The sequence below is a fragment of the Pseudoalteromonas sp. S3260 genome (assembly GCF_005886925.1).
Taxonomy (GTDB): Bacteria; Pseudomonadota; Gammaproteobacteria; order Enterobacterales; family Alteromonadaceae; genus Pseudoalteromonas; species Pseudoalteromonas tetraodonis.
In genome coordinates, this window is sequence record NZ_PNCV01000073.1 from 1 (window position 1) to 44,461 (window position 44,461).

Consider the following 44,461-nt stretch of genomic DNA (forward strand, 5'->3'; position numbering starts at 1 on the left):
ATCAAACTCTTCAATTAAAAAGTTTTATGTCTTTCGACAGCTCAATGAATTCTGAATTTATTTAATATCTTTCGATATTGAATTGACTGTGCTGCAATTCCTACCGAAGTAGTTATTGCTGTTGGTCACTCAGTTTCAATTGAGACTCTAAATTTGTTTGCCTCACTTAGCAAACTAAGCTTGACTGTTAGAACTCAATCTGTACGAGTGCCCACACAGATGATTGCTTTATATTGTTAAAGAACGTTGCGATTAAAGCGTTAAACTTTATCTCGCTAGGGCTGCGCATATTACGCTTTCCTATTTTTTTGTCAACACTTAATTTTTAGTTTCTTTTAAAAGATTTAAAAGCTAAGTTTTACTCGACTTACTTACCGTTTGTTCAGCGCTTTTCATTGCTGCCTGCCGGGTCAGTGGATGCGCATTATAGGGCGAATCGATTTTAACGCAAGCGTTTTTAAAGGCTTTTTTGCATTTAATTTTTACCCCAAAGATACCCCACCTAGACACACATGTTACCCACAAAACCCTGTGGATAACTCATTTTTTTACGCTGTTTACTAAACTATTTACTGTGCTTGTGGTAAGTTGCGCCCGATATTTACAACTCGTTCACTAGGTAACGCACATGACAGATATAATAAATAGTATAAGTGGTCTCTTATGGGGTCATATTTTAGTGTACTTATTAATAGCTGCAGGGCTATTTTTTACAATACGTCTTGGTTTTATTCAATTTGTACAGTTTCCACATATGATTAAAGTCATGTTTCAAAGTCGCCAAGGGTCAGATGGTGGTATTTCCTCTTTCCAAGCATTTTGTACTTCTTTAGCAGCCCGTGTCGGTACTGGTAATATGGCAGGTGTTGCCGTTGCGCTTTATTTAGGTGGCGCAGGTGCTATTTTTTGGATGTGGTTAATTGCTTTAATTGGTATGGCTACTAGCTTTGCTGAAAGTACATTGGCACAAGCTTATAAAACTCGAGATGAAGAAGGTAACTTCCGTGGTGGTCCGGCCTATTATATGGAGTACGGACTTGGTAAGCGTTGGATGGGTGTTGTCTTTTCATTGTGCTTAATTTTAGCCTTTGGTTTAGTTTTTAACGCAGTACAGTCAAATTCTATTGCTGCGGCTTTTGAAGTCGCCTTTGGTATCCCTAACTATATAGTCGGTATCGCTCTTGTTATTGGTTCAGGTATTATTATATTTGGCGGTCTAAAAACAATTTCTCGATTTGCTGAATTAGCCGTTCCATTTATGGCTGCTGCTTACCTTGTGGTTGCACTTTATATATGTGCTGTAAATTACACTGAGTTACCTGATGTATTTATGCATGTGATTAGAAGTGCCTTTGGTCTTGAACAAGCGGGTGCAGGTGCAATTGGTTATGGGGTAATGCAAGCGATGATCCAAGGGATCAAACGCGGCTTGTTCTCAAACGAAGCCGGTATGGGTAGCGCTGCGAATGCTGCAGCAACGGCAACGCCAAACCCACCTCACCCTGCTTCACAGGGTTATGTACAAATGCTGGGGGTATTTGTAGATACTATTATTATTTGTACTGCAACTGCCGCTCTTATTTTATTATCAGAGCAATTAGTGCCAGGCTCGGATGTAACGGGTATAGCGCTTACACAAGCCGCCCTTGAAGAACATGTAGGCAGCTGGGGTGCCATATTTGTAGCAGTCGCTATTTTGTTTTTTGCATTTACATCTATTGTGGCTAACTACTCGTATGCTGAAACGAACTTATTATTCTTAGAACATAACCACGCATCTGGCATGCTGATCTTCAGATTATTAGTGTTAGGTATGGTGATGTTTGGTGCATTGGGCGAATTACCACTAGTGTGGACATTAGCTGATGTATCTATGGGCTTAATGGCAATAGTGAACGTAATCGCGCTATTTATGCTCTCTGGTGTTGTGGTGTGGCTTGCCAAAGATTATAACGCTCAGCGACGCGCTGGAAAGTTACCTACGTTTGATCCAAGTAAGAACGACAAACTCAATAAAACTATTCCAAAAGGTATTTGGCATAAATAATTAGTTTTTATACTTCAAGTTAAAAACCCGAAACGGCCATTGTCATTTCGGGTTTTTTATTGATTTAACTTTAATCTAAAAGTTACTGATAACAGTAGCCACTTATAAATTACTAGTGCGAAGATAGACGTTATTAAAGCCGCCCAACCTGCCTATAAGCTCACCTTATCCAAACATTATAAGCATCCTACAAGTAAATTTAATAACCTATGTAGTAGGTCTGAATGCTTATAACGACATCCCTGCTTAGGTTTATATACATTACTGCATAACCATAATAACTAACACTGCGCTTATTATACCAATCCGCAATAATACTCAATCATTTTGCGGGGCTAAACGTGTCGCTATCTGTGTTGAAAAATTCTCATTTAGAACAACTAAATAGCGATTTTTTTGCCTAGCTATCAACCCGTTTTTCCTGCCTCAAAATAGACCGCTTAATTAAGCGAATTGGTATTAAAGAGTCTAGTTTATGATTTAGCTAACGACCTACACTACACCTTGATTAACTTGTAAAAAAGTCTGAAGTGTTCAATGACAGTCTATTGGTGAGCCAAGAGTATGTATCAGACCTTGCAACAAACCATTATTGCTAACAACAGGGGGGAATAAATTTGTGTGCTTCAAGGGACTTAGTAATAAAGATATGATGATTTAATTAGATTTTACGGAAAGAATATAAAGTGGTGCCCGAGGCCGGACTTGAACCGGCACGACTTGTTAGTCGAGGGATTTTAAATCCCTTGTGTCTACCAATTCCACCACTCGGGCATCGAGTTTGCTAATTAAAGCGTGTGGAGTAATTATTTGGAGGCGGAACCCGGAGTCGAACCGGGGTAAACGGATTTGCAATCCGGTGCATGGCCACTCTGCCATTCCGCCTAAACATATCAAATAATTTGGAGCGGCACACGAGGCTCGAACTCGTGACCTCGACCTTGGCAAGGTCGCGCTCTACCAACTGAGCTAGTGCCGCATAATATTAATTCTAAATAATTTTTTCATAAGTTACATATTGGTGTATGTAACCAAACCACAAAGTGGTGCCCGAGGCCGGACTTGAACCGGCACGACTTGTTAGTCGAGGGATTTTAAATCCCTTGTGTCTACCAATTCCACCACTCGGGCATCGAGTTTGCTATTTAAAGCAAGTGGATAAAACTAATATGGAGCGGCACACGAGGCTCGAACTCGTGACCTCGACCTTGGCAAGGTCGCGCTCTACCAACTGAGCTAGTGCCGCATCATATTAATTCTAAATAAGATTTTTTATAAGTTACATATTGGTGTATGTAACCAAACCACAACGTGGTGCCCGAGGCCGGACTTGAACCGGCACGACTTGTTAGTCGAGGGATTTTAAATCCCTTGTGTCTACCAATTCCACCACTCGGGCATCGAGTTTGCTAATTAAAGCGTGTGGAGTGTTGATTGGAGGCGGAACCCGGAGTCGAACCGGGGTAAACGGATTTGCAATCCGGTGCATGGCCACTCTGCCATTCCGCCTCAATACTAGGTTAGCTTTAAGATAAACTGGAGCGGCACACGAGGCTCGAACTCGTGACCTCGACCTTGGCAAGGTCGCGCTCTACCAACTGAGCTAGTGCCGCTTTGTTTATCTAGGGGGCTATGCCCTCTCAACACGGACGCATTCTACAGAGATTATTAAACGCGTCAACACAAAAAATGCTACTTTTGAACTGTTTGATTATTTTTTATCTAAAATGGTGCGTTATTAGACGTTTACAATCAATTTTTGGTCAATTCTGCCCATGCTGCAACTAAATATTGCACCATAGAACTGAGCGTTAAAAACGTCGCTATATAAAGTAAGCCATAGCTTAAATACATCATCCAGGTATCGTACTGCCAAATTAGGCCAATAATGGCTAACATTTGCGCTGCGGTTTTTAACTTACCCATATCGGATACAGCTACATTGCCGCGTTTGCCTTGCTCAGCCATCCATTCTCGTAGCGCCGATATAACAATTTCACGGCTTATAATAATAAGTGCAGGAATAGTCATATACAAAGATTGATAATGCTCAGATAATGCAACTAAGGCAGCGCACACCATTACTTTATCAGCAACAGGGTCTAAAAACGCACCAAAAGGCGTTGATTGTTCAAGCTTACGCGCTAAATAGCCATCGAGTATGTCAGTGATTGAAGCAAGCCAAAAAATAAAGGCAGCAACAAAGAATGCCCATGAATAAGGCATATAAAATATCACCAAAAAAATGGGGATAAGAAAGAGTCTAAACGTTGTGAGTGTGTTTGGAATATTCCACATAACTACTTGGATATGTCTTTTTTTCTATATTCGCACATAGGGCTAGCCCTTGTCATGCAAATGGTTAAATATCTTCTCAGCCATGTCAGGACTGATCCCAGGAACTTTCTTTAGCTGTTCTATATTAGCAGCTTTTACGCCTTGCATGCCCCCTAAATATTTTAATAATGTTTGTCGACGCTTTGAACCAACGCCATCTATTTCTTCTAATAGCGACTGAGTTCGCTGTTTTTGACGCTTATTCCGATGTCCTGCAATAGCAAAGCGATGCGACTCATCGCGAATATGCTGAATTAAATGCAGTGCGGGTGCATCAGAATCCATAGGAATAGTTTTACGCCCACCGTCAATAAGTAAAGTTTCAAGGCCTGGTTTACGGCTAGTGCCTTTTGCAACCCCAACTAATAGTGGCATTTTTGCATGCGGCCAGTTTTCAAAGTATTGTTCTGCCCTACCTAATTGGCCTTTACCACCATCAATAAAAATAACATCAGGAATTTTATCTTCATCCACTAACTTGTTATAACGTTTGTTTAGTGCAAATTCCATAGCGGCGTAATCATCGCCACCAGTTATGCCCGTGACGTTGTAACGACGATATTCTTTATTGTTAGGCCCTTGAGAATCAAAGACAACACAACTGGCCACGGTGTTTTCGCCCATGGTGTGGCTGATATCAAAACATTCCATGCGATTAATGTCATCAAGACGCAAGGTAGCCTTTAATTGAGCATAACGCTTGTTTATAGAGTCTTGAGTGCTTTGCTTAACCGTAATACTATTTAATGCGTTTTTATTGGCTAACTGTAAGTACTGTGCTCGCTCACCACGAGTAACCACTTTAAGCGATACTTTACGTTCACTAATTTGAGTTAGTGCTTCGCTGAGCGCATCACTTTCTTCAATTTCAAATGGTAAGATGATTTCTTTGGCAATGCGCCCTGTTGCTCCCGGCGCTAAGTAATATTGGCCTAAGAAAGAGGTTAAGATTTCCTGTTCCTGTGAGTCTTTAGGCACCTTTGGAAAATAAGTTTTACTACCCAGCACTTTATGATCGCGGATCATTAATAGATGAATCCCATTTAAGCCATTTAAATGGGCAAAACCTACAACATCCATTTCAGCAAAATTACCTGAGATAGACTGCTGCTCCTGCATTTTACGCAATAGCATAATTTGGTCGCGAACTTTAGCTGCGAGTTCAAAATTAAGCTGCTCACTGGCTTTTTCCATTTTAGCGATAAGATCGGCTATTACTTCATGGGATTTACCGGTTAAAAATTTACGGACATAATCCACTTGCTGCGCGTATTCATCTTCAGAGACTTTATTAACACACGGCGCAGAGCAACGTTTTAATTGGTATTGCAAGCATGGCCGACTACGCGCACGGTAGTAAGCGTCTTCACATTGACGTACCGGAAATATTTTTTGCATTAAGCGCAAACTTTCTGATACGGCTCCAGCGCTTGGAAACGGGCCAAAATATTCGCCTTTTACTTTTCTGCTACCACGATGAAAGGCTAAACGAGGGTGCTTATGATTCGTGAGTAATATGTACGGGTACGATTTATCATCACGTAACAGAATATTATAACGTGGCTGATATTTCTTAATGAGGTTATTTTCAAGCAGTAATGCTTCTGTTTCTGTATTAGTAAGTGTGACTTCAATATTACAAATATTACTCACTAAAACACGGGTTTTGCTGTCGGTAATGTTGCTGCGAAAGTAACTGCTCACCCGCTTTTTTAAACTTTTAGCTTTACCGACATAAATAACTTGGTTGTCATTATCGAGCATGCGATAAACGCCTGGCTCACTCGATAATGTTTTTAGAAACTGGGCATGATCAAATTCAGACATATATATCGACTAGTAAGAGATATCTATATCAATCATTTTGTAACGAATGGCTAAATGAGTAAGCTCTACATCGCCCCCTACGTTAAGCTTTTCAAACATACGATAGCGATAACTGTTTACTGTTTTAGAGCTTAAATTTAAGCGCTCAGCAATATCCTGTGCTTTTTCACCTTTGGTGATCATCAGCATAATTTGCAGTTCACGCTCAGACAAACTTTGAAATGGGTTTTCATCAGTTCGCCCAGTAACCTGCGCAAGCGCAATTTGCTGTGCTATTTCTGGCGCAATATAACGTTGCCCTGCATGCACGCAACGTATAGCACGCACCATTTCATCAGACCCTGCCCCCTTGGTTAAAAAACCATGAGCACCAATTTGCATAACCTTGCTCGGAAATGGGTCTTCACAATTAACTGTAAGCACAATAATTTTTACATCGGGACAATAACGGCAAATCTTTTTAGTTGCCTCAAGCCCGCCCATACCAGGCATGTTCATATCCATTAATACTATATTTGGCGCATGTTGACGACAAAACTGTACAGCCTCTTCGCCTGTTTTAGCTTCACCTATTACTTTAAAACCACGTATGTCATCAAGAATACGTCTGATCCCTGTGCGCACAAGTTCATGGTCATCAACTAAAAGTACGTTAATCAATGGAACACCCTCACTAGCCTAATAAGATGCAAGTTAACAAAATTAATTTTCAACATTAGCATAGATACGACGAAACCATAACTAATATTATGCTTTCGCCGTCGGTCTCTATGACCCAATATTGTCAAAGCGTATTTACCTATCGTAGGTAAATACGCCATAGTGATTTAAGCTGAGGCTTTTTCACTAAAACGGTCTACCCACAAAGCAATGATACCGTCGCCAGTTACATTACACGCAGTGCCGAAGCTATCTTGTGCAAGGTACAGCGCAATCATTAGTGCCACTGCACCTTCGTTGAAACCAAGCATACTAGTTAATAAACCTAACGCCGACATTACCGCGCCACCTGGGGCACCTGGTGCAGCAATCATAACCACACCTAGCATCATAATGAATGGCAGCATAGCCATTAGTGAAGGTACTTCCATGCTAGGCGATAAAAACATCACAGCCATAGCACAGGTAACTATTGTAATTGTTGAACCTGATAGATGAATAGTGGCACATAATGGGACTGTAAAGTTAGCTACATCTTCTTTAACGTTATTTGCTTTACTTGATTGCAAAGAGACTGGAATGGTTGCCGCGCTCGACATGGTTCCTAATGCAGTAAAGTACGCAGGTAGCATGTTTTTAATTAGCTCAATAGGATTACGCTTAAGTAATAGGCCCGATACAATATAAAGCACACTCAACCATAACCAATGCATCACTAATGCGGCAATGAGTACTACACCAAAGGCCTGTAATGTATCAACAACGGTACCTGCCACGGTCATTTCAGCAAACACACCCGCAATGTAAAACGGTAATGCCGGAATAATCACCTTAGCAAGTAAACCATCTATAATATCGCGCCCTTGATCAGACACCGTTTTTAATGTGTCTAAACCTAACTGGCTCATACCAATACCAAATACAAATGCTGTGACTAAAGCAGTCATTACACCCATTAATGGTGGAATTTCTAAGTCAATAAAGCTACCTACCTCGGTGACTGCTTCAGCTTCAAATGAAATTCCACCGCTTAGGAACGGAATAATCGCTGTGACTAATAAAAACGCTAAGGTACCGGCAATAATTGTTGAGCCGTAAGCAAAACCAACCGTTTTTCCCAGTAAATGCCCTGACCCTTTAGGCAGCCCGGCAATCCCAGAGGCAATAAAAAACAAAATAATCAGTGGAATTGTAAAACTAATAAGCTGGCCAATAAGCTCTTTTACTGTGTATAAAAGCTCAACGCCAGTTAAGGGAATATAAAGTCCGACTAAAATACCGGCCACAATACCGGCAATTAATTTTAAGATTAACTTCATGGTGATTACTTTATTGAATTTAGATAATGTGTTTTTATCATGTTTTGAATAGTTTGTGTCAATAAACTGTTCAACCGCAGTTCATTTGCACAATTAACCAACAAAATATAAGTATGTAGTGTTGATTTGTTTAAATAACGACTACATAAACAAAAAATACAGTACAAAGTTAAAAACGAACAAATGGCTTCAAGTTCACCTTTTTTAATAACTAAAAAAATAACAGGTTGAGTTTTTAGTTCAATCCGTTATAAGCGGAATTAATATATGTTATAGCCAAAGCTTACTTTAACTTTTTTTATCTCACAGTAAAGTAGGCTTATAAAGTTAACAGACTAACTGTTAATGTGTTGATCAGATTGTACCTAAAGGAACATTATGTCTACTATTTTTGAAGATAACTCACTAAGCATCGGTAACACACCGTTGGTAAAACTTAACCGTGTTACAGGTGGGAATGTATACGCTAAAATTGAGTCGCGTAACCCAAGCTTTAGTATTAAATGCCGTATTGGTGCATCGATGATTTGGGAAGCTGAAAAATCAGGTCAACTTACCAAAGATAAAGAGCTTATAGAGCCAACATCAGGTAACACGGGCATTGCACTGGCATTTGTAGCAGCCTCACGCGGCTACAAATTAACGCTTACAATGCCAAACACCATGAGCTTAGAACGTCGTAAGCTATTAAAAGCACTCGGTGCTAATCTTGTACTAACAGACGGTGCTAAAGGTATGAACGGTGCTATTGCTAAGGCCAAAGAAATTCAAGCATCAGCCCCTGAAAAGTTTATTTTATTACAACAATTTGAAAACCCTGCAAACCCTAAAATTCACTTTGAAACAACAGGCCCAGAAATCTTTGATGCACTTGATGGCAAAATCGATTTCTTTGTTGCAGGCGTTGGTACTGGTGGAACTATCACAGGTGTAAGCCGTTATCTTAAAAAAGAAAAAGGCTTAAATGTAAAATCAATTGCTGTAGAGCCAAGCCATTCTCCGGTAATTAGCCAAACTCTTGCTGGTGAAGAAGTAAAACCTGGGCCACATAAGATTCAAGGTATTGGTGCAGGCTTTATTCCTGGGAATTTAGACCTATCAATAATTGATGGTGTAGAGCAAGTCTCTAATGAAGAATGTATAGCAATGTGTCACGAGCTAATGAAAAAAGAGGGGATTTTAGTTGGTATTTCATCAGGTGCGGCTGTGGTTGCAGCGAAACGTATTGCTGAACGTCCTGAAAATGCAGATAAAAATATTGTGGTTATTTTGCCAAGTGCAACAGAGCGCTACTTATCAAGCCCGATGTTTGACGAAGAGTTTAGCGAACAAGAGCTTGTGCAATAATCAAGCGTTCTGATTAAAAAAGGATGTTTTTTAACATCCTTTTTTATTGCTTATTTAATAAGTTACTATCTATTTAGTCCACTCCTCTTTACATCTTCTCCATTCCACCACACACTTTATGTATAAGTAATCAACCTGACCAAATATGAAAACAATTTTAACCATTTTTGTGCTCATTTTTAGTATTTTGATCGTTGACTGTAATGAAAATACTAAACCTAAAGAGCAGTACATTGACAATGATCGTCCAGGCGACACTGCTACTGTGTATTTTGATGCGCTTTATAACCAGCATAACTTGCAAAAAGCCAGCGATTTCGCAACACCTAAATTAGCCCGCATAATGAAATCGTATGGGACGGCAAAACAGTTTGCGCGTAGTCTTATTAATTTACAGTACGATGAAGTTGTGATTGAAATTGATATGTCAAATTCAAGCCTGCGAGAACAGTATGGCAATCAAGCTAAAATAAACATTGTGTTTACCGGTTATTTTAATGGTAAAAAAATCGATGATTTCCGCAGCATCGAAATGCTTAAAATAAAAGGTAAGTGGTACGTAGATAAAATCATCGCCGATCCTTACGGGCGCTGATCAGTCATTCAAAGCCTTAGTAACGATAACCGTATATTCGAGCTTAAAAAATACACAACATAAAAAAAGCCTTAAATCATAAACTTAAGGCTTTTTTTATTATCTACATTATTATAATCCAGTGTTAAATGTCTTCAGGTTTAAAGTTATCAACCGCAATAGCCTGCATTCTTAGCTTATTGGCATGATGCATTGCTTCACCATCAACTTTAGTTACTAACTCATGTTCAAGTGCGTAATCAATCGCTTGTTCAATATCATAGGTGGCAGGCACCTTGCCTTTTCGTTGCCACTGTTTTAACAGCTTAAACTGATTGTGCATATCGTGCATTGCTAAGAAAGCATTTTCCATGACGCCTGTTCCGGCATTTTCATCCACATAACATAAATGGGTAAGTCTATTTCTAAATACCCCTGGTTGAGTCATGTGTTCGCAAATACGCTGGGCAATAGCATCACTTGGTTTGTGATAATGATTACCTAATGGAAAAACAATACGCTTAAGTGCAAAGTTAATCACTGGATTAGAAAAGTTTTTAAAGAAGCCATCAAATGCTTGGCCTATTGCATATAACGATGTCTCTATAGCATATTTTACAAAAGGCAAATCAGCTTGTTGACGCCCTTCATCTTCAAAACGCTTTAATACCGTGGATGCAATATATAAATGACTTAACACATCGCCTAAACGTGCCGATATCATTTCTTTACGTTTAAGTTCACCACCTAACATCAACATTGCAACATCCGTTGTAAACGCCAATCCTCGGCTCATTCTACCTAATTGTTTATAATAGACGGCCGTCTCTCCACATACAGGCGCTTTGGCAAAGTAGCTGCGAGTTAAACCATGCACCAAGGCCATACTTGCATTACTCAGTGCAAATACAATGTGCTTCATTAACAAGCCATCAAATTGCTCAAGTGCAGCATCATCGTCATCCATTGCTGCAACTTCCATCTCTTTTAACACGAAAGGATGACAACGGGTTGCACCTTGGCCAAATATCATAAGGTTACGGGTAAGAATATTAGCGCCCTCTACGGTAATAGAGACAGGAATACCCATATAACCGTGTGCTAAATAGTTATTAGGCCCAACCTGAATCCCTTTACCTGCATGAATGTCCATTGCATCATTCATTACCGTTCGACCCATTTCTGTCATGTGGTACTTTGCAATTGCAGTTACTACTGACGGGCTAAGTTTTAAATCAATTGCACCTGCGGTCATTAATCGGCATGATTCCAATGCATAAGTTAGTCCACCAATACGTGCCAACCCTTCTTGTACGCCTTCAAATTGCCCAATTGACACGCCAAACTGTTGGCGTACAACCGTATAAGCCGAGGTCATCTTAGCTGCCAAGTGCCCTGTTGCAGTGCTTAATGCCGGTAATGAAATACCACGCCCTGCGCTTAAACACTCTACTAGCATGCGCCAACCGCGCCCTGCCCCTTGCTGGCCACCTATAATCCAATCAAGCGGAATAAATACATCCTTACCGTACGTTGTGCCATTCATAAACGCCATGTTAAGTGGGTAATGACGCTCTCCTGTTTTAACACCTGGGTGATCAGTTGGAATAAGTGCACACGTTATTCCGAGCTCTTTTTCATCGCCTAACAATCCATCTGGATCGTACATTTTAAATGCAAGACCTAACACAGTCGCCACAGGCGCAAGGGTAATGTAACGTTTTGACCAATTTAAACGCAGTCCCAACACTTCCTTACCATCATGCTCGCCTTTGCACACCACGCCTGAATCTGGAATACTGCCAGCATCAGAGCCAGCCTCTGGGCCCGTTAATGCAAAACAAGGTACATCGTCGCCTTTTGCAAGGCTAGGTAACCAACGATTTTGTTGCTCAGTTGTTCCGTAATGCAGTAATAACTCACCAGGACCTAAACTATTTGGTACCATGACCGTTACGGCGGCCGTTAAACTTTTAGTCGCAATTTTTGACACTATGGTGGAATTAGCAATAGCAGAGAATTCAAGACCCCCAAATTTTTCTGGGATGATCATTGCAAAAAACCCTTCGGTTTTTAAAAAGTCCCAAACCTCTTTAGGTAAATCTTTGTCTTTTTGTACAATTTTATAGTCATCAAGCATGGCTAATAAAGTTTCAACTTGATTATCTATAAATGCAGTTTCTTTTTCACTTAACTTAGGTCGCGGATAATTATGTAATTTTTGCCAGTCAGGCTCACCACTAAATAACTCGCCATCCCACCAAACATCGCCTGCTTCCATGGCTTCTCGCTCTGTTTGCGATAATGGCGGCAACACCTTTTTAAACATCTTAAAAGTAGGTCGAGTAATTAAATTAAGGCGGATATCTTTAATCGCAAACACCACGACCACCACCACCAGTAATATAATAAATACTGACATGAGCACATTCCTTTTACAGTTATAAAAACATTGATTTAATTATGACCGATCTTAATTTAAATACAATGGGCTGTCAGACGAGTGCCACTAAATGATGAAGTTATTCTATTGCGATTAAAATGTAACGATGAGTAAAGTCACTAATTTATTACACACAGCAAAAAGCCCACAAAATGTGGGCTTTTTACTACTTAACTGGTTTTAATTATTTAATTAAAACTGAAAACGCATGTTAGCAAAGTAAGCATCGTTATCTGAGTCATCTGCGTTGTTGCCGTAACCCACTTTTAAACCAATGTTTTTATTGATGAAGTGTTGAGCACCAAAGCTGTAGTTGTCTTCTTTATCGTAAGCTGCAAATACAGAAGTCGCTTTAGAGAAATAGTAGTTTGTTTCTACGTTCCATTGATCATCTGCTTCGTCAAGGCTTACAAATGTACCTTCTACTGTTAAGTAGTTACCTTGTTGTAAATCAACAAAGTATTTAGCAGCTACTGAACGAGAATCAAAATCATCATCTGATTCTACAGTGATACCTACGTAATCTGTATCGTTTAGCATGTGGTTGTATGCTAAAGAAAAGAATGTAACGTTATCACCATCTTTTTGATCAACAAATCTTACTTTTGCAAGTAAGTCTGGGTTAAAGAAATAACCAGCAGAAAGTGTGTATGACTCGTCGTTAGAGTTGAAATCAGTATTTTGGTAAGACGCACCAACAACAAAATCTTCAACGAAGTATTCACCGCCAATAGCAGTTACATCGCCAAAATCATCATCAGCGTAGCTACCAAATACGTTACTTTGCTTGTTAATGTATTCGAATTGGTCGTATGGACCTAGTGTGCTCTTTGGAGAGAAGTAGTAAGTAGAGTCCACGCTGATAGTATCGTTGTTATCAGTATCTGTGTAGCCTAAGTTACTGATTGATTGATAGCTATCTGCAGCGTGTGCAGCACTAGATAATAAAAGACCTGAAATAATAATTGCTAACTTTTTCATAATGAAACATCCCTATGTACATTGTTTTTGTACTTTAACTACATTGCTAAAGTGGGGGTATGCTAACGCCGCGAAACTGAACGAAAACTGAATCAAGCAATTGTATTTGTTAGGGAATTTGTAAGAAAGTGTTGGAGTAATTTATGTTAAAGTAATCGCAACAAGCTGTAAACAATTACTTTAATTTTACACCGATTTTTGTTTGTTTCTATAATGAATACTGGCTAATTATCCTATAAACATCATTTATGTTATCACCAGCTTTAAAGTCTTTGCTGATAGGGTTTGGATCAGATCCAACCCAAATTTTCAGTTCTGCATCTAAATCAAAGTGCCCCGCACTTTCTTTGCTGAACTTAGTTATCTTAGAGTAAGCAATACTGATCATTTCCATTTTAGAACCAGTCACACCTTGTTTATCTAATAAAATTAGTCGCTTATTAGTAAAGATAAACATATCACGGACAACTTTATACGCTTTTTCAACTTGCTCACCTTCAATAAGGGTATTTGCCAACACTTTCTCTAAATCAGCGTCATCCACTTCACTGGCATTACCCATTAAACCACTAAATAGTCCCATTATAGTTTCTCCTGTTTAAATATTTGATTTTCTAATGTATGGCCATTTACTAACTGCCGATACTGCCAATTATGTTGGCGACAAAATTGCAATAGTGCTATATCGAGCGGATCACTGGTTGGTTGATACTCAATCACGTACTCTTTGTGCTGGCTCATATAAACACGACTCACCCCCTCAAGTGCTTGGAGTTGTTGCTCCACATTTTGATACACGTCGCTAAGCATTAAGGTGTAAAAGTGCTTATCGGTGTTCACTGCTTTAGTTTGGTGCTCGCTTAATACGCCTTTATCCAAATGGAGTACTTGGGAACACAGTCGTTCTAATTCAGTTAAATCATGTGAACTTAAAATAAACGTCGCTTGGTCACTTAACTGAGATACCAACTCGCGCACTTCTCTGGCATGAATAGGATCAAGCCCTGCCGTGGCTTCATCTAACATTACAATTTGTGGTGAGCCAATTAATGCTTGCCCTATGGTTACACGCTTGCGCATACCGTGGGATAAATCCCCAGCGCGGTTTTTTGCAATTTCGCTAAGGCCCACTAAATCAAGCACACGAAGTGCCTCTACGTGGCTTTGCTTAGTACTCATGCCTTGTAGCTTGGCATAAAAACTAAGTTGTTTATCTATATTAAAACGCGGATCAAGCTGGGCATCTTGCGGTAATGCACTCACTTTATTAAATAAAGCAGCGCTGCCTGGTTTATGGCCAAGTATTTCAAGCTCTCCCATGCTAGGGGCTATATAGCCGCACAGCAAACTAAATAAAGTAGTTTTTCCTGCGCCATTAGGGCCAACAAGCGCAACGGGAGCACCTTTTTGAATCTCAAAATTCACATTATTAAGAGCCAGTTTTGAGCCGTACGATTTACTTAAATTACGCCCTGTGATTAATGATTTCATAGTGAGCTCCTTGCAAAAACACGTTGCGCAACCACAAGTAGCACCGCTGTTTGCACAAGCGGAATAGCCAATGCACTCAATAGCGGTAAGTTCTGTCCCGCTAATAACTCTATTTGCACACCAGGGAATAAATAATCAAGCACACTTAATGCGGGTATTTGCCACTCTAGCAATCCAACAATAATGCCACCGGCTGTAAAATATAAAATGGCTAACACAATAGATAAGCGAGATGAGCTCGCAAAAGTATTAATCAAACTCATTAACGCAACAAACGGCGCAAAAGTAACAATGAGAATTAAAAATATTGAAACTGCACGGCCAACGCCACCAGCAAGTAAGCTCGGATCGCGAAACCCGAGCACCGCCAATGTCGCTACCAATGTAATGCCAACTAAACAGGTTAGTACCGCTAGCTGCCCTAAAAATCGACCAAAGAGTATTTCAAAGCGGGTTGAGCGCAGTGATAAAAACCTTAAAGTCCCCCTCTCTCTGTCACCCACAGTTTGATCACTACAAATAAATAAGCTAAAAACAGGAAAACTATACAAAGCAATTAGCCAATACATAGCAAATTCGGCTTCAGGCCAATCAAGTAACTTATTTAATCCAATAGAGCCGGAAATATCACGGGCTATTTGTTCAAAATCGGGGGAGCTGATAATGCCCACTGCCTGCCCTATGGGGTAACGTAAAATAACAAGCCACACTAGCGCAAAAGCCGCCAGTGCAATAAGTCCTCGTTTAGTTAAAAACATACGTATAAGCTCAAAACCCGCAATTTGAGTTAAGCGCCCTACGTTTATTGGTAATGGTGTTGCCATTGACTATCCTTAATGACGTTGTTCATGCTTTAAAATAAGCGTTATTTAACAACACTAAGTGTAAACACGTTGAATTGCTAGCAAAAAAAGCCTACTCAGAGGTAGGCTTTGTAACAAATAATGTAATTTAAACAATTAGTAATTATAAATGTTGCTCATAAATAGCTAATGCTTGCTGTAAGTCGGCAATTAAATCTTCAGCATCTTCTAAGCCAATGTGCAAACGAATAACAGGTCCATGCTCCCATCCTGTTTGCGAGCGCAGCCCTTTCATTGATAGGTTTGCCGTTACTAAGCTCTCAAAGCCTCCCCAAGAAAAGCCCATTTTAAAATGCTGCAAGCTATCTAAAAAAGCATCAATGGCCTTTTGGTTACCGGTTTTCATTACAAACGAAAACAAACCATTACTACCGTCAAAATCGCGTTTGAAAAATTCATGCCCAGGACATGTTTCAAATGCTGGGTGGCGAATATGATCAACTAACTCGTGCTGCTCTAACCATTTAGCAACATCAATAGCCGCTTTTTCATGCTGATTTAATCGCACCGCCATGGTACGCAAACCTCGTAGTGCTAAATACGCATCATCTGCACTGGTGCATTGCCCGAGTAAATAAGAGTGTTCACGAAGTGTTGGCCAATATTTTTTATTCGCTACAGCTACGCCCATCATCACATCTGAATGACCTACAATATATTTGGTTGCCGCTTGAATACTAATATCAACACCGTGTTCAAGCGGTCGATAATGTAAGCCATTTCCATAGGTATTATCGAGTATTGTCATTAACTGATGTTCATGTGCCACTTGCACCATAGCGGGAACATCTTGAATTTCCATGGTAATTGAACCCGGAGACTCTAAAAACAACACTTTGGTATTGTCTTGAATGTACTCTTTTATATCTGCGCCAATCATGGGCGGATAATAGGTCGTAGTAATGCCCAGCCCCGCTAAAATCTTGTCGCAAAAATCACGGGTTGGCTCGTAAACAGTATCCACTATTAAAATATGATCACCGGACTTTAAAAACGATAACAATGTTTGGCTTATCGCTGCCGCGCCACATGGGTATAAGGCACAGCCTTCACCCCCTTCGAGTTCAGTAATTGCCTCTTGCAGGGCAAAATGCGTAGTGGTGCCACGACGGCCATAAAATAACGTTTTATCACCGCGTGTTTTAGCCGCTTCTTTAAGCTCACTCACCGAATCAAATACAATCGTTGAAGCGCGCTGTACCACAGGATTGACTACGCCATGGGTGTACGCTTTTTTGCGCCCTGATGAGACTAACTGAGTATTTTTATTTTTGCTCGACATGATTCATCCTTCTATCTGAGTACGCCAATATTCAATTAAATAACGCGAAATTGAATCAGCTCTAGGTAGCTTTAAATGCTCCCCTTGATGGTGCCAATCTTTAAATTGCGCAAGTTCTTCGCGAGAAAACCACTTTGCATCTTCAAGTTCATCTTGCTCTGTGCTTATTTCATCACTGCTTGCTGTGGCAATAAAACCTAGCATAATTGACGAAGGAAACGGCCAAGGTTGCGAAGCAATATATTCAGCTTTTTCCACAGTAATACCCGCCTCTTCTTTTACTTCTCGGATCACGGTTTGTTCAAGGGTTTCACCAGGGTCAACAAAGCCTGCAAGCGATGAATACAATCCTTTTGGCCAAGTTGCTTGGCGACCCAATAAGCAGCGTTCAACCCCATCAGAAAATGTTTTAGTTACTACCATAATAACCGCAGGATCGGTACGCGGAAAAGTCTGGTGCAAACACGCAGGATTGTCGCATAATCGAGAGTGACCCGCTTCAACTAAGTGATTTTTGGTACCACAACGACCACAAAAACTATGAGTGGCATGCCAGTAACACAACCCACGGGCAAGCGCTGCATTTGAGCCATCTTCAAGCGCCACCTGTGTACCAAACTGGCGAATATCTGCAAACTGGGCGCCATCAATAATCGTTGCTAATAACGACTCTTCGAGTGCGGTTACATCTAGCGCAAATACGGCATTATCCTGCTCATTTGAACCTAAAAAAATAGCCTGCGTTAAATCTAAATGTGCCACCTGTAGGTAAGCCAAATACACCACCTCAGGGCTACTGTTAGCAAATAAGGTGTGATTGCCTTTAACTAAAAGCCATAAGCTGTCTGCTGTTTTTTTTGCGTCTACCCAAGTAGGGTCTTTGCGCGCATTTGAGCCTCTGTCTAATGGCATATTACTGTAGTTAAGCATGTAATTCCTTGATACTAATTGATTCTTAAAATTACCATAATCATCCACTAAACCCAATTTATTACCGCCATAAAAAAAGCCTAAATTAGGCTTAATTAATCTATGCACCCGCTGTATTAAAAATGCTCATGTTGAAGGTGGGCATTCTGCTCAAAATTACACCGAAACAACGCAGCGCTTATACTTTTAAAGTAGTAGCTGTTTGTCAATTAAATGAAATTGCTCAGCACTTTGCTTAAGTACCTCTGCGGTTAATTTATCAGCACCATATACATCACACGGAACATTGTATTGATTTTTTAAGTGCCCAAGTAATAACGCAAAGTCACCGTCACCCGAGAGTAAAATAACCTTATCAAGCTGCTTTCCCTGCTCTAGCATATCTATGGTTATACCTACATCCCAATCGCCTTTGGCACTGCCGTCACGGCGTTGAATAAAGGGTTTTAGTTTTACTTCAAAGCCAATAGCGCGCAAAATATTTTGAAACTGATTTTGCTTTTCATCACCTCGGTATATTGCATAAGCAAACGCACATTCAATATCGTATTGTTGCTCTATCATTCGCCAAAAGGCATTGTAATCAAAGTTTTTACCGTAGCTTTCACGACAGGTGTAATAAATATTTTGTACATCGACAAAAATACCTACACGAGGTTTACTGCTTTGTTGTGAGGTCATTATTATGTCCTAATGAGTAATACTTGCAATTGCGTGTTAAGTAACCTAAATTAGTTACCAAACCCAATGTAACCAAATGCGGTTACATTTTAAGATGTAACCAAAATTAGTTACATATAAATAATCTATCTGGATTTATATGATTGGTGTGATCAGCGGCGATATAATTAAATCGCAAAAAATACCTAAACAACAATACGATGCCATGCTTTATCAGCTAGAGCAAAGTTTACGTGCAAATTGTAATAAAACAACATCTTGGGATATTTACCGTGGGGATGCATTTCAGCTGCAAGTAGAAAAAAGTGAACGGTTAGTTACCACCGCTATTCTTATCTATCTACAGCTCAAATCTGCCGGCTATGAATTGCGCCAAAGCATGGCATTGGGACACATAGATAACCCTGGTACGAGTATAAAAACGGCTACAGGCTCTGCATTTACTCTCTCTGGTCATGAGCTAGATAAAATGACAAACCAACGTTTTACATTTGCTATTGCAAAACAACCAGTTGATGAGAGCTTTAAGCTAAACCTAGCGTTTGTTGATGTATTGCTGTGTAAAATAACTCAAAAACAAGCAAACGCTTTGTATGCGTATTTAACCCATACTAATAACAACCATGCTGCCTTAGCTAAAGAGCTCAACACCAGCCGAGAAAACGTTACTAAGCTGCTAAATCTTGCTAACTATCAGCTGATAGAGCGATTTATTTTACATGCACAACAATGGCTTAAAAGCATACAGCAAGGACATGACTAATGGAATTTTCACTATTACTCGTTGCACTGATTATTGGCCACTTACTCGCTGATTTTTATTGGCAACCCATGAGCTGGGTAAACGACAGAAACACCCGTCATTTTAAAGCAAAAAAACTTTACTACCATGTATTGGTTCACGGAATTACCAGTGCAGTCGTTGTGGCACTTTGGGAATATAGTTTTGGCTGGCAACAACTAAGCAGCGTATTACTGGCCACCAGTATTATTATGATCAGCCACTACTTTATTGATATTGCAAAATCGTATTCAAATAAAGGCGTGGTGCCTTTTTTATTAGACCAAATTACCCATATCACCGTCCTTATTGTGATAAGCATTTGGCTCACTGATAATCAGCAATTTAATAACAATTTTATGGCGTTATTGTTCAACGAAAAAGTGCTGTGGGTTATAACTGGTTACCTTATTATTTTAAGTCCCAGTGCGGTATTTATAAGAATGATGTTAGAGCGTTTAACTAATCATTTTTCTAGTGATGGTAGCCTCCCTTTAGCAGGACAAAGTATTGGTATGCTCGAACGAGTACTTATGCTGACATTTATTTTATTAGATCAGTTTGCTGGGCTTGGGTTTTTAATTGCCGCCAAATCCGTGTTTAGATTTGGCGACTTAAGTGCCAGCAAAGATAAACAACTCACGGAATATGTGATGCTAGGCACGTTACTGAGTGTTAGCGTTACGCTGTTTGTTGGCCTAGGCATTAATTATTTACTGATAAATTAAAAACAAAAAAAGCGCTAACCTTAAAGCTAGCGCTTTTTTGCAGCTGCGTTTAACTAAACGCAGTGACAATTAGTCGTTATTTGCTGGACGACGACGGCGCTGACCAGTGCCCCCTACCGATTGACGCTTTGCCCAAGGGTTTTGTGCATTCTCGTCTGTTTTTGCTGCTGGCTTTTTAGAGCCACCACGACGTGGGCCTGTACCATTGCCACCATTGTTAAGCTTTTTGCTATTAGGTTTGCTGCTATCAGATTTAGGCTTATTAAATGGTTGTTTTTTCTTTGGCTTTTTAGCAGGCAGTGGGCGAGCATCGAGGGCGCGCTCAGCAACAGGGTTAGCCGGTTCAAAGCCTTCTTCTTCAGCACGAGGAATTAACTCGCCAATAAAGCGTTCAATACCGTATAAATCCACTGCATCGTCGACCGTTACAAACGAAATGGCATGCCCTGATGCACCCGCACGACCAGTTCGGCCAATACGGTGAACATAATCTTCATATACATTAGGTAAGTCGTAGTTAACTACGTGTGGAAGCTCAACAATATCTAAACCACGAGCAACAATATCAGTTGCCACTAATACGCGCACTTCACCACTTTTAAAGCCTTCAAGTGCTTTAACACGTGCGCCCTGAGATTTATTACCATGGATTGCTGCGCCAACAATATCATCGCGTTCAAGTTGCTTAACTAAACGATTAGCACCATGTTTAGTACGGCTAAATACCAGTACTTGTTGCCAATCGTTGCTACGAATTAAATGGCTTAATAAGGCCGTTTTACGCGCTTTATCGACAGCGTACACGCATTGAGTCACGCTTTTAGCAGTGGTGTTTTTGGCAGCGACTGAAATTTCAACCGGATCGTTAATTAACCCTTTGGCCAATGCACGAATGTCGTCAGAAAAGGTTGCTGAGAACATTAAGTTTTGACGTTTTTCAGGCATTTTTGCAATTAAGCGTTTAATGTCGTGGATAAAGCCCATGTCTAACATACGGTCGGCTTCATCTAAAACCAGTACTTCAACGCTATCAAACTTAACTGCGTTTTGATTATGTAAATCAATTAAACGCCCAGGTGTGGCCACTAAAATATCAACCCCTTTGCGAAGGCGCTGCATTTGTGGGTTAATTTTTACACCACCGTAAACCACAAACGAACTCACATCAGAATGCTTAGCGTACTCTTCAACGTTTTCGCTTACTTGCAACGCAAGCTCTCGGGTTGGCGTTAAAATAAGCGCACGTACATGATTACTTTTTGCTTTAGTGCCCGACGATAAACGCTCAATTAGTGGCAAAGTAAAACCAGCGGTTTTACCTGTACCTGTTTGTGCTGCGGCCATTACATCGCGACGCGCAATAATTGCTGGGATAGCTTGAGCCTGAATAGGCGTTGGCGTTTCATAGCCCTTTTCTAAAACCGCATTAACTAAAGACTGTGATAAACCTAAACCATCAAAACTCATATAAACTCTCTATTTCAAATTAGGCCAAAGTGGCCAGTTGCGCGCATTATACCTTTAGTGGCTCAGAATGCATGCCATTATTTACTTTGTGTCAAATCAATACACACAAATACTAAAAAAGCGGCTAAACAGCCGCTTTTTATTTACCTGAGCATTACATATGCTAAAGGATTATTTTACACCTAGCTCACGTAAACGCTCTTGTAAGTAGCTATCTGCTGTGTAGCGTTCAGATAACACCACATCTGGACGAGGATGCAAAAACAAAGGTAATGAAATACGTGATTTGGTTGTTGCTTTACCTGATGGATTAATTACACGGTGAATCGTTGATGGGAAATAGCCACCTGATGCTTCTTGTAGCATGTCACCAATATTAATAATTAAACTACCAAAATCACATGGCACATCTAACCAACCGCCATCGGTTTTTTGTACTTGTAAACCTGGCTCGTTTGACGCTGGTAATACGGTTAATAAGTTAATATCACCGTGCGCAGCAGCACGAATAGCACCTGGCTCTTCATCACCTGTCATTGGCGGGTAATGTAAAATACGCAACAACGTTTGCTCAGACTGGGCAATCATATCTTTTAAATCGATAGAGAACTTAGCACGGACTTCTTCAGGCGCTTCAGCCTGAACCCAGCTTAATAATGTTGCCGCAAATTCATTAGCTAAACGGTAGTACTCACGCACATCAGCCTCTAATTGTGCAGGAACACGGCCTTTAGGGTAAACATGAAAGTACTCTTTAATGTCTTTTACTGTATGGCCTTTAGCAACTTCTGATACCGACGGTGGAAAATAGCCATCTTGCGTTTCTTTTGAAAATAAAAACTCATGCTTCTGCTCTGAGTTAAAAAAGTCTTGCCAATTTTTATAAATAGACTCAACTAAAGATTGCGGAATAGGATGGTTTTTTAATACGCCAAAACCAGTATTTCTCAACGATTCAACAAATTGCGCAGCCGCATCGTCCGCTTTATAATCAACTGTAGGTAATTGCATGGTACATTCCAGTAAGTAGGTTGTTAGAAGCCATTTACCAATTCGCTTAAGCCACAGGTCTACACGAAATTAGTATTACATTCAAATATAGCTTAACTACTTAATTCAAGTAATAAAGGCTGCATTTTTATGCTGTGCGAGGATAGACAAACCCCTTTGAAATTATAAGGACATATGTCCGCACTTAATTGGTAAGCCCTTTCTAGCTTGATCGAGATCAAAATAATGCCAGTATTGAATTTTCTCCTCATCGTACCAATCTCTTCTTTATCAGCACCACACACTTTATCAATTAGTTAAGGTATTCTCATGCGACAAAAAGTCTCTTTTAAAAGCGGTGAATTAGAACTTGCTGGACAACTTGAACAGCCCTCTGGTGAGGTGAAATTTTATGCCTTATTTGCCCACTGTTTTACCTGCTCTAAAGATGTAGCGGCTGCAACACGAATAAGCCGCGCACTCACTCAGCAAGGCATTGCCGTATTACGCTTTGATTTTACAGGGCTTGGTAATAGCGACGGTGACTTTGCTAACAGTAACTTTTCATCAAACATTCAAGACTTAGTGGCTGCTGCCAATCACTTAAGAACACACTTTAAAGCACCTCAGTTATTAATAGGTCACAGCTTAGGTGGTGCTGCGGTGCTTGCAGCAGCAGAGCACATACCCGAAGTATCGGCCATTACGACCATAGGCGCGCCATCAGATGCCCAGCATGTTACTCATAACTTTGCTGCTCATTTAGATGAAATAAACCAATCGGGTGAAGCAAAAGTGTGTTTAGCTGGGCGTGAGTTTACGATTAAAAAGCAATTTATAGATGACATCGCCAAATACGATAACAGCCATATAGGTAAGCTTAAGCGTGCTTTGTTGGTTATGCACTCTCCTATTGATGCCACCGTGAATATTAGTGAAGCCGAAAAAATTTACGCCGCTGCCAAGCATCCAAAAAGCTTTATAAGTTTAGATAATGCCGATCACTTACTCAGCAATAAAGAAGACGCTAACTACGCAGCCGACGTCATTGCTACGTGGGCTAATCGCTATGTTGAATACGAGAAAACACCCTATAGTGCAAAATTAACTAACGGCAGTGTATTAGTTGAAGAAAAAGATCATCAATTCACTCAACACGTGAGTACTAAAAACCATACATGGCTTGCTGATGAGCCTACCGATGTCGGCGGCAAAAACTTAGGCCCAGACCCTTATGATCATTTACTCGCTGGGCTTGGAGCGTGTACTGCAATGACACTTCGCATGTATGCAAGTCGCAAAGAGTTACCGCTAGAGCATATAAAAGTAGAGCTTAACCATACCCGTAATTACAACCAAAATTGTGATAATTGCGAAAAAACCGGCAATATAGAGGCCATTACCCGCAAAATAACCTTACAAGGAGATTTAACTGACGCTCAGCGAAATCGATTACTCGAAATAGCCGACAAATGCCCTGTGCATAAAACGCTACATAACAGCCCTTTGATGGTGAGTGAACTGGTAGAGTAACTTAAAACTAAAATAGCGCAGTAGGCCTGCGCTATTTTTTTTAAATATAAGTTTAATTAAAATTTATTAAAAAATTGTATAGCTTCAATATTAAGCAAAGCTGTTGGGTCACACGTATACTCAAATTCTTCCATCTGTTCAGTACTGTGCTTATTCGGTGAAGACAGAATTGCGGATTCTGGGGCATAAGCTTTTAAAAGAACACCTCCTGATTCAATTGCGTTTAAACCGCTACCAAACATCTCTGCAACATTTTGCAAAGGAGTCCAACAGAAACCAATCTTATTTTGATCATATAAAAATTGGCACTCACCACGATATAGTACCAATGCTTTCCCGGTGTATTTTGGAAGAGTCAATTTTAAGACGCTGAGCAAAAGTATATCGTTTGAAAGCTTATGCCTTAACTGCCCTCCATTTTCAGTCCAAACAAGATGAACTTTATCTTTTTCAATATGTAACTGGTCATATGATCTTAATATAAATTCAAAAGCTTCAGTCCAAATAAAACCTTTGAGATCACAAGTATAAATGCCAGCTACAAATTTACGGCCTACTTGCTCATATAATTCCATTGTTACTCGTCCCTAAAGCTTATTCATTTTCTAAAAACGCCGCTACCTCTTTACTCATTTTATCTACCAACCATTTAGGCCCGCCATCGTACATATCGTTGTGACGTGATTTTTCTATCAACGTTTGCGTAACAGGATAAACGGTTAACTCTTGGTCGGTTAAAAGCACGTTCACATCGGCTGGGTAATCACTACCTCGAAGTGTGAGCACATGTATGTTTTTATTACGTGGCAATAACATGCGGCGGTGATCGAGCGTAATTAATTGGCTTACTTCATTTGGGTAAATAGCTGCATACAAGGCTGAAATATCTCCACCATTTGAGTGACCAAATAAAGTGAGTTTTGTAAAATCATACTCAGGGTATTTAACACTTAGCTCGTTGACTAAAAATTTGAGGGTTACAACACCCCGGTGCCAGTTTTCCATACGGGTAGTTAAGTATGGCTGCGCATGATTAAGTGCAGGGTCGGTTTTAAGCTCATGTGCTACCGCAATGCTTAAATACCCTTGCGCATTAAATAACTTACTCGCAAAGGTGTATTCATTGTGGCTAATGCCATACCCTGCATTTACAAATACCACTGGGCATTTTACTTGCGCGCTGCACTTAAGGTGGTTAGCTGGTAGGGTAATATTTACAGGTATAGAGCGATTACGACTATCATCAATCACTACATCGTCTTGGGCATAACTTGATGATGCAAATAGCGTAGTGCTTAAAGTCAGCGCACTTAATATTAAACGCTTTTTATAATTTTTAACATGCATTTCATTGTATTATCTATATATTTTTAACTAGTATTAATTTTTATTATAAAGGTTAGCACGCTCCTTTACTAATTTATGCGATAATAGCGATTATTGTTTTACTATTATTGCAAAAGAATCCATTCATGAAATCATACAGCAGCATTGAACAGCGCATCGATATTCTCCAAAGCAGAATTGAAGCCTACCAAGAAGAAATTAAAGTGTTACAAGCAGAGCCGAAAAGTAACAACGAACGGATTATTTTTAAGTTTATTGAAACCGGCAGTACTGGTAAAACCAAAGACTTTGTCAGAGAGCTTGGGATTAAATCACCGCGTGATAGCTTATATTCATCAGGAGATGTAACTAAACTGATTAAAGATGGCGCGGATGATATTTCGCCTGAGCTACTGAGCATAGCCCGCGCACTGGCTAGCGCGCGCAATAAAAATGGCCCTACTTGCTAATAGTAAATACAATAACGTATTAGCCGTAAGCTCTTGCGGCTAATCAACCAGCTCGATATCAAGTCCTGTTAATAGATTTAACGCTTCAAGCCGTTCAAACTTTGCATTACTCACATCATTGCTTGTTATATCAATATTAAATTGCGTTGCGCCAACAAAATTTGCTTTTCTCAAATTAGTTTGATGAAACAGGCTGTCTCTAAAGTCAGTATCCGAGAAGTTGCTTTGAACTAAGTTAGCGTGTCTAAAATCGACATCTTTGGCAAAACAGTTCGTCATTGTTAAGGCTTTTAACTGTAATTCAAAAAACGAACTATGGCTCAGCTCACACTGTTTAAAACTCACCGGTGACGTTAGCGCTAATTGCGGCCAATTTACTTGCCCCCACACTATGCTATTGAGCTTACAGCCTTTAAAATCCACCTCTTCTAATGAGCTATAGTTCCAACTTAAATCACTCAAATTGCAATTGATAAACTCACAATCGATAAAACGACAGTTACTGAATTGACTGTGGCTAAAATCACACTCAATAAATTGGCATTGCTCAAATTCAATGCCACTAAAACGTTGAGCTGTTGCTTTAACCTTGAAGAATTCGTGCTCATAATAATCATTTTGTGAAAACATCAGACGGCTTTTTTAGGTGAATCACTCTTTAAAGCTAATACAGCAATAAATATAAGCCCAAGTATCGGCACCAAACCTAAAAAGCCACCGATAATACCGACTATTATAGGAGTTGTTGTTTTACGCTTTCCTAAGAAATAACTAACTAGCCCAAATATCGGTATTAAAACGAGAACTATAAGACCTAAAAGGGTCGCATTAAAAGACATTTTATTTCCTTATTATTAATTAGTTAAGCTTAAAGTAAATCATAAAAAAACCCTTGGGTATAGGCCTAAGGGTTTTTAAAGTCGGTGCAATTAAGCACGGTGTAATAACTTATTCAGCTGGTTTTTCAGCTTTTTCAACAACGTTGATAGCAAGCTCAGTCAATGAATCTGCATTGGCTTTGCTTGGTGCGTCAGTTAGTAAACATGAAGCTTGTGTTGTTTTAGGGAAAGCAATAACGTCACGAATGTTATCAGTACCACACAGTAGCATAACTAAACGGTCTAAACCGAACGCTAAACCTGCATGCGGCGGTGTGCCGTATTTAAGCGCATCAAGTAAGAAGCCAAACTTGTCTTGTTGCTCTTGTGCATCAATACCTAGAATTCTAAAAGCCGCTTCTTGCATATCTGCATTGTGAATACGTACCGAGCCACCGCCCACTTCGTAGCCGTTTAATACCATATCGTAAGCATCTGAAATAGCCGCTGCTGGGTTTGCTTCAAGCTCACTGGCACTAATATCTTTTGGTGCAGTAAATGGATGGTGTACAGCGTGTAGTGTGCCTTCGTCATCTTCTTCAAACATTGGGAAGTCAACAACCCAAAGTGGTGCCCAGCTATCTAAATTAGTGATTTCTAAATCAATACCAATTTTTAAACGAAGTGCGCCCATGGCTTCATTTACGGTGTTGCGTTTATCCGCACCAAATAAAATGATATCGCCTGTTTGTGCATTAGTACGTTCAAGTAACTGCGTGATCACATCTTCATTTAAGAATTTAGCGATTGGCGATTGCACGCCCTCAACGCCTGCATCACGGTCATTTACTTTCATCCATGCTAAACCTTTAGCACCGTAAATACCGATAAACTTAGTGTAATCATCTAGTTGCTTACGAGAAAGTGATGCGCCACCTGGTACCGTTAGTACTGCAACACGGCCTTTTTCATCGTTTGCTGGGCCTGAGAATACTTTAAATTCTACGTCTTTTACTAAATCGGCTACATCAATAAGCTTCATCGGGTTACGTAAGTCTGGCTTATCAGAACCATATAGGCTCATTGCCTCAGAGTAAGGCATAATTGGGAAATCACCTAAATCAACATTTAGTAATGACTGCCACATTTCACGGATCATTTTCTCTGTCATACCGCGTACTTGATCAGAGCTCATGAACGAGGTTTCTAAATCTATTTGAGTAAATTCAGGTTGACGGTCAGCACGTAAGTCTTCATCACGGAAACATTTAACAATTTGGTAGTAACGGTCAAAACCCGACATCATCAACAATTGCTTAAATAACTGTGGCGACTGCGGTAATGCGTAAAAGCTACCTTTATGAACACGACTCGGTACTAAGTAATCGCGCGCACCTTCTGGCGTTGCTTTAGTTAGTACTGGCGTTTCGATATCTAAAAAGCCATTTTCATCTAAAAAGCGACGTACAAAGCTGCTTGCTTTAGCACGTAATTTAATGCGGTCGCTCATTTCTAAACGACGTAAATCTAAGTAACGGTATTTTAAACGACGTTCTTCTGAATTCACTTGGTTAAAATCAAGTGGCATAGGCTCAGAGCGGTTAATAATAGTTAAACCCGTGCCTAAAATTTCTACTTCGCCAGTTGCCATGTCTTTATTTACTTGGCTATCTGGGCGAGCGCGTACAATCCCTTTTAACTGAACACAAAATTCTTGACGAAGTTTGTTAGCTGTTTCCATTAATCCTTCAACTTCCGGATCGAATACAACTTGTACTAAACCTTCTCTATCACGTAAATCGACAAAGATAAGTCCACCAAGGTCACGTCGTTTGTTGATCCAGCCACATAGTTCAACTTCCTGATCTACGTGAGTTTTATTTAGCTGTCCGCAGTATATAGAGCGCATAGTTTTCCTGTCAGATAAAAGGCATATAGCGGTTAAACACCGTTGTTTTAAAAGTTTTTATAAACACTAAAATGAAAATAAAACCGCTAGCAATTCAAAATAATCAAATTAAGCCCTGCATTATACCCAAGTCGGTTGAAGATGCTAGGGCGTGTTTACCTTTCGGGGTTGAATTTACAGCGCACCGTTTTGTTATTTGTTACACTACAAGCACTTTATAACAAGGCTTTTGTTTGTATGCTTTATATTGGATGCCCGCAGTGGTCGAGCAACGCATGGAAAGGAAACTTATTTTCACGCCAGTGTAAAAATGCCGATATGCTTAGCGAATATGCGCAGCATTTTAATTCGGTAGAAGGTAATACTAGCTTTTACGCCGACCCCTCACCTGACACTGTTTTACGATGGGCTGCCAGTGTACCTGATGAGTTTAAATTTACCTTTAAATTTCATCGGCGCTTTAGTCACGAACTCCAACTTACTAACGTGCAACATGAGCTAACTAATTGGCTTAATTTATTCGCCCCGCTATTTGAAAAAACAGGGCAAATAATGCTGCAATTACCTAAAGCGTTTGCCCCACAGCATTTAGCGAAGCTTGCCGCTTTTATTGAGTTACTTCCTAAAGAGCTAAACTATGGGGTTGAGGTACGCCACCCTGATTTTTTCAAAAAAGATGAGGCCGAAATCGCGCTTAATCAGCTTTTAATGGCACACAATATAAACCGCATTGCAATGGATACCCGTGCATTATTTGCGGTTAAACCCACAACCGAAGCACTCATAGATGCACAACAAAAAAAGCCTTATTTACCAGTGCACGCTATTGCTACGGGCTCGCAGCCTATGGCGCGCTTCGTTATTGCTGATTTAGAAAACGATTATAAGACCTTTTATCAGCCTTGGCTTAGCAAAGTAACCCAGTGGCTCGATGAGGGCAAAAGCCCCTATGTGTTTTTTCATACCGCTGATAACCGCGAAGCGCCCTTACTGGCTCGCCAGTTTTGCCAAGATTTGGGGTATAATCACAATGTACTCAATCCATTTAGTGGCGAAAAAGAAGCCCACCAGCAAGCACTTTTTTAAAAATAAATTCAAAATACAGAGACAATAATGAGTGAATACGCACGTTACTTTACCGGCTACCCTGCCAATATCGTTGAGCAAGTGTTAGGACTAATAAAAGCAGGAAAGGTAAGTGAGTATTTACTTAAAAAGTACCCGCAGGCGCATCGTATTACCAGTGATAAGTTACTGTATAGCTACGCCACTGAGCTTAAAAAGCAGTATTTAAAAAACGCCCCGCCATTTGGCCGCGCTGCGTTTAAAAAACAAGGTGATATGGTTACCAATGCGCTCGGTACCCACACGTACCGTATGCAAGGTAAAACCCGCAAGCACGATTTAGCAATAAACAGCGATTTACTGCGCGCGCCAGAGCCATTATTAAAAGCATTAGTGGTGCACGAACTCGCGCATTTTAAAGAAAAAGACCATAACAAAGGCTTTTATAAACTGTGCTGCCATATGGAGCCGCAGTACCATCAGCTAGAGCTGGATTTACGGATTTTTTGTGTGGCTATTGCGATGGGTGAAAATCCGTATAATTGAGCGGTCAGCAGTCAGCAGTCAGCAGTCAGCAGTCAGCAGTCAGCCAAAATTCAATGACACACGAGTTCATAATGAAAGCCCTCGTTAATAAAAAACGCGATACTAAATCGCGTTTTTTATAATTTACTGATAGCTACAAACTGACAGCTAGCTCGTTAGATTTCGTTTCACTCAATCCAACCTACTTAAAACGTTAAAGCCCTAATTCGGCCATAAAGTCGTCGTCGCTATCATCTTGCTTTGGCTGTTTTGCTTTTTCTTTATCCGCTTTTTGCTTGGCTTCGTTTGCGATAATGTCGTCTGGGTCTACAGCTTCTACAATGTCAAAGTCGTGAAGTTTAATAAACTCTGTTTTATCCATCGCCAATTCTAAATAGAAGATATTTTGATTGCGAGTCGTAAACGTTACACGGCGAGCTTGCGGGCGATCCATAGTGGTATCAACCGATATTTGCACTTGCTTATTAATAGCCATCATTTTTGGCTGGTTTTGGGTAATAGAGGTATGTAGCTGTTCACGCACTTTTGACGTGAAGTCTCCCACTATTTGGTTCATCAACTCACCCATCACGTTTGAAACGTCATCAGATAAGTGACTATGCGCGATTTCGTCTTCTGGCATGCCCATATTACGCATGTAATCGCCATAAATTTCCATCGCCGCTTGCGCCGTAAAGTTGGTAACAACTAAGCCGGTAAAGCCCCCGTCAAATAAAACAAAACAACCTATGTCTGGTCGCATACATGTCCGGGTAATTTTTTGTACCATGGCTGAATAGCTGATCTCGTTGCCGCTGGCTGATGAAAGTACACCCGTTACTGAGTGGCATAATGTTGCTAATATATCGTCGGTACTAATAACCTTACTTTTGCTCATTTAATAATCTCTTTTATACTTATTCTTCATAATTCTAGTCAAGCTACTGAATTTATCACTGACTATCCAGCATAAAATGTTAAAATAGCACTATTATTTTCAAAGAGACTGCCTTCGTGAGTATAAAAGACAGTATTTATGCCTCTGAGCAACAAGTAAAAGACTTTAGTTTTGATCAAAACGTGGTTGAAGTATTTCCCGACATGATCCAACGCTCGGTACCCGGTTACGCCACCATAGTAAGTACCATGGGAAAATTAGCTGGTGAGTATGCTCAGCCAAATTCAAATTTGTATGACCTAGGCTGCTCGTTAGGGGCGGTTACCCTAAGTATGCGCCGTAATATTCAAACTGATAGCTGTCATATTATTGCTGTAGATAACTCACAAGCCATGGTGGAGCGTTGTAAGGTCCATTTACAAGGGTTCAGATCTGATGTTCCTGTAACGGTTACATTAGGTGATATTAACGAGCTTGATATTCAAAATGCCTCAGTAGTAGCGATGAATTTTACTCTGCAGTTTATTCCACCTGCGCAGCGCAAAGCGGTACTTGAAAAAATATACGCTAATTTAAAACCCGGTGGCGTTTTGCTATTAAGTGAAAAAATTAAAGCCGAAAATGAGCAATGTGATAACTTACTGATTGACTTGCACCACGACTTTAAACGTCATAATGGCTACTCTGAGCTGGAAATAAGCCAAAAGCGTACCGCCATTGAAAACGTAATGCGCCCCGATACACTTAGCACACATACACAACGTTTAAGCGACATTGGTTTTAGCCAAACGCAAGTGTGGTATCAATGTTTTAATTTTTGCTCAATGGTAGCAATTAAATAATTTAGAGAGTGACACATGTCTGCATGGTTTAACCAATTTTACGCTGCTATTGCACAAAGCCCACTTAGCCACTGGCTAGAAACCTTGCCTGCGCAATTAAAGCATTGGCAACAAGAGGCCAGCCATGGCGATTTGCCTCAATGGCAAAAAGTACTAAAAAACTTACCTGAGGTATCAACAAACCAAGTTGATATTGTCAGCAAAGTAGCAATAGGCGCGCCTGGCGAAATGACTGAAGGCGAAAAAAAGCAAACCACGCATTTATTAAAACGAATGATGCCTTGGCGTAAAGGCCCATTTAATGTGCACGGTATCGACATTAATACAGAATGGCGCAGTGACTGGAAATGGGATCGACTTCTACCGCATATTGAGCCATTAAAAGGCCGTACTGTATTAGATATTGGTTGTGGCTCGGGATATCACTTATGGCGTATGCGCGGTGAAGGTGCACAGTTTGTGGTGGGTATTGACCCATCTGACTTATTTTTGTGCCAGTTTCAGGCAATTAAACACTTTAACCCAGATGAAAACGTGCATTTATTACCATTAGGTGTAGAAGCCCTGCCAGAGCTTAAAGCATTTGATACGGTATTTTCGATGGGAGTACTTTATCACCGTCGCTCACCTATCGACTTTTTAGCACAATTAAAGGCACAGCTTCGCCCTGGTGGTGAGCTAGTACTTGAAACTTTAGTTATTGAAGGCGATGAAAACACCGTTTTAGTACCGACCGACCGCTACGCAAAAATGCGTAATGTATGGTTTATTCCAAGCACTGCGGCATTAAAATTGTGGATGGAACGTGTTGGCTTTAAAGATGTGCACATTAAAGATTGTGCTATTACAACGCTCGACGAGCAGCGTAAAACTGACTGGATGGAAAACGAATCTTTAGTTGACTTTTTAGACCCTACTGACACCAGTAAAACCATTGAAGGCTACCCTGCTCCACTTAGAGCGATACTTACAGCAAAAGCCTAATTTGTAGTATTAATTTTTATTTTCATGTTAAAAAGCGCCATTGGGCGCTTTTTTTGTTTACTAATGCAACAATTAGCGGACAAGTGTCCTTGTCTTTAAAATCAAATATAGATTTCAACTAGCCGCGCTCCTGCAATTGTTGTAAAATACGCGCGTTTCTAAGTAAGCATCAAAACAACTATTTTGAGGAAAACCTGTGAGCGAACAAAAACAGTCTCTAAGCTATAAAGACGCGGGCGTAGATATCGACGCTGGTAATGCACTTGTTGAGCGTATTAAAGGCGTAGTTAAAAAAACTCGTCGTCCTGAAGTGATGGGAGGAATTGGTGGTTTTGGCGCACTTTGCGAAATTCCTGAAGGTTATAAGCAACCTGTACTTGTAGCAGGCACTGACGGTGTTGGCACTAAGTTACGTTTAGCAATTGACCTTAAAAAGCACGATACTGTAGGTATCGACTTAGTTGCGATGTGTGTAAATGATTTAATAGTACAAGGCGCTGAACCCCTGTTTTTTCTAGATTACTATGCAACGGGTAAACTAGATGTAGACACAGCAGCCGACGTAGTAACCGGTATTGGTAAAGGTTGTGAAATTTCAGGTTGTGCCCTAATTGGTGGCGAAACAGCTGAAATGCCAGGTATGTATGATGGTGAAGACTACGACATGGCAGGCTTTTGTACCGGTGTGGTAGAAAAATCAAAAATTATTGATGGCACTAAAGTAGCCGCAGGCGATCAGCTAATTGCGCTTGCTTCTAGTGGTCCACACTCAAACGGTTTCTCACTAATTCGTAAAGTATTAGAAGTCTCTAACGCTGATACTAACCAAGTGATTGATGGCAAAACCTTAGGTGAGCACCTTTTAGAACCAACACGCATTTACGTTAAGCCATTACTTGAGTTGTTTAAGCAAGTAGATGTGCATGCGCTTTCGCATATTACTGGTGGCGGTTTTTGGGAAAATATCCCTCGTGTATTACCTGAATCTGCTAAAGCGGTTGTTAAAGGTGATAGCTGGCAGTGGCCTACTGTATTTAGTTGGTTGCAAGAAAATGGCAATATTACCACTCACGAAATGTACCGCACATTCAACTGTGGCGTAGGTATGGTGTTAGTTGTACCTGCAGATCAACTTGATAACAGCATAAACATTTTAAAAGATCTTGGCGAAAACGCATGGCACCTTGGTGAAATTCAAGATGCGGTTGCGGGCGAAGAGCAAGTTGAAATTGTAGGTGGTGCTGCGTAATGGCACCCACTCGTCTAGTAGTTTTAATCTCAGGCAGTGGCTCAAATTTACAAGCCATTATTGATGCCTGTGAAAGCGGCGAGATAAACGCTCATATTGCGGCTGTTATTAGTAATAAAGCAGACGCATATGGGTTAGAGCGTGCAAAAAGTGTAGGCATTGCTACGCAAGTACTGAGTCATAAAGAGTTTGACTCACGCGAAGCTTACGATGCCCAGTTAATGCATATAATTGACTCTTTTGAACCAAATCTAGTTGTATTAGCTGGGTTTATGCGTATTCTAACTCCTAGCTTAGTGCAAAAATATGTTGGAAAAATGTTGAACATTCATCCATCTTTGTTGCCTAAGTACCAGGGGCTGAATACCCACCAAAGAGCAATTGATGCAAAAGACGACGTTCACGGCGTTAGTGTTCACTTTGTAACTGAAGAATTAGATGGCGGACCCGTTATTCTTCAAGCTAAAGTGCCTGTATTAGCAAACGATACAGCAGACACGCTCGCTAAACGTGTGCATGCGCAAGAGCACATAATTTATCCTTTGGTGGTCAAGTGGTTCAGTGAACAACGACTTACGATGGAAGCAGATTATGCAGTTCTTGACGAAAAACAACTTCCTGCACACGGCGCGCACTACCCAAAATAAAAAATTAAGTGCTTGGCTACTATGTGCGGGCACTTTATTACTTCCTACCAGCCTGATTGCAGGCGAGTTAACCCAGTACCAAGCTAGTTATGATATTTTGCGCAAAGGCGCAAATCATGGTACAGCCGAGCGGACGCTTAAAAAACTCGATAAAAATAACTACCAAGTCACTTACCACAGCGATATTGAATGGATGATTTTCTCTGACTCACGTCAAGAGTCATCAACCTTTAGCTTTATGAATGATAAAGTAGAGCCTATTGATTACACGATGATCCGCACAGGCACTGGGCCTGACAAAAAGTATGAAATTAACTTTGACCGTCAAACACAAACTGTTACCAGTAACACCAGCGATTACCCGTTAAAATGCCAATGGCATGATAACTTCCAAGATGGTATTTCTTATCAAGTACAAGTTCGTGAAGGCCTTAAAAAAGGCAAAACCAGCTTCTCGTTTCCGTTGGTTGATAAAAAAGGTAATTGCCGTGACTACGACTTTGAAGTGGTAGAAACCGAAATGATTTCCTTACCTATAGGTAATGTAGAAGCCATTAAAGTAAAACGTTTATACGACAATGACAAACGCCAAGCCTTAGCATGGTTTGCCCCAGAAATGGATTATATGCTCGTGCGCATGTGGAAAGGTGAAAAAGGTGTGGAACAGTTTGAAGTGCAGATGAAATCGTTTACCGTGATCAATCCACCGGCTTTACCTGCACAAGTTAAAAACGAAATAACCCCCGAATAAATTACTTACAAGATGCAATACGAAACGCCCAAGTGTGACAACCATAACTTGGGCTTTTCATTTTAATACTTAGATTTGAAACTTTAAGTTGGGTTTCGTTTTACTCTACCAACCTACATTAATTCACCCATTTTAAATAACGCAAACTCTCCTGGCTGCATTTTTTGCCAGCGCTCATCATTCGTCAAAGGCCTTGTGGCTATAACCGTCACTACATCGTTTGGCGTGGTTTCTTGTTGAAAGTCGACCACCATGTCCGCATCAATCAATGTAGCTTTACCAAATGGCGCACGGCGCGTTATATAGTGTAAGTTATTAGTACAATACGCTAAAACAAATACACCATCGGTCAATAACATATTAAATACGCCCTTTTCACGCAGTGTATGCGAAAGCTTGGCTGCATAGCGAAATACAGAGGCCATATTACTTGGTCGCTGCGGGTACTTTTCACGAATTTTGTCAAGTAACCAACAAAAAGCGAGTTCACTGTCGGTGTTTCCCACAGGGCGATAATACTCTGGTTTCAAATCGTGATAATTTGAAAGCTGCCCATTGTGTGCATAGGTTATTTCGCGCCCCCACAACTCTCGGGTAAACGGATGAGTGTTTTCAAGACACACCCGACCACGATTCCCTTGGCGAATATGACTAATTACCGATACGCTTTTAATTGGGTACGCTTTTACCAGCTTTGCTATTTCTGACTGGTAACTTGGCTCGGGATCTTTAAAGGTTCTACAACCTTTGCCTTCATAAAAAGTAATGCCCCAGCCATCTTTATGCGGCCCCGTATTGCCACCGCGCTCCAACAACCCTGAAAAACTAAAACAAATATCCGTTGGCACATTGGCTGACATGCCAAGTAATTCACACATAAAATAAATAAACCTTTAAAAAGCTAAACATAGAATATCGTTCTATTTTTAATAAGCGTACACTGATCATCATAAGTATATTTACTTAATTAAACTTATATTACTACTAGATTAATTGATTTTTTTAATGCTTATATTTTTTATGATAAGCCAAAATAAACCATTACAGCCAAACTGTTCGTATAACATACGACGCATTGTAATAATCATACCGATAACTACACTTTAATCTAAGTAATGTACTTGAAACTTAGCGTTACTAGCGCTACTCTAAACGAGGTGGTCTGACCTCTATTAAGGAATTAGCAATGACACTCATATTTACACTCGGTTTAATCGCACTGCTCAGCATTGCGCTTTACCACAGAGCGAGTTGGAACACAGCACTTGGTGTTTCTGCCGCAACATTATTAATTGGTACCTTTGCTGGTGCTTTTGGTTTAATTAGCTGGGTGATCTTTTTAATCATCGCAGTGCCTCTTTCTGTTACTGGCATTCGTCAGCAATATATTATCAAGCCTATTTTCAAGGTCTTCAAAAAAGTTACACCGAGCATGTCTGACACCGAAAAGTCAGCTATTGATGCCGGTACAACTTGGTGGGAAGCTGATTTATTTTGTGGTAACCCAGATTGGAAAAAGCTTCACCAGTATCCAGTTCCAAAACTTACTATTGAAGAGCAGGCATTTATCGACGGCCCTGTTGAAGTTGTATGTAGTATGCTGGACGATTGGGAAGCTACGCATGAGCTAACTGATTTACCTCAGGACGTATGGCAATATCTAAAAGATAATAAATTCTTTGCCATGATCATTAAAAAGGAATACGGCGGCTTAGAATTCTCTGCATTTGCACAATCGTGTGTACTGCAAAAACTAACCAGTAAATCAACATTGCTTTCGTCAATTGTTGGTGTACCTAACTCGTTAGGCCCGGGTGAGTTATTACAGCACTATGGTACTGAAGATCAAAAAAATCTTTACTTACCGCGTTTAGCAAGCGGTCAAGAAATTCCATGTTTTGCTCTTACTTCGCCAGAGGCAGGTTCTGATGCAAGCTCAATTCCAGACTACGGTGTAGTATGTAAAGGGCAATGGAATGGCGAAGAAGTAGTCGGTGTAAGCCTTACATGGAACAAGCGTTACATTACACTTGCACCTGTAGCTACGGTGCTTGGTCTAGCATTTAAATTACAAGATCCAGATGGGTTATTAAGTGACGTTAAAGAGCCTGGTATTACCTGTGCACTTATCCCAACAGATACCCCTGGGGTAGAAATTGGTCGTCGTCACTTCCCGCTTAATGTGCCATTCCAAAACGGCCCTACTCGCGGTAAAGATATTTTCGTTCCACTTGATTACATTATTGGCGGCCCAGAAATGGCTGGTCAAGGCTGGCGTATGCTAGTTGAATGTTTATCGGTTGGTCGTGCTATTACGTTGCCGTCAAATTCAGCCGGTGGCATTAAAATGATTGCAGTAGCAACCGGTGCTTATAGCCGTATTCGTCGTCAATTCCGCTTACCTATTGGTAAAATGGAAGGGGTTGAAGAGTCAATGGCGAAACTTGCCGGTTATGCTTACAGCTCAGACGCTGCAGTGAGTATGTCTACTGGCGCGGTTGATTTAGGCGAAAAACCATCTGTTATTTCGGCCATTATTAAATACCACCTTACCGAGCAAATGCGCGATTCAACCATTCATGCAATGGACGTGCTAGGCGGTAAAGGGATCATGCTTGGGCCTAATAACTATTTGGGTCGAGGCTATCAAGGTGCACCTATTGCCATTACCGTTGAAGGTGCAAACATCTTGACCCGTAATATGATTATTTACGGTCAAGGTGCTATTCGTTGTCATCCATTTGTACTTACCGAGCTAGGTGCGTGTGAAATTGAAGACCGCGAAGAAGCGCTTAACGTATTTGATAAAGCGCTAATGGGTCACATTGGCTTTACCATGTCTAACCTTGTACGTACTAAGTGGCTTGCGCTTACTGGCGCTCGCTTTACTAGCGTGCCATACAAAGACGAAACGGCAGAGTTTTACCGTATTGCGTCTCGCTTTAGTGCATCACTTGCACTTATGTCAGACATTAGCATGGCGGTATTTGGTGGTTCTCTTAAACGTAAAGAACGTATTTCAGCACGTTTAGGCGACTTATTAAGTTACCTTTACTTAGTATCTGCAACGCTAAAACGTTACAACGACGAAGGCCGTAAAAAAGAAGATTTTGCATTGGTTCAATGGAGCTGTCAGGATCACCTTTACCACTGTCAACGTGCACTTGCTGATTTAATCAATAACATGCCGTCGGCTCCACTACGTGGTGTTTTAAAAGTATTGTTATTCCCGTTTGGTCGTCCGGTTCGTAAACCTACCGACAAACTTGAGCACAAACTAGCGCAGTTGTTACAAGTTCCTAGCGAAACACGTAATCGTTTAGCAAGCTATGTATACCTTACAAACGAGCCGCTTAACCTTGTAGGTCGTCAAGAGCAAACGCTTAAAGACGTGCTAGAGGTAGAGCCTTTATTTGAACGCGTATGTAAAGAGAAAGGCGTTAAATTGCCATTCTTCCAACTTGATAAAGTGGCGCAAATGGGCTTAGAAGCCGGCATTTTAAGCCAAGCTGAAGCTGATAAGTTAGCAGCTGTTGAACAAGCTCGCTTAGACGTTATTAACGTTGACGACTTTGACCCTGCAGATTTACTTGCCGGCAAAGCAGCGCGTAATAGCAAAGCTAAATCTAAAAAGGCAGATGCCGCTTAACTAATTTAGTAAAGCTAGCAGCAACCCTGTTGAAATTAGCCAAACCAGCGCATAATGCGCTGGTTTTTTTTGTGCAAGGTAAGCCTGTAATACACACCACATATTTCCAATGACAAATAATACAATATGAGTGTAACCAAAAATAACGCTATAACTTATTGTGGCTAATAAAAACAGCAATATGCTAGGTAAAAAATGGCTAATATAAAAGGCGCGTTCTTGCTCGCATGTTTTAAAAAATAATCGATACTGCTCATACACCCTACCGCAATCAAATTGCAATGAACTACTAAAGAGTACAATAAAAGCCATGGCTAATATCACAAGTATAGGTACTAAATCAGCACGTTCGTTTATTAGCTCAGCTGATGCCATGAATACACATAAAAGTAACGACACGCGCCAAACAAGTGTCCAACAATGGTTTAATAAATAACAAAACCAAAAGCCCAATAATGAACTTACTGCAATACGCCCTTTAACATTAACCACGGGGACAAAAAGGCTCAGCGCAAACAATAAAGTAAAGCCCATATGATAAGTGAGCGGCTGCATATGAATAGGAACCAGCACTAATATCGTGCTAAACAAAAAGCCATATACCAGTGCGCTGGTTTTGTATAAACACAAAACGCCCAAGCTAAACTGCAGCAACATAAATACAATAAAATGCGGTACTTTAACCCATTGTGATAGCGTTAAATCTAGCGCAATTAATACACTGGCTATAAGCCATGCATTACTGAGCGTTAATAGTTTAATATCGACTAAATATAACCAAACTGATCGTGCAATAGTTTGCTGAAATAACCGCTGCTTACTATTTTTAATTGCTGACTTCATTGCGCTGAGCATCACACTTTGTAGTAACAAATAAAATAAAGCCATTTGTGCACCGTATTGGGGTGCTGCGCTGCTGTCTATAATTTTTCCAAGGCCTAAAAAAAGTAGCAATATCAAACCCAACACTGACGAGCCTAACACCACTAAAAATAACAACCCAAAGCTTTTTAGTTGTAACAATAATTGCGTGAGTTCAGTTTTGTAAGCCTGATAACGATAATCCATAAAGGAGCGATATTGCCCGATTGATTGTTTTAAATTTGCAATCATAACGGTATACACTCAAAGCCACGGTCAATAAATGGCGCTGGTTCATGGCAAGTGATGACTATTTGCCCATTTGGCTTATCTATTAGATATTCATCAAGCAGCACTAATAAATACTGAATACTGGCTTGATCAAGTGCTGCGCTGGGTTCGTCTAGAAGTAAATAAGGTGCATCACGCATAAGCGCTAAAATTAACTGGCATTTCTTTTGATTACCTGACGACAGCGCATCAAAACGAGTATTTAAAAATTCATTGAAATTAAACCCATCTATTATTGTCGTTGGCCAATCACAACCCAGCGTATTCACTGACAAGTTAATAATTTGCTTTGCCGTAAGAAAGTCAGGTAAAGCAATACAGTCTGAGGCTATAGCAACTTGTTTATGCGGTTTGGTTAATGCTTTTTTAGAAAATAAAATCTGCCCACTTTGGCGCGTTTCGAGCTCTGCCAACATCATCAACAACGTTGTTTTACCTTGGCCATTAGGCGCTTCAATGCATATTTTAGGTGCACAAAACTGCACACTATAACCACTGTACAATACGTTTTCAGCAAACTGTTTATGTAACCCAATGACTTCTATCATAAATACTCCCTGATTTTGAAAGTGAATTATAACTGGTTTTCTATTTTCGTGGGCTACATGGTTTGTAACACTTTATTGCAGTTCGAATAGGCTAATTACTTGCGTTTAAAAAAACCTTCGGTTAACACTAAAAGTCCATAATTATAATCCAAGGAATGTATCTATGAAAAAAGCCCTCAAATTTGCCTGTATTACCTGTGCATTATCAATTGCATTAACAGGTTGCAGTCAATCTAATAATTCAGCCTCTACCCCTGTGGCAACTGAGCAAAAACAACAAGTAAAAACCTATAACGCTAAAACCTTTTTTGATACAACATCTATCATGGGCAGTAGCTTTTCCCCGACTGGCGATAAAGTTCTAGTTAGTAGCGATGAAAGCGGTATTTACAGCTTGTATGAAGTTGACGTAAAAACAGGTAGCAAAACGCGCCTAACCAATTTTGAAGACAGCAACTACCCTATTCGCTATTTCCCAAATGATGAGCGTGTACTATTTACCAAGGACTCAGGCGGTAATGAGCGCTACCATGTTTATGTGCGTGAAGTTGATGGTTCAATCAAAGATTTAACTCCAGGGGAAGAAACCCGCGCGAGTTATGCAGGCTTTACTAAAGATGGCAGTCAGTTTTTTATTACCAGTAATCAACGCGATGCCAAGTTTATGGACTTGTATCGTGTAGATAGCAAAACCTATAAAGTCACGCCCGTTTATCAAAACACACAAGGACTAGATGTGGGCGCAATTAGTCCCGATGGACGCTACATTGCACTGTCTAAAAATAATACCAATAAAGACAGCGATACGTTTATCCTTGATACCTATAAGAAAACCCTCAAGCCGCAATTAATTTCAAAACACGATACACCAGCACAATATACGCCTGAGACCTTCTCTGTAGACAGCAAATATTTATACTACTCAACAGACGCTAAAGGAGAGTTTTCAGAGGTGTGGCAATATGAGCTCGCCACAGGCAAGCACAGCCCAGCATTAAAAGATGATTGGGACGTTAGCTTTATTTACTTTTCTAAATCTGGGCGTTACCAAGTAAGCGGTGTAAATGCTGATGCCAGCACAAAGGTCACAGTAAAAGACACGCAAACAGCGGATGAAATTGCCATGCCTAAATTACCTGCGGGAAATCTACGTGGTGTGAATTTCTCAAGCGATGAGAAAACCATGGCGTTTTATTTAAATTCAGATACCTCACCAAGCAACTTATTTGTTTGGCAAGTTGGCAGTAATGAAGCCAAGCAACTTACCAACACATTAAGTGAAGATATAGATCAAAACGACTTAGTAGAGAGCACCATTGTGCGCTTTAAAAGTTTTGATGATTTAGAAATACCGGGCGTATTATACAAACCAAAACAAGCCAGCAGCACCAATAAAGTACCTGCACTTATTTGGGTGCATGGCGGCCCAGGTGGGCAAAGCCGAACTGGTTATAGCGCAATGCAGCAACATTTAGTTAATCATGGCTATGCTATTTTTGCCGTCAATAACCGCGGTAGCTCAGGCTATGGTAAAACATTTTTCCATTTAGACGATAAAAAACATGGCACCGATGATCTACAAGATATTGTCTACGGTAAAAAACACTTACAAAGCCTAGATTGGGTCGATGCAGATAAAATCGGCATCATGGGTGGTAGCTACGGCGGCTTTATGACCGCAGCCGCGCTTGCCTTTGAACCGGAAGAGTTCAAAGTAGGTATCAATATTTTTGGTGTGACTAACTGGGTACGCACACTGAACTCAATTCCACCATGGTGGGAAAGCTTTAAAAAGGCGCTTTACGATGAAATGGGCGATCCTGCCACCGATGGTGAACGTCACCGTGCTATTTCACCGCTGTTTCATGCCTATAACATCACTAAGCCTTTAATGGTAATACAAGGTGCTAATGATCCACGCGTATTACAAGTTGAAAGCGATGAGTTGGTTGCTGCGGTTAAAGCTAATGGTGTGCCAGTAGAATATGTATTATTTGATGATGAAGGACACGGTTTTAGCAAAAAAGAAAACCGTATCAGCGCCTCAAACGCCTACCTCAACTTTTTAGATACTTACTTAAAAGAGTTATTTGGCCCACAAGGATAATTGCAAGCCAATTTATATTAAAGCCTGCTGCGTTTTCATGTACGCAGGCTTTTTATTACTTTTTTATTGCTTGGTTAATCTGGGTTCCAGTAAAGCGAACGCCAAACCAAATACAGCAGCCAAAATACCTAAAAACTCAAACCAACTATTGCCTGCATGTGGTATTGTTCACGAGAGTTCATCTACGTTATAAAGTCGTTTACCTCCCTCGACTTCTTCAACAAATGATTCACCGATGTATTCATCCATTAACTTAAAACTGGGTACCCTTCTGGCCAGCATTTCACGAGTTTTTTCCTCTCTTTTCTCTCGGTTTGAATCAATAATATAATTGCTCCAATGAGTATATATATTTAGAGGTTCATCATTTTTGATCACACCCAGTGATTTATATTCGTAAAAGCGTTCATTGAACAGATAATTTTTATGTCCTGCATAAAATAATGCACAGCCAAAAGAAATCAGAAACATAGCGAGGTATATAATTTTACGCTGTGCGACTGAGCTCTTTACTGCTTTACTTTTAAACCACAGCTCTAAATCGGGTATTTGCATGAGTCTTGTTTTGTCATGGCTGTAGGTAAGGGGCTTCATAAACTCATCAATTGAAAGGTCTAATGCTATCAATAAAGCTCTAAATATTTCATTCGAGGGAATTGATTTATCGTTTTCAAGTTTTGATATATATACCTACTTGCTGGGCAAATTCAGGTTGGCTCAATTTTTTATTATTTCTCAGCTGCTTTAATTGCTGACCTAATGTACTCATCTTAATGCTTCCTTTTTAAAGTGAGATTAGATTCTTGGCAATTCATGCAGATATAAGAAGCTGAATATTGAAGAATAGACAAGAATATTAGCAGGTTAGTATATAAGAGCCGAGCTGATAGCTGATAGCTGATAGCTGATAGCTGATAAAAATGATGTTTGGATTTATTAATAAGTAAATTATTTATTGCTTGTTATTGAGGAAATAACAAGTGGCGGAGTGGACGGGACTCGAACCCGCGACCCCCGGCGTGACAGGCCGGTATTCTAACCAACTGAACTACCACTCCGCAGTGGTATGTGCATGGGGTAATGCACTTACTAATTTTGTTACGATATCAAATGGCGGAGTGGACGGGACTCGAACCCGCGACCCCCGGCGTGACAGGCCGGTATTCTAACCAACTGAACTACCACTCCGCAGAGATATCTTTTTACTTGTCATTACTTAATTTGTTGGCGGAGTGGACGG

The 44,461-nt window shown here is 40.3% G+C and carries 40 protein-coding genes and 10 tRNA genes; 16 read left to right on the forward strand and 34 right to left on the reverse strand.

The features are described 5' to 3' along the window. The first annotated feature begins 628 nt into the window (after positions 1–628). Positions 629–2,047, forward strand: a complete 1,419-nt coding sequence (locus tag CWC14_RS12490) for an alanine/glycine:cation symporter family protein (protein ID WP_013464595.1) — start codon at positions 629–631, stop codon at positions 2,045–2,047. 687 nt (positions 2,048–2,734) lie between these two features. Here CWC14_RS12490 and CWC14_RS12495 read toward each other — a convergent pair. The 12 genes from CWC14_RS12495 to CWC14_RS12550 all read right to left on the reverse strand — a co-directional run bounded on the left by CWC14_RS12495 (position 2,735) and on the right by CWC14_RS12550 (position 8,190). Further along, a tRNA-Leu gene (locus tag CWC14_RS12495) sits at positions 2,735–2,821 on the reverse strand. Positions 2,822–2,858: 37 nt separating this feature from the next. Further along, positions 2,859–2,932 (reverse strand) — tRNA-Cys (locus CWC14_RS12500). Positions 2,933–2,950: 18 nt separating this feature from the next. After that, a tRNA-Gly gene (locus tag CWC14_RS12505) sits at positions 2,951–3,026 on the reverse strand. A gap of 65 nt (positions 3,027–3,091) precedes the next feature. Beyond that, positions 3,092–3,178, reverse strand: a tRNA-Leu gene (locus CWC14_RS12510). 39 nt (positions 3,179–3,217) lie between these two features. After that, positions 3,218–3,293: transfer RNA gene (locus tag CWC14_RS12515), tRNA-Gly, on the reverse strand. A 66-nt stretch (positions 3,294–3,359) separates the two neighbouring features. Then, positions 3,360–3,446: transfer RNA gene (locus tag CWC14_RS12520), tRNA-Leu, on the reverse strand. A gap of 36 nt (positions 3,447–3,482) precedes the next feature. Then, positions 3,483–3,556, reverse strand: a tRNA-Cys gene (locus CWC14_RS12525). A gap of 28 nt (positions 3,557–3,584) precedes the next feature. Further along, positions 3,585–3,660: transfer RNA gene (locus CWC14_RS12530), tRNA-Gly, on the reverse strand. A gap of 139 nt (positions 3,661–3,799) precedes the next feature. Further along, entirely contained in the window at positions 3,800–4,345 is a 546-nt protein-coding gene (gene pgsA, locus CWC14_RS12535; RefSeq protein ID WP_013464594.1) for a CDP-diacylglycerol--glycerol-3-phosphate 3-phosphatidyltransferase, read from the reverse strand. Positions 4,346–4,387: 42 nt separating this feature from the next. Next, the gene (gene uvrC, locus CWC14_RS12540) at positions 4,388–6,211 is read right to left on the reverse strand and encodes an excinuclease ABC subunit UvrC (RefSeq protein WP_013464593.1); all 1,824 of its coding nucleotides are present in this window, start codon (positions 6,209–6,211) and stop codon (positions 4,388–4,390) included. 9 nt (positions 6,212–6,220) lie between these two features. Beyond that, positions 6,221–6,871, reverse strand: a complete 651-nt coding sequence (gene uvrY / locus CWC14_RS12545; protein WP_016899482.1) for a UvrY/SirA/GacA family response regulator transcription factor — start codon at positions 6,869–6,871, stop codon at positions 6,221–6,223. Positions 6,872–7,038: 167 nt separating this feature from the next. Further along, positions 7,039–8,190 carry a dicarboxylate/amino acid:cation symporter gene (locus CWC14_RS12550; protein WP_016899481.1) on the reverse strand — a complete coding sequence of 384 codons (1,152 nt, stop codon included), beginning with the start codon at positions 8,188–8,190 and terminating at the stop codon, positions 7,039–7,041. A 378-nt stretch (positions 8,191–8,568) separates the two neighbouring features. On the opposite strand from CWC14_RS12550, the gene cysK reads away from it, so the two are divergent. Together cysK and CWC14_RS12560 are read left to right on the forward strand one after the other, a co-directional pair. Beyond that, positions 8,569–9,537, forward strand: coding sequence for a cysteine synthase A (cysK, locus tag CWC14_RS12555; protein WP_064664058.1), 969 nt, complete (start codon positions 8,569–8,571; stop codon positions 9,535–9,537). Between the two features lie 145 nt (positions 9,538–9,682). Then, on the forward strand, positions 9,683–10,132 hold the full coding sequence (locus tag CWC14_RS12560) for a hypothetical protein (RefSeq protein WP_138563157.1): 450 nt from the start codon (positions 9,683–9,685) through the stop codon (positions 10,130–10,132). 124 nt (positions 10,133–10,256) lie between these two features. Here the strand turns inward: CWC14_RS12560 and CWC14_RS12565 are convergent, their stop codons facing one another. The 8 genes from CWC14_RS12565 to CWC14_RS12600 form a co-directional block, all read right to left on the reverse strand. After that, complete coding sequence (locus CWC14_RS12565; RefSeq protein WP_138563158.1) at positions 10,257–12,533, reverse strand: acyl-CoA dehydrogenase; 2,277 nt, start codon at positions 12,531–12,533, stop codon at positions 10,257–10,259. Positions 12,534–12,746: 213 nt separating this feature from the next. Further along, the gene (locus CWC14_RS12570; protein ID WP_138563159.1) at positions 12,747–13,535 is read right to left on the reverse strand and encodes a putative porin; all 789 of its coding nucleotides are present in this window, start codon (positions 13,533–13,535) and stop codon (positions 12,747–12,749) included. A gap of 208 nt (positions 13,536–13,743) precedes the next feature. Then, positions 13,744–14,118, reverse strand: a complete 375-nt coding sequence (locus CWC14_RS12575) for a PH domain-containing protein (protein WP_076921635.1) — start codon at positions 14,116–14,118, stop codon at positions 13,744–13,746. Then, on the reverse strand, positions 14,118–15,026 hold the full coding sequence (locus CWC14_RS12580; RefSeq protein WP_076921631.1) for an ABC transporter ATP-binding protein: 909 nt from the start codon (positions 15,024–15,026) through the stop codon (positions 14,118–14,120). The genes CWC14_RS12575 and CWC14_RS12580 overlap by 1 nt, the downstream gene beginning before the upstream one ends. Continuing rightward, positions 15,023–15,850, reverse strand: coding sequence for an ABC transporter permease (locus tag CWC14_RS12585; RefSeq protein ID WP_076921629.1), 828 nt, complete (start codon positions 15,848–15,850; stop codon positions 15,023–15,025). Before CWC14_RS12585 ends, CWC14_RS12580 begins: the two co-directional genes overlap by 4 nt. A 142-nt stretch (positions 15,851–15,992) precedes the next feature. Next, entirely contained in the window at positions 15,993–17,171 is a 1,179-nt protein-coding gene (locus tag CWC14_RS12590; protein WP_138563160.1) for a cystathionine beta-lyase, read from the reverse strand. Positions 17,172–17,174: 3 nt separating this feature from the next. Continuing rightward, on the reverse strand, positions 17,175–18,101 hold the full coding sequence (gene nudC / locus CWC14_RS12595; RefSeq protein ID WP_138563161.1) for an NAD(+) diphosphatase: 927 nt from the start codon (positions 18,099–18,101) through the stop codon (positions 17,175–17,177). Positions 18,102–18,287: 186 nt separating this feature from the next. Beyond that, a complete protein-coding gene (locus tag CWC14_RS12600; RefSeq protein ID WP_138563162.1) occupies positions 18,288–18,782 on the reverse strand; it encodes a LabA-like NYN domain-containing protein in 495 nt (164 codons plus the stop codon). Positions 18,783–18,921: 139 nt separating this feature from the next. On the opposite strand from CWC14_RS12600, the gene CWC14_RS12605 reads away from it, so the two are divergent. Both CWC14_RS12605 and CWC14_RS12610 read left to right on the forward strand, forming a co-directional pair. Continuing rightward, on the forward strand, positions 18,922–19,545 hold the full coding sequence (locus CWC14_RS12605) for a hypothetical protein (protein WP_138563163.1): 624 nt from the start codon (positions 18,922–18,924) through the stop codon (positions 19,543–19,545). Continuing rightward, complete coding sequence (locus CWC14_RS12610) at positions 19,545–20,291, forward strand: DUF3307 domain-containing protein (RefSeq protein WP_138563164.1); 747 nt, start codon at positions 19,545–19,547, stop codon at positions 20,289–20,291. The genes CWC14_RS12605 and CWC14_RS12610 overlap by 1 nt, the downstream gene beginning before the upstream one ends. Before the next feature lie 69 nt (positions 20,292–20,360). Here the strand turns inward: CWC14_RS12610 and CWC14_RS12615 are convergent, their stop codons facing one another. Together CWC14_RS12615 and CWC14_RS12620 are read right to left on the reverse strand one after the other, a co-directional pair. Then, positions 20,361–21,758 (reverse strand): DEAD/DEAH box helicase, encoded by a 1,398-nt coding sequence (locus CWC14_RS12615; RefSeq protein WP_138563165.1) that lies wholly within the window; start codon positions 21,756–21,758, stop codon positions 20,361–20,363. Between the two features lie 171 nt (positions 21,759–21,929). Next, entirely contained in the window at positions 21,930–22,769 is an 840-nt protein-coding gene (locus CWC14_RS12620) for an isopenicillin N synthase family dioxygenase (protein WP_013464577.1), read from the reverse strand. A gap of 309 nt (positions 22,770–23,078) precedes the next feature. Between CWC14_RS12620 and CWC14_RS12625 the strand changes: the two genes are divergently transcribed. After that, the gene (locus CWC14_RS12625) at positions 23,079–24,281 is read left to right on the forward strand and encodes a bifunctional alpha/beta hydrolase/OsmC family protein (protein WP_138563166.1); all 1,203 of its coding nucleotides are present in this window, start codon (positions 23,079–23,081) and stop codon (positions 24,279–24,281) included. Positions 24,282–24,337: 56 nt separating this feature from the next. On the opposite strand, the gene CWC14_RS12630 is transcribed toward CWC14_RS12625, so the two are convergent. Together CWC14_RS12630 and CWC14_RS12635 are read right to left on the reverse strand one after the other, a co-directional pair. Next, positions 24,338–24,856: a hypothetical protein gene (locus CWC14_RS12630; protein WP_138563167.1), complete on the reverse strand. Its 519-nt coding sequence runs from the start codon at positions 24,854–24,856 to the stop codon at positions 24,338–24,340. Positions 24,857–24,875: 19 nt separating this feature from the next. After that, on the reverse strand, positions 24,876–25,628 hold the full coding sequence (locus CWC14_RS12635) for an alpha/beta fold hydrolase (protein WP_138563168.1): 753 nt from the start codon (positions 25,626–25,628) through the stop codon (positions 24,876–24,878). Positions 25,629–25,753: 125 nt separating this feature from the next. Here CWC14_RS12635 and CWC14_RS12640 point away from each other — a divergent pair, with 125 nt between their 5' ends. Then, entirely contained in the window at positions 25,754–26,077 is a 324-nt protein-coding gene (locus tag CWC14_RS12640; RefSeq protein ID WP_090493947.1) for a hypothetical protein, read from the forward strand. Between the two features lie 39 nt (positions 26,078–26,116). Here CWC14_RS12640 and CWC14_RS12645 read toward each other — a convergent pair whose 3' ends face one another. The 3 genes from CWC14_RS12645 to aspS all read right to left on the reverse strand — a co-directional run bounded on the left by CWC14_RS12645 (position 26,117) and on the right by aspS (position 28,804). Continuing rightward, positions 26,117–26,707, reverse strand: coding sequence for a pentapeptide repeat-containing protein (locus CWC14_RS12645; protein WP_138563169.1), 591 nt, complete (start codon positions 26,705–26,707; stop codon positions 26,117–26,119). Continuing rightward, on the reverse strand, positions 26,707–26,916 hold the full coding sequence (locus tag CWC14_RS12650) for a hypothetical protein (RefSeq protein WP_138563171.1): 210 nt from the start codon (positions 26,914–26,916) through the stop codon (positions 26,707–26,709). The genes CWC14_RS12645 and CWC14_RS12650 overlap by 1 nt, the downstream gene beginning before the upstream one ends. A 109-nt stretch (positions 26,917–27,025) precedes the next feature. Further along, positions 27,026–28,804 carry an aspartate--tRNA ligase gene (gene aspS, locus CWC14_RS12655; protein ID WP_138563173.1) on the reverse strand — a complete coding sequence of 593 codons (1,779 nt, stop codon included), beginning with the start codon at positions 28,802–28,804 and terminating at the stop codon, positions 27,026–27,028. Between the two features lie 237 nt (positions 28,805–29,041). On the opposite strand from aspS, the gene CWC14_RS12660 reads away from it, so the two are divergent. Together CWC14_RS12660 and CWC14_RS12665 are read left to right on the forward strand one after the other, a co-directional pair. Then, positions 29,042–29,890, forward strand: a complete 849-nt coding sequence (locus CWC14_RS12660) for a DUF72 domain-containing protein (RefSeq protein ID WP_138563175.1) — start codon at positions 29,042–29,044, stop codon at positions 29,888–29,890. 27 nt (positions 29,891–29,917) lie between these two features. After that, on the forward strand, positions 29,918–30,415 hold the full coding sequence (locus CWC14_RS12665) for a M48 metallopeptidase family protein (RefSeq protein ID WP_010391443.1): 498 nt from the start codon (positions 29,918–29,920) through the stop codon (positions 30,413–30,415). A 193-nt stretch (positions 30,416–30,608) separates the two neighbouring features. Here CWC14_RS12665 and CWC14_RS12670 read toward each other — a convergent pair whose 3' ends face one another. Then, entirely contained in the window at positions 30,609–31,292 is a 684-nt protein-coding gene (locus tag CWC14_RS12670) for a DUF3334 family protein (protein WP_010391441.1), read from the reverse strand. 116 nt (positions 31,293–31,408) lie between these two features. On the opposite strand from CWC14_RS12670, the gene cmoA reads away from it, so the two are divergent. The 5 genes from cmoA (at position 31,409) to CWC14_RS12695 (ending at position 35,765) form a co-directional block, all read left to right on the forward strand. Next, positions 31,409–32,134 (forward strand): carboxy-S-adenosyl-L-methionine synthase CmoA, encoded by a 726-nt coding sequence (gene cmoA, locus CWC14_RS12675; RefSeq protein ID WP_008111640.1) that lies wholly within the window; start codon positions 31,409–31,411, stop codon positions 32,132–32,134. 15 nt (positions 32,135–32,149) lie between these two features. Then, on the forward strand, positions 32,150–33,118 hold the full coding sequence (gene cmoB, locus CWC14_RS12680) for a tRNA 5-methoxyuridine(34)/uridine 5-oxyacetic acid(34) synthase CmoB (protein WP_138563177.1): 969 nt from the start codon (positions 32,150–32,152) through the stop codon (positions 33,116–33,118). 196 nt (positions 33,119–33,314) lie between these two features. Beyond that, the gene (purM, locus tag CWC14_RS12685) at positions 33,315–34,367 is read left to right on the forward strand and encodes a phosphoribosylformylglycinamidine cyclo-ligase (RefSeq protein ID WP_055011761.1); all 1,053 of its coding nucleotides are present in this window, start codon (positions 33,315–33,317) and stop codon (positions 34,365–34,367) included. Beyond that, on the forward strand, positions 34,367–35,014 hold the full coding sequence (purN, locus tag CWC14_RS12690) for a phosphoribosylglycinamide formyltransferase (RefSeq protein ID WP_054202175.1): 648 nt from the start codon (positions 34,367–34,369) through the stop codon (positions 35,012–35,014). The genes purM and purN overlap by 1 nt, the downstream gene beginning before the upstream one ends. Then, complete coding sequence (locus CWC14_RS12695) at positions 34,968–35,765, forward strand: DUF3108 domain-containing protein (protein WP_249928748.1); 798 nt, start codon at positions 34,968–34,970, stop codon at positions 35,763–35,765. The genes purN and CWC14_RS12695 overlap by 47 nt, the downstream gene beginning before the upstream one ends. 113 nt (positions 35,766–35,878) lie before the next feature. Here the strand turns inward: CWC14_RS12695 and CWC14_RS12700 are convergent, their stop codons facing one another. Further along, entirely contained in the window at positions 35,879–36,643 is a 765-nt protein-coding gene (locus tag CWC14_RS12700; RefSeq protein WP_013464565.1) for a class II glutamine amidotransferase, read from the reverse strand. A gap of 308 nt (positions 36,644–36,951) precedes the next feature. Between CWC14_RS12700 and fadE the strand changes: the two genes are divergently transcribed. Continuing rightward, positions 36,952–39,414, forward strand: coding sequence for an acyl-CoA dehydrogenase FadE (gene fadE, locus CWC14_RS12705; protein WP_138563179.1), 2,463 nt, complete (start codon positions 36,952–36,954; stop codon positions 39,412–39,414). Here the strand turns inward: fadE and CWC14_RS12710 are convergent, their stop codons facing one another. Continuing rightward, on the reverse strand, positions 39,415–40,527 hold the full coding sequence (locus CWC14_RS12710; protein ID WP_138563181.1) for a DUF6136 family protein: 1,113 nt from the start codon (positions 40,525–40,527) through the stop codon (positions 39,415–39,417). Further along, a complete protein-coding gene (locus CWC14_RS12715; RefSeq protein ID WP_138563183.1) occupies positions 40,524–41,114 on the reverse strand; it encodes an ABC transporter ATP-binding protein in 591 nt (196 codons plus the stop codon). The genes CWC14_RS12710 and CWC14_RS12715 overlap by 4 nt, the downstream gene beginning before the upstream one ends. A 163-nt stretch (positions 41,115–41,277) precedes the next feature. On the opposite strand from CWC14_RS12715, the gene CWC14_RS12720 reads away from it, so the two are divergent. Next, a complete protein-coding gene (locus tag CWC14_RS12720; protein WP_138563185.1) occupies positions 41,278–43,221 on the forward strand; it encodes a S9 family peptidase in 1,944 nt (647 codons plus the stop codon). A 168-nt stretch (positions 43,222–43,389) separates the two neighbouring features. Here CWC14_RS12720 and CWC14_RS12725 read toward each other — a convergent pair whose 3' ends face one another. From CWC14_RS12725 to CWC14_RS12740, 3 genes are all read right to left on the reverse strand, one after another. Beyond that, a complete protein-coding gene (locus tag CWC14_RS12725) occupies positions 43,390–43,848 on the reverse strand; it encodes a transcriptional regulator (protein WP_249928747.1) in 459 nt (152 codons plus the stop codon). A 354-nt stretch (positions 43,849–44,202) separates the two neighbouring features. Continuing rightward, positions 44,203–44,279 (reverse strand) — tRNA-Asp (locus tag CWC14_RS12735). 53 nt (positions 44,280–44,332) lie between these two features. After that, positions 44,333–44,409 (reverse strand) — tRNA-Asp (locus CWC14_RS12740). Positions 44,410–44,461 lie beyond the last annotated feature (52 nt).

Excerpts from the sequence above, each read along its gene's own strand:
- purN (WP_054202175.1), top strand. The coding sequence starts at position 34,367 with ATGGCACCCACTCGTCTAGTAGTTTTAATCTCAGGCAGTGGCTCAAAT.
- CWC14_RS12710 (WP_138563181.1), bottom strand. The coding sequence starts at position 40,527 with ATGATTGCAAATTTAAAACAATCAATCGGGCAATATCGCTCCTTTATG.
- CWC14_RS12615 (WP_138563165.1), bottom strand. The coding sequence starts at position 21,758 with ATGAGTTTTGATGGTTTAGGTTTATCACAGTCTTTAGTTAATGCGGTT.
- CWC14_RS12550 (WP_016899481.1), bottom strand. The coding sequence starts at position 8,190 with ATGAAGTTAATCTTAAAATTAATTGCCGGTATTGTGGCCGGTATTTTA.
- nudC (WP_138563161.1), bottom strand. The coding sequence starts at position 18,101 with ATGCTTAACTACAGTAATATGCCATTAGACAGAGGCTCAAATGCGCGC.
- CWC14_RS12560 (WP_138563157.1), top strand. The coding sequence starts at position 9,683 with ATGAAAACAATTTTAACCATTTTTGTGCTCATTTTTAGTATTTTGATC.
- CWC14_RS12590 (WP_138563160.1), bottom strand. The coding sequence starts at position 17,171 with ATGTCGAGCAAAAATAAAAATACTCAGTTAGTCTCATCAGGGCGCAAA.
- aspS (WP_138563173.1), bottom strand. The coding sequence starts at position 28,804 with ATGCGCTCTATATACTGCGGACAGCTAAATAAAACTCACGTAGATCAG.
- CWC14_RS12575 (WP_076921635.1), bottom strand. The coding sequence starts at position 14,118 with ATGGGACTATTTAGTGGTTTAATGGGTAATGCCAGTGAAGTGGATGAC.
- uvrC (WP_013464593.1), bottom strand. The coding sequence starts at position 6,211 with ATGTCTGAATTTGATCATGCCCAGTTTCTAAAAACATTATCGAGTGAG.
- CWC14_RS12610 (WP_138563164.1), top strand. The coding sequence starts at position 19,545 with ATGGAATTTTCACTATTACTCGTTGCACTGATTATTGGCCACTTACTC.
- CWC14_RS12700 (WP_013464565.1), bottom strand. The coding sequence starts at position 36,643 with ATGTGTGAATTACTTGGCATGTCAGCCAATGTGCCAACGGATATTTGT.
- CWC14_RS12580 (WP_076921631.1), bottom strand. The coding sequence starts at position 15,026 with ATGAAATCATTAATCACAGGGCGTAATTTAAGTAAATCGTACGGCTCA.
- CWC14_RS12585 (WP_076921629.1), bottom strand. The coding sequence starts at position 15,850 with ATGGCAACACCATTACCAATAAACGTAGGGCGCTTAACTCAAATTGCG.
- CWC14_RS12605 (WP_138563163.1), top strand. The coding sequence starts at position 18,922 with ATGATTGGTGTGATCAGCGGCGATATAATTAAATCGCAAAAAATACCT.
- CWC14_RS12625 (WP_138563166.1), top strand. The coding sequence starts at position 23,079 with ATGCGACAAAAAGTCTCTTTTAAAAGCGGTGAATTAGAACTTGCTGGA.
- CWC14_RS12670 (WP_010391441.1), bottom strand. The coding sequence starts at position 31,292 with ATGAGCAAAAGTAAGGTTATTAGTACCGACGATATATTAGCAACATTA.
- CWC14_RS12665 (WP_010391443.1), top strand. The coding sequence starts at position 29,918 with ATGAGTGAATACGCACGTTACTTTACCGGCTACCCTGCCAATATCGTT.
- cmoB (WP_138563177.1), top strand. The coding sequence starts at position 32,150 with ATGTCTGCATGGTTTAACCAATTTTACGCTGCTATTGCACAAAGCCCA.
- CWC14_RS12715 (WP_138563183.1), bottom strand. The coding sequence starts at position 41,114 with ATGATAGAAGTCATTGGGTTACATAAACAGTTTGCTGAAAACGTATTG.
- CWC14_RS12620 (WP_013464577.1), bottom strand. The coding sequence starts at position 22,769 with ATGCAATTACCTACAGTTGATTATAAAGCGGACGATGCGGCTGCGCAA.
- CWC14_RS12645 (WP_138563169.1), bottom strand. The coding sequence starts at position 26,707 with ATGTTTTCACAAAATGATTATTATGAGCACGAATTCTTCAAGGTTAAA.
- CWC14_RS12600 (WP_138563162.1), bottom strand. The coding sequence starts at position 18,782 with ATGACCTCACAACAAAGCAGTAAACCTCGTGTAGGTATTTTTGTCGAT.
- CWC14_RS12640 (WP_090493947.1), top strand. The coding sequence starts at position 25,754 with ATGAAATCATACAGCAGCATTGAACAGCGCATCGATATTCTCCAAAGC.
- pgsA (WP_013464594.1), bottom strand. The coding sequence starts at position 4,345 with ATGTGGAATATTCCAAACACACTCACAACGTTTAGACTCTTTCTTATC.
- CWC14_RS12650 (WP_138563171.1), bottom strand. The coding sequence starts at position 26,916 with ATGTCTTTTAATGCGACCCTTTTAGGTCTTATAGTTCTCGTTTTAATA.
- CWC14_RS12635 (WP_138563168.1), bottom strand. The coding sequence starts at position 25,628 with ATGCATGTTAAAAATTATAAAAAGCGTTTAATATTAAGTGCGCTGACT.
- cysK (WP_064664058.1), top strand. The coding sequence starts at position 8,569 with ATGTCTACTATTTTTGAAGATAACTCACTAAGCATCGGTAACACACCG.
- CWC14_RS12565 (WP_138563158.1), bottom strand. The coding sequence starts at position 12,533 with ATGTCAGTATTTATTATATTACTGGTGGTGGTGGTCGTGGTGTTTGCG.
- CWC14_RS12490 (WP_013464595.1), top strand. The coding sequence starts at position 629 with ATGACAGATATAATAAATAGTATAAGTGGTCTCTTATGGGGTCATATT.
- fadE (WP_138563179.1), top strand. The coding sequence starts at position 36,952 with ATGACACTCATATTTACACTCGGTTTAATCGCACTGCTCAGCATTGCG.
- CWC14_RS12720 (WP_138563185.1), top strand. The coding sequence starts at position 41,278 with ATGAAAAAAGCCCTCAAATTTGCCTGTATTACCTGTGCATTATCAATT.
- CWC14_RS12630 (WP_138563167.1), bottom strand. The coding sequence starts at position 24,856 with ATGGAATTATATGAGCAAGTAGGCCGTAAATTTGTAGCTGGCATTTAT.
- CWC14_RS12660 (WP_138563175.1), top strand. The coding sequence starts at position 29,042 with ATGCTTTATATTGGATGCCCGCAGTGGTCGAGCAACGCATGGAAAGGA.
- CWC14_RS12570 (WP_138563159.1), bottom strand. The coding sequence starts at position 13,535 with ATGAAAAAGTTAGCAATTATTATTTCAGGTCTTTTATTATCTAGTGCT.